Raw genomic sequence first — 57671 nt, 5'->3', positions numbered from 1 at the left:
TACATTAGTAGTTGCATTAAATACAGGTGTCATGCTAATTACATTCACACCCTCTATAGCTCGATTCTCTACTGAATTCAAAATAGTTACCACTTGTGCATTTATATCATAGAATACCAATACAGACAATAGGAATAAAAGGCTTTTCATTAAGTAATATTTAAGGAGACAAAAAAAGAGGATTATTATTGTTTGTCAAAATTGAACGTTTATTTTGTTCACACCGAACTATTAAACTCACACTAAAGACTACCACAACAGAAGTTTAGTTTGTAATTTTAGGCATTTAACTCTTCCAATATAAATCAAATACGTGCGAACAGAACTCCAATATCAACCAAGATCCGGCAACACAAGCCTGGTACTAATGGCAACCTAAGGTTGGGAATTCAATTATGACAAGGATTGAAAGATTAAAACAGGGCAAATGAATCCTCATTTGAACGATACCCCAATTCCTGCGCCCTCATACCAATGATTGATTGGCTCTTCTTTAAAAAACAGAAATCGTCTATTTGTCTCTTGAGAAAACAAAGCTAATTTATCCGAGCAATGAGAATTATCACCCAGAATAATTGATTGATCAGTCAAGAGATGGGCAATTGTTTTGTATTCATTATATTCATATTCCAATGAATGATCGCTATCATTGATAAATAGGTCAATAGGCTCATTAAAAGTCTTTAAACTTTCTATAGAATCATTGTAAAGCACTTCTCCAACCTCTGTGTATTTACCGCTGAGCAAGTAACCGGCTTCAGGATTGATATCAAGACCGTAATACTTTCCAATATACCCTTCTTCTTTGTTCTTTAATAGTGCGGCACAGAGCACTACAGATCCTAATCCCTTGTCTATACCTGTTTCTATTACAACCTTTGGTTTTACAATGCGTACAAAGGCATACCAGCCAATTCTTCTAGCCAATCTTACCTCCTTGTCTGCAAACCTTCCAAGTGGAGATTTCTTAATTTCATCAAGCACATGTGAACGCAATGAACTATCTTGTTGAATTTCATCAAATAAAGTGAGAACGTCTTTGTACTGCTTGCCGGTAACTACAGCAATAAAATGCGCCATAAACAACATGTTGTCATCTGATAGATCATACGTATAATTTGTATCCTCTCGTGAAGTAAAACCCCATTTGATTACCTTGCCTAATTGCTTCAATGGATACTGTGTTGCATAAAGAACTCTTCTTATTAAATTCAACATGGGTAACCTTTTCAAAAATCTTAGAATTCTTTTTTTCATTTCTTCTTATGGTTCAAGGGTGGGCAAAACTAAAAATAAATAAATAATAAATAATAGGTTTAAACCATACTCATTCTATTACATATAAATTGAATATCTCCTTTTGTTCTCATCAGCTGCATAAGCAATATATACTTCGATTTTCCTATGAACATCAATATAGTCCTGCACCAATTCGGGCCATTCTATAAAACAAGGAGCGTTACTTTCAAGCAATTCCACTCCCCCAATATCCCAAAACTCTTCAACTGAACGGATTCGATATAAATCTATATGATAAAGTTTATTGGCGCCACTGCCATACTCATTGACTAATCCGAAACTCGGGCTGCTTGCATTATCTTGAATACCCAAATATTTGCATATTACCTTAACCAGCGTTGTTTTTCCGACTCCTAAATCACCATACAGCAAAACAATATTGCGTGTTGGCAATGTCTTGCAAATTAATTCAACTACCTGCTGTATCTGATTATTTTGTAGTTCAAGTGTATGAACCATAGAATTTTAATTGCTCAACGTAACCAATGGCACCAACATCTCTTCTAGACTAATTCCCCCATGCTGGAAGGTGTCTCGATAATATTTCACATAATGGTTATAGTTGTTGGGATAAGCAAAGAAATCTGTTCCCTTGCAAAAAACAAAACTTGAACTTACATGAACCTTAGGCAGAAAAGCCAATTCGGGTTTCTTAATTTCAAAAACCTCTTTGACATTATAGCTCAAATTCTTACCCTGTTTATAGCGCAAATTGGTGGTTGTATTTTTATCTCCAATAATTTTCACCGGGTCTTTCACCTTCACAGAACCATGATCAGTAGCAATAATCAACTTTACTTTCTTTTCTGCCATCTTCTGCATAGCTTCCCAAAGAGGCGAGTGTTTAAACCAACTGTCAGTTAACGAACGATATGCCGCTTCATCTTCAGACAACTCTCTCATCACACTGACATCAGTTCTGGCGTGCGAAAGTGTGTCAATAAAATTATAAACAATCACATTGAGTTGATTATGAAACATATTTCCAATGTTATTGACCATTGCCTTTCCGTTATCAAGATTTGTAACTTTAGTATAACTATGCTTAATATCTAATCTTAACCGTTGTAATAAATCTTTCAAAAAATCAGCTTCATAGAGGTTTCTTCCGCCTTCATCCTCATCATTAAACCATTTATCAGGAAAACGCTTTTCTATTTCTGAGGGTAGCAATCCACTAAAAATACTATTCCTGCAATACTGTGTTGTGGTTGGCAAAATGCTCATGCTCAACCCTTCATTTTCAACCTTAAACAATGTTTTGATAGTTTCAGCAATCACCTTCCATTGATCATATCTCAAATTATCAATCAAGATAAAAAACACCGGCACTTTTTCATCGAGATGGGGTACCACTTTTCTTCTAATGAGATTGTGACACATTACAGGGCTGTCCTCCCCTGTTTGTTTCAAGAAATTGAAATAATTCTTCTCAATAAAATCAGAAAAATTCCTGTTTGCCTCATTCATTTGGGTTTCTAACACCTCACTCATACTTTGGTCTTGTGCCTTTTGAATTTCCAATTCCCAATAAACAAGTTTTTTATAAATATCCTTCCATTCCTTGAGAGAATTGGCATCCATCATTGCCATAGCAATATTTCTAAAGTCTTGTTGATAGCCAAGATTTGTCTTTTCAGAGATTATTCTTCCGCTGTCCAATAACTTTTTCAACGAAAGAACAATTTGATTGGGATTGACAGGTTTAATTAAGTAGTCTGCAATCTTAGACCCAATGGCATCTTCCATAATTTGTTCTTCCTCTGACTTGGTAATCATAACAACCGGAATCTCAGGTCTTGACTCTTTGATACGAGCAAGTGCTTCCAACCCAGACATCCCGGGCATATTTTCATCGAGAAACACAACTTTTGGCGATTGTGAAATCACTGCTTCAACAGCATCTGCACCATTATTGACCGTAATAACCCTGTACCCTTTTTTCTCTAGAAACAACACATGGGGTTTTAGCATGTCTATCTCGTCATCCGCCCAGAGAAGTGTAATTTGATTCATGCTACAATATTAAAGCTAATATCTGTTCCATCTATATAATGAAGTTATTTGTTGGCTATAACGTGCTAGGATAACAGGTTTATACTTTACCCTGTCTGGCTGAGACAATTATAGCATTCAAAGCACCTGACATAGTTGTTTTGAATATAGTTAAAGAGATTCAGCAGGCTTAGATAAGAATTTCATCTAATATTACACTGCAATTATCCGACAAATCTCGACTTTTATCAAACCATATTAAACGGACATATAAAGATTGCCTACCTTCACTATATAAGTAAGAAGGGGCGGTTGCTTTGTATATATTAGAACTGTCCAACTTTTATAGTTTTAAGACTTTTAGTCCTCATGTTGAGTCAAAATACACTATACTCAGTACAAACACTACTTAATACGTTATTGAGAAAACTTACAAGAGTGAAGTTAGAGCATCATTACATTTATATATTCTTATTTTTTTAACCCATAATTTGCCCAATATGAAAAATCGGTTTTGTGGAAAACTACTTACAAACATTGACTCCCCAGAGCAAGATCTAACATGAATAAGACCAATATAATGAAAAAGTTATTTTCAATCTTAGTAATGCTAATAGCATTTAATCAATTGAGTAATGCTCAAGGACAAACCTGTTTGCCCACAGACATTGATTATTGCACCTCAACATGCGGTATGGTTTGTGAAATAGATAACCAAACAGATTGTGATTTGCACTTTGCATGGGGGTATCAAGGGAGTGGCTACCCAAACCCAAATGAATATATTGGCTTTGTTTTAAAAAACTCCAATGTAGGGATTCCAAATCCATTACCATGGATTGGACCATGTATGAGATTTTGTGATGGGACATGTCAGTGTCCTACATTATTCAGACTCTTAGATCCATCAACGATGCAACCCATTGAACCATGGGTCGGCAATATTTTTAATTGGGCAAATCAAACAACAACCTTCACAACAGTATTACAGTGTTGTGGTTTATCCGGCTGTCAATATATTTAAGTTGATGTAACTATGGTTAATGGATTTATAAAATTTAGATTTTATGTATGATTAGCATCAAACAGTTTTAGACAGCGAAAGAGAGTAATAAATGAACGCGCTTTATTCTGACGAATGAGAAAAATATTCTTTTATATATTGTTGCTCCAATTGCATTTTTCTTCCACAGCTCAATCTGGTAGAGAGTTCAGCAATTGGATTTTTGCAGACAATAATACATTTTACTTCCCAGACACTGCATCCGATCCCGTGGTAAGCAACAATCCCACTCTCAATATAGTGAACTCAACTTATGGACTTAATGACTATCCAATTACAACTTGTGTATCCGACTCCAATGGTAATCTTCAATTTTACACGGCTAAAGGCACTATTTGGAACAAGAATTTTCGATTGATGCAAGGGAGTGAACTCATTGATAGTCTTTCTATGTTTCCTTTTGCAATAAAAAGACCCAACAGAAGTCATTATTGCATCAGTTCAAAATATGCCATAGATATGGACATAGATAGCGGAAGAGGTGGTGTTGTAGAGGACAATCGTTGCTTCACGGTTACCTTTAGCGATTACATAAACCACCCTAGCAAGAGATTCGTATGGCTTTTAGAAAGTAGGGTATCTCAATTTGATTCGACTCTTTACATTTATGCTTATAAGTTTACACAGAATGGTATAGATAGCAATGATGTTATCATTTCTAAAGCACTAAAGTTCCCTCACAAAATAACCATTAATAGTTCCATAGTAAATATTAGGCTCGCACGTGCTTGCAAAATATCTCCTGACGGCAAGTATTTGATTGTGCATGGCATTGATGTTTACAACTCATTGACTGATGACTTCGGTAATTTATGGAATGATAGGCGTATTTTGTTACTTGATTTTGATATTGAAACAGGAATTGCTCACAACCCAAGACAAATCAAAGTGCCATTTCACCAAGGATATTACAATCAGCCTCATGTTAGTGGAATTGAATTTTCAAGATCATACAATTATTTTTATTTATCTCTAAATTATTACGCACATCCCGACCTTGGTTTATACCAGTGTCCTGTAACTATAGTGAATGACACGCTACTTACCAATGCATGTCATAAAGTTATTGGCAATGGAATGCATAGTATTACAAACCTAAGACTTGCATATAACAAGAAAATTTACTTATCTAGAGATACATATATGCAGAGTGGTATTTTACAATGATTCCGCTATCTCAGTGATTAATGAGCCTGATTTACCTCGTGATTCTTGCAATTATTCATCTTTAGCAATTCTTCTTCCAGAAAAGAACTCTTGTTATTTGCCTGAAAAAGTCCTAGCATCCCTCTATTACCCCAAAATCGAAAGTAAAGCATCTTGTGTAAATGACACTGCTGTCTTCTTAATGACCTTTGCTGAATATGATTCAATACATTGGTCATTTGGAGATGGGGCAACTTTGACAAGCATGAGCGATTCAGTGTTCCACGTTTATATCAATGACGGGACATTTGAGGTAAAGGCAACCCTCTTTATGAACGGGAGCATTGACACGACAAGCTTCTGGAAAGAAATTTTTAATATTACTCCTTTGAACCTCGGAAATGACACCCTTATTTGTACTGGAAGCTCTTTAATGATAGATGCCTTTCACCCTGAATACACCAGCTACAGATGGAATGATAAAAGTACAAACACATGGTTAAAAGTGAACGAATCCGGAAAATATTCTCTTTCTGTTTCTTCTCTTCATTGTACAGCATCCGATTCAGTAAATGTTGATTTTCTGTCTTGTGGAATTATTGCAGACAATGTTTGCCAATCCGATTCACTGAAAGCAAGACTTTTTACAAATTCGGCAGATTCTATCCTTTGGGATTTTGGTGACGGGTATATTAAACTAGGCGATTCAACAGTATATCATCTCTACGAATTACCCGGTAAATATGCGCTTAAGACATTGTTATATTACAGAGGAATAAGTATTAAATTTGAAAAAGAAATTGAGGTGTATGAGAGTCCTAATCAAACAAAATTAGTAATAACACCTAATAGCGGGTGCAGCCCACTCAATGTGTTATTTAAACTCGATCATGATCTTATAGGGCAATTCCTATATAGAATTAACTTGAGTAACGGTGATTCTCTTGTAGGCAACGAATCAAAAACAATACAATCAAAATTGTTAGGACAGGTCGGAACATATACCTCAAACATAAAGATTGTTACTCAAAATGGATGTGTTGCAGAAATTGACGGAGATAGTATTTCGATTTATCCAAAACCCTTAGCTGCATTTTCATTTTCACCAGAAGAACCTAATTTGGATAATTTAAACATTCGTTTCAATAATCTCAGTACAGGCGCATTTAATTGGATTTGGTCAATAAATCCTTTTGGCAATTTCTTTGAGTTTGAGCCACAAATCAAATATGAAGACACAGGACATTTTTCAGTTAGACTTATCGCAATTTCAGAGGATAACTGCCAAGATACAGCTGATGGTTCTGTATTCATTAGACCACTCTACAGAGTTTTTTTCCCAGATGCCTTTTCCCCAAACGGAGACGGAATAAACGATTACTTTTTCCCAACTATGCATGGTGTATCATCCTTCCACTTAAAAATATTTAACAGATGGGGCGAACTGGTTTTTGAAACAAAAACTAATAACAGTTGGGATGGAAAATGCAAAAACCTGGAATCCGCAATAGGAATCTATACCTACATTGTTGAACTCATAACAATTTACGGAGAAAAACACTCGTTCTCTGGCACGTTCACACTTGTGAGATAAGAAATCAACTCTTCTGAAAATTAGCCTTTTTTCTTTAAAAATAGATTGTTTTCATAAATCCTCTCAATGATTTCTACCACCTTTAATCCTTCGAGTGCATTCGTTGTAACCACATTCCTTCCTTTCAAGGTATCAATCACATTTTCATAAAACAAATTATGATTATTCGCAGAGCCTTTATATCCTCCATAATCATTCGCAGGATTAGCCTCAGGCAATTCAGGCATCTGATAATCTTTGATATTACAAACTTCAACTTCGTTCATGTATTGTCCACCTATCTTCACAGTTCCATTCTCTGCCACAATGGTCAAAGATGATTCAAGATTTTTATCCCATACTGCGGTTGAGTAATTGAGACAACCCATACCTCCGTTAATAAAATCAAAATTGACAACCCCACTATCTTCAAAATCTGTATTTTGCTGGTGTTTAAAATCATTAAACTTGGCTTTAATGTTGGTAATATCGCCAAACAACCAATACATGATGTCAATGAAGTGAGAAAATTGAGTAAATAGTGTACCGCCATCAAGTTCTAAATCACCTTTCCAAGTATCAGGCTTATAGTATCGTTCGTCTCGATTCCAGTAACAATTTATTTGAACCATATAAATATCGCCTAACACCCTTCTTTCAAGCAAGTCTTTAATCCAAACTGAGGGAGGAGAATATCTGTTTTGCATCACACAAAAAACCTGTTTGGACATTTGCAGTGCTTTGAAAATCATCTTTTCGCAATCTGCTTTGCTTAATGCCATTGGTTTTTCGATTACAAGATTCTTCTTTGCAGCAAGAGCCTTCAATCCAAAAGTAGCGTGGAGTCCATTGGGAGTACATACAGACACTACATCAATATCAGGATGATTATGTAATAACTCATCAGCTGAAGAATAAAAAGGTACAGTATATTGCTCAATACCTAACAATGCCTTGTCTTTGATATCACAAAGAGCCACTAATTCAGCCTCAGGATGTCTATGCACCATCTCGGCATGTCTTTTTCCGATATGTCCACATCCAATAACTGCGAATCTAACTTTCTGATTTTGAATATTCATGTAGGTATATTTGTTTATCTTTAAAATTTATATTTAAGTCTGCAATAGTAAAAAAATCCGGGTTATGAGAAATGAGAATAATAGTACACCCTCTTTGACGCATTGCCCGCAATGTTCTCAAAATGTAATGTGTGTTCTCAGAGTCAAGATTAGCAGTGATTTCATCTAGCAATAAAATACGGGTGTTCCTGTATAAAGCACGCGCTAATAACAACCTTTGTTTTTGTCCCTCCGAAATCTTAAATCCCTCTTCTCCAATAGCACGTGTTTCCCATCCATCCACAAATTCATTGAGTCCGGACAAAACAAGCGCTTCTTCCGCACGTTTTTTATCTACCGCCTTGTCTGAGCCAAGAGTGAGGTTGTCCAAAATACTTCCTCTATGTACAAATGGCTTCTGACTAATATATGTCAACTGATTTTGCCAAGATTTGATATTGTTAGGAGTGATTTTAACTCCATCAACCCACAACTCACCTTTGGAAGGCGTAACTTGACCGGCAATAATTTTGAGCATTGTTGACTTTCCTGCACCTGAACGACCTGAGAAAACAGTGATAGTGCCGGCAGGGATAGTAAAATTAAGCGGATTAAAGATTGGTTCATTACTTTCTCTGTAAGTTTGACTTACAGCCTTAACTGATAAATTTTTACAAAATGGTGCTAACACTTCACTCTCAATTTCAACACTCGTATTGATATTCAACGTTTTAAGATGGTTTGAATACAGTCGCATTTGAACTAAATTTAACTGAATACGATTGATTGCAGGCACAGCTCTGAATAATGCCAGCGCAAAAACTGACCCAAACAAAATAAAATCTTCTTGAAAATCTATCATGTACGCATAGAGAATCATAGCTGCAAGCCCAACAACCGAAATCAGCTCATTGACTCTAAACGGAATCACTTTGAGGGTATTCGTCTCCAACTCGCCTTTGGCAAGTGTATAAACTTTATCTGTAATATCTTTAATATAGAATTCCTGTGCCTGATTCTGCTTTATATCAAGCATACCGCTATGGCTTAAAGTAATTTCATTAAAAAGATTCTTGCGTTTACTGATATTACTCTGCCCAAGTACTTTAGTTCGCGAACGAATCCATTTATACATAATAATACCGGAGAGAGCGAGTACAATCATTAGACCTAAGGAGATAAAGGGATAGAAGACCAACAGACCACATAAAATGCAGATAAGCACCACAGATTCTTGAAACAAAACAAACAATGGAACAAAAATCCCCTGACCTATTAACAGAGGTTGAAAATATACCTTTTCTGAAAATAAAGACGAGTTGGTTTCCAAGCGTTTTTCATAAGGTAAATCTAAAAATTGACGAGTATTTATTTCTGAAATATTCCGCACAATTCTACTCACTAAACTTGCCTGTTTTTTTAGAAGAAAGAATGAAACATAGGCTTTGACTATAAAAAAAAGCATTACTCCCGCTAAAAAAGCAAACAGATATGTTACAGGATAATGTCCAAAAATAGAATTATGCAAACCGGAATTCAATAATACAACCAACAAAGGTACAAGGACAGCCAAACCTACGAAATCCGCAATTGACAGCAAAGACAAGCCCAATGCATGTTTAACAACTGTAGGTTTGTATTTAGCCTGCAATATTCTCCATGCTTGTTTATATATATCAAATATTTCTTTAAAATACATTGAAATACCGGCTCCCCTTAATTTGATGCGAAAGTAATTATTGCAGGTTATTCTTCCTAATTAATTTGGCTACCTTTGAGCACTCAAAACCGATGGAAATAAACGGAAAAGTCATCATTTTTTCTGCCCCTTCAGGAACCGGAAAAAGCACGGTTGTCAACCATTTGCTTAACATATTCCCTGAATTAGAATTCTCTGTTTCGGCTACTACGAGAAAACCCAGAGGCAAAGAAATTCATGGTAAAGAATACTATTTCTTATCAGAAAGTGATTTTAAAGCAAAACTTGCTAACGATGAGTTTTTGGAACATGAGATGGTTTATGAAGGACTGTATTACGGCACACTTTGGTCTGAAGTAAAACGAATTTGGAGCCATGGAAAAACTGTGGTTTTTGATGTAGATGTCATGGGTGGATTAAACATAAAAAAACAATTCGGAGACAAAGCTCTTGCTGTTTTTCTAAGACCTCCAAGCATTGAAGTGTTGATGGAAAGGTTGAAGAAAAGAAGTACCGAAGTAGAACATGAACTTCAAGAAAGAATCAACAAAGCCAATCATGAACTTTCTTTTGAATCTAAATACGATGTGGTGGTTGTGAATGATGTTTTAGAACAAACATTTACACAATGTGAGAGTCTGGTTAGGAATTTTATTAGTTCTTAATCACTTATCCTGAAATAGAACTAAGAAAAGCCACATAATCTTTAATAATAACATCCCATTTGAAAGGTGTTGCTTTCTGAATTGAATGTTGCTTTTTCTTTAACAGCTGATCTGCATCCATCGAACAAAACGATAGAATACCTTCTTCCAACTCTTTGACATTTCCCGGTTGTATTAGCTGTCCATTATCAGCGCTAACTAATTTTGCAACCGCTCCTACATCCGTAGCCAATACCGCTAATCCACGTGTCATAGCCTCTAACACAACAGTGGGCATCCCTTCTGATAGAGATGTCAGCAGCAACACATCACATTGGTCAAGAATGTTTTGAATTTTATTCTCATCCATGATTTTGCCATGATAAGTGAACTCTTTGCCTGACAATTGCATTGCAGCAGGAATTTCGCCAATAAAATCTATTGCAAATTCTTGCTGTGCATTTGATAGTCTTTGAAGGACGGGATTCAACAAATGCAATCCCTTTCTCGCTTCATGTCTGCCTATAAAAACAAATTTTAACACCCCCTCATGCACTTGCAATTCATTTACATCTCTATACCATGAAGACTCAATACCGATACCACACTCCCACACTTTACTTTTATGAGATAACTGATTCAGACGAGCGGTTAACTTACCTCCTAAGGATTGGATAAAATCCGCATTTTTTATCAGAGATTTTGCAGGGATTCGCAATAGGGATTTTTCAAGTCTTTCCTTAAAAGAGAACGCAGGTTGATACATTTCAATTCCATGTAAATTGAGCACTACCGGGGTGCAAACATTTTGATTCCGTCTTTTAAGCATTGTCCAAGCAGTAAAGCCTTGTGCATAAATTACATCAAACGAAGCCATGTCGGTTTTAAAATGTTCATAAAGTAACTGACTGTATTTCCTTGAATTTAAAATATAATGTCCCGGCAAATGAATGGAATCAGGGAATTTAAATCCAACAACTGCTGTAACTTCTAATTCCTTGGCAACTGTGCGATTATCGGGAATAACATTCTCTCCATAAACACAGTGCGCAAGCGTAACCTCACAACCTTCTCTTGCAAGATACCTGGCTAAGTTATTGGAATGTTTTTGCATCCCTCCCAAAGCATAAGGATAAACCCCATCTGTAAGCAGAAGAACTTTCATTAAGGCTTAGAAATTACATACTTCTCCTATATTGCCCTCCCACATTGAACAAGGCATCGGTGATCTGACCTAATGAACAAATCTTAGCAACTTCCATTAATTCTGCAAACACATTCTTATTGTGAATTGCGGCTGATTGCAGCTTCTTGAGTGCTTCGTCAGTATTTTTTTCATTTCGCTTATGCAAATGAGCCAACATCTCAATTTGATAGTCCTTTTCCGTTTGTGTAGCCCGAATGACTTCTTTAGGAATAATAGTTGGAGATCCACTGCTACTCAAGAATGTATTAACCCCTATAATAGGGAACTCACCCGTTTGTTTTAATCTTTCATAATATAAACTCTCTTCTTGAATAGTACTGCGTTGGTACATTGTTTCCATTGCGCCCAACACACCACCTCTATCGGTAATTCTATCAAACTCAGCATACACAGCTTCTTCTACCAAATCTGTTAACTCTTCAATGATAAATGAACCTTGTAATGGATTTTCATTTTTTGCCAAGCCTAATTCTCTATTGATGATAAGTTGAATCGCCATAGCCCTGCGCACAGACTCCTCTGTCGGGGTTGTGATCGCTTCATCATAAGCATTAGTATGCAGAGAATTACAATTGTCATAAATTGCATACAAGGCTTGCAATGTTGTTCTAATATCATTAAAGTCAATTTCTTGGGCATGTAAAGAGCGACCACTGGTTTGAATATGGTATTTTAACATTTGTGAACGAGCATCCGCACCGTATTTGTGTTTCATCGCTTTCGCCCAAATTCTTCTCGCCACACGTCCTATTACTGCATACTCAGGGTCTATTCCGTTACTAAAAAAGAAAGACAAATTAGGTCCAAAATCATCAATACTCATGCCTCTGGAAAGGTAGTACTCAACATAAGTAAAACCATTTGACAGTGTAAAGGCTAATTGTGTAATTGGATTTGCTCCGGCTTCCGCAATATGATATCCTGAAATTGAAACTGAATAAAAATTCCTGATTTTTTGAGAAATAAAATATTCTTGTACATCACCCATCAATCTAAGTGCAAACTCAGTACTAAAGATACATGTATTTTGTGCCTGATCTTCTTTAAGTATATCAGCTTGTACAGTGCCACGAACCTGAGATAAAGTATGGGCTTTAATCTTTTCATATACATTTTGAGGCAGCACCAGATCTCCTGTAACACCGAGCAACATGAGCCCTAATCCATCATTTCCTTCAGGTAGCTCACCTTGATATTGAGGTATTGGTTGTCCATAAGACTTGTAAATCTTTGCAATCTTCTTTTTTACCTCATTCTCTAATCCGTTTTCTTTTATATAAACCTCACATTGCTGATCAATCGCAGCATTCATAAAGAAAGCCAACAACATAGGTGCAGGACCATTGATAGTCATAGAAACAGAAGTCTTAGGGTCTGCTAAATTAAACCCGCTGTATAGCTTTTTGGCATCATCCAAACAGCAAATACTCACACCGGCATTTCCAATTTTCCCATAAATATCAGGACGTAAATCCGGGTTTCTGCCATACAGGGTTACAGAATCAAACGCTGTTGAAAGACGTTTAGCCGGCATCCCTTTGCTGACATAATGAAACCTCTTATTAGTTCGTTCCGGACCACCTTCTCCGGCAAACATTCGTGTTGGATCTTCTCCTTCTCTCTTGAAGGGATAAATTCCGGCAGCATAAGGAAATTCACCCGGAAAATTTTCAGTTAATATCCAAAGTAAAATATCTCCCCAACCACTGTAACGCGGAACCGCAATCTTCGGCACCTGTGAATGAGACAAAGACTCTGTATGGGTTTGTATTTTTATTTGCTTATCGCGTACTTTAAATACAAAATATTCATCCTTAAAAGATTGAATCTTGTTAGCCCATTGTTGTATCAAATCCCAATGATGGGGGTTTAGATTCTTCTTTTCTTTGTGGAATTGAGCGACCAATTTTTTGAGTATATCATCAGAGCCTTTATAGTTAGGATTGAGCAATAAGTCATCTCCTCCAAAGCTAAGCACGGCTTGGTATAAACCATATAATTTTGAAGCAATTTCAGATTGTCTAACTGCAGTGGCGTTATAGTTTCTATTATTCTCTGTAATTTCACTTAGATAGCGAGTACGCTGCGGAGGGATGATATACACTTTCTCAGACGACTCTTGCTTGATTGCGACTCCTGTTCCAAATTTCACTTTTGTTTTTTTCTCAATCACCTCTATCAGTTTGTGATATAATTTATTCATACCTGAATCATTGAACTGAGAAGCAACTGTCCCGAAAACGGGCATATCTTCCGGCTTCATATCAAACAATTTGTGATTGCGTTGAAATTGTTTCTTTACATCTCTAAGTGCATCCAAAGCTCCTTTCTTGTCAAACTTATTCAGTGCAACAACATCAGCAAAGTCAAGCATATCAATCTTTTCAAGTTGAGAAGCAGCACCATACTCCGGTGTCATCACATAGAGTGCTACATCTGCATGTTCTGAAATTTCACTTCCTGACTGCCCTATTCCTGAGGTTTCCAGTATAATCAAATCAAAGCCGGCAGCTTGCATAATTGCAAGTGCATCATCAACATGTTGACTCAAAGAAAGATTGCTTTGACGGGTTGCCATTGAACGCATGAACACACGTTCATTGTTTATTGAATTCATTCTGATTCTATCACCCAACAATGCTCCACCTGTCTTGCGTTTACTTGGATCAACAGAAATAATGGCGACATTCTTCTTAGGAAAATCGTTGAGATATCTTCTCACAAACTCATCAACCAAACTTGATTTTCCTGCACCTCCTGTTCCTGTGATTCCCAACACCGGTGTCTTTGATTTAGCGGCAGCTGATTTAAAGGTTTGTTTAAATAACTTAGGATTATTTTCTGCAAGCGAGATGAGTCTTGAGATGGTGTTAACATCCCTTTTTTCAAGCAATTTTTTGAGTTTATCACCGGTTGGAACACTTGGTTTCTTGTCATAGATTTTATCAACCTTTTGCACAAGATCATTTATCATCCCTTGCAAACCCATACTTCTACCATCATCGGGAGAATAGATCCTCTCGATTCCATACTTCATCAAATCTTTGATTTCTTTGGGTAAAATTACACCACCACCACCGCCAAAAATCTTGATATGCCCTGCACCACGTTCTTTGAGCAGGTCATACATATATTTAAAGTATTCATTATGCCCACCTTGATAACTCGTCATAGAAATAGCATCAGCATCTTCTTGTATGGCAGTATTGACTACTTCAAGAGCACTCCTATCGTGTCCTAGGTGGATGACCTCCGCACCAGTGCCTTGAATAATTCTACGCATGATATTAATCGCTGCGTCATGTCCATCAAACAGTGAAGCTGCTGTAACTACACGAATCTTATGCTTGGGATGATATACTTCTTGTTCTTTCATAATATTTGAAACGTCAATAATTAAAGACGTGCAAAATTATGAAAATGAATGGGAATAATGTATTAAAAACCTAATTGCAGGGATTGATTCCCATCAGGCTTGTAAGGCGCACATTCCCACATTGGTGGAGTGCTTACCACTTCAGGTACATCAAGCGGGTCAAGTCTAAAATCAAGTTCTTGGTCGGCAAGTACTGACTTAATAAAATTGGCAAAAATGGGCAGTGCCGAATTGGCTCCTTGTCCTAAGTTTGTACTTCTAAACCTGACGGCTCGGCTATCACAACCAACCCAAGTAGCAGTAACCAAATCACGTGTTACACTCATAAACCAACCGTCTGAGTTACTTTGTGTAGTACCGGTTTTACCTCCTATGGTGCCGGCTATTTTATAACGTCCTCTCAATCGGGCACCTGTCCCATAATTTACTGCTCCTTCCAGAAATTTGAAGATAGTATATGCTTTTTCTTCAGTTAATACTTGATTGATTTTGGTGGGTCCAAATTCTGCCAAAATATTGCCATTCTTATCTTCGATTCGGGTTAGAAATGTAGGTTCAATCCAATTGCCTTTATTTGCAAACACACTAAAAGCACTCGCCATTTCCATAACAGAAATATCACAAACCCCGAGACAAATGGAATACACTGCTTGCAGCTTAGAGCTATCAATACCCATTTTACGCACAAAGTCCACAACATTTTGCGGACCTGATTCACCAAGGCTTTTCATCAATTGAGCCGTATAAAGGTTATCTGAATTAGCCAAACCTTGGGGCATATTCATAAAACCGCCTGAACTCCCATCAGAGTTCTTAGGAGACCATGATTGCGAACCATCTATAAAGAATGTAGTTTGTTCTCGCGGAAAATACTCGCATGGGTCTGCCCCAAGATACAAAGCAGAAGCATAGAAAAGCGGCTTAAACGTTGAACCTACTTGTCTTGTTGCAGACTTGTTCACATGATCATACTGAAAATATTTGTGGTTTATTCCACCTACCCAGGATTTGATTTGACCTGTATGCGGATCCATTGCAATAAAGCCTGTTTGCAGAAATTGCGCATAATATTTTACAGAATCCATCGGACTCATTGTAGTATCAACCTCTCCTTGCCAACTAAACAAAGTCATTTTGGCAGGAGTATTCATCACTTTCCAAATAGCGGCAGTATCATCCTTAAACTCTAATTTGAGCGTCCTATAACGTTCTGTCTTTTTTGCCTCCATTTCGGGGAAACTTTTCAGTTCAGCCCAATTCTCTGCTCGCCAAGGCACTTTATTTCCCCAACTTTTATAAAACTCTGCTTGCAAAGAGGTTAAATGAAAGTTCACGGCTTTTTCTGCATGTGCTTGCATTTTAGAATTGATGGTTGTATATATTTTCAATCCATCTTTATACAAATTAAGCCCTCGTTCATTACACCAAGGAATTAATATGCGCTTCATATATTCTCTAAAATATGGAGCTAATCCTTCATTATGCGAATCCGCCACATAATCCAATTCAATTGGCAAACTCTTTAAACTGTCAAATTCTTCCTTAGGGAAAAATTTATACTTAGCCATTTGAGACAACACAACATTTCTTCTTTTGATTGCATTGTCTGGATTCAATTTTGGACTATAATATGAAATCGCTTTCAGCAACCCCACCAGAACCGCGGCTTCTTCTCGTTTTAAATCTAAAGGTTCTTTATTAAAAAACTCTTTAGCAGCAGATTTAATCCCGTAAGAATGACCTGAGAACTGCACCGTGTTGAGATACATTGTAATAATTTCGTCTTTTGTGTATGCTCGCTCCAATTCAATCGCAATCACCCATTCTTTTAGTTTTTGAATAACCCTTTTAATAGTGCTGCTATAATCAGGGTCATGAAACAGATTTTTTGCAAGCTGCTGTGTGATTGTACTCCCTCCGCCAGAACCTCCTGCCCCTGCTATTGCGCGCGCAAGGCTTCTAAAATCAATGCCTGCATGTTTGTCAAAACGAATATCTTCTGTGGCAATGAGTGCTTGAAACATAAACGGACTGATCTGCGCATAGGAAACATTGGAGCGGTTTTTTATGTAATATTTCCCAAGCAACACCCCGTCCTCAGCATAAATTTCAGATGAAATTTCACTTTTGGGATTTTCTAATTCAACAATATCTGGCATCGCACCCAACAAACCTTTGCTTATACCAATCATAAAAAGGATTCCGAACAGAACGGATGTAACTAAACAAATCCAGATGATTAGAAGAATTTTTTTCAAAATAAAATATTAGTTTTCAGTCGGCTCAAAGATAAGTTTTAAGAAAGTATTCCTGATAATCAGTCCACTTTTTTTCTTTTAACAGCGTAGAGAAATTCTGTTTTGTAATGAACAAGAACTCTTTTCTGTCGGCATTGGCTTTAATTTTCTTTAACAATGCTTCATTAACAACCACATCGTCAATATAATTCCTTACATCTTTTATATGATAAAATCCGGTTACAATGAGCACACGTGTATTAGCCTCAATAAATGAAGTAGTAATTTGCAAACCCATATCAGGACGGAAATCTCTGTTAAAGTCTGAAAATGCAATTTTCACCATATTCATATCCATATTAGGTGCAAGTTTTATGATAAAATGGTATTCGTCATTCTCATTTCCTTTAGCATATTTTGAACTCTTTGGCACATACTGCTTTTTTGTTGAGACTCCTGCAGAATCAATACCTGATAATTTCTCGTATGCGGCAACCCTATCTGCGGCCAAATCTCCCAAAGGTGTACCTGAATAATTTGCTGCAATATTCCCCATGATTGAATAATACTCCTTCATACGATTTTGCTCCGAAAGGATTAAACCATATACATAATCAAATTGACCTTCATAGGCATTACCATTGAATTTCAACTTGGCGGTATCATAAAGCCTAAGTGCTCCCTCAAAGTCTTTTGATTTATATTTTTGATAGAACAACTCATACAAATCATTCACTAAATCTTCAGGTGAACTCCTTTCGTTCGATACCTGCTCAGGATTTTGCAAAATTTGAATAAACTTGCTGTTGGGGTACTCTTGATTTAGCATTGATTTTAAACGATTCACCTGAGGTTCATTTCCTTCAGATTCGTAAATTTTTATGAGCAGATATAAAATGTTCTCTCTATAAGAATTTTTGAGATTTTTGGATAGAAATTGTTCCAACAATGCTTTTGCTTTTTGGACTTCGTTCAATTTATCCCTATAAATTGCACCTGCTTTAAAATAGCTCTCACCCATGCTAAACTCTGCTGCTTCTTGTGCTTGTACATCAAAAGGGACTAACGCAAAATACTTTTCATCTTCTTTGCTAATATCCGATGGCATTTTCATCATCACAGGTTGCATAGAGCCCGAAGAATCTATACTACTACTGTCTTGGTTCTTATCTTTATTTGTAATCGCATCGTTATTATCAGTTTGTGCAATACTTTGAATACGCCAAAAATCGCCTAACTCTCTGTTTCCCCATAAACGTTCAAAGTCGCCCTGACCTTTTAGTTTTAATTGAGGATTATAAAAAGGAAATCGAGAATCAGTGCCTTGTGGCGCTTGGCTGATTTGACCGGGTGTTCCTGCAAAAGGATCTGTTTGATTGTTAAACGGGTTATTATTTCTGTACTCTTCTTCCTCTTTGCGCTTTTGCTCCTCATCCTTAATCTTTTTGAGAGTCTCCTTCCTGAAATTAGCATCACGAGCCAGCCTCAACATACTATCTTGATAAGATATATTGACAAGGTTAGTAATCAAATCAGTCAAGACAAGGTGTCTTGCACTAATGGATTCGAACTCAGTAGATTCAGGGCTTAACACCTGTACAGCACTGTCATAATACTTTTGAGCGAAAGGATAATTTGTGTTTTCAAAATACAATTCAGCAACAAGCAAGAAAACCTTGGATTGCAAGTCTTTATTCTTAGAGTGAGCGAGTGATTGTTTAAAGTTATTTAAAGCTGATTGGCTATTTCCTTGTTTTAAATCAATGACACCTAATTCATAATAAATCTGATCCATCAAATCCAAGTTTTTGTCATCCTTCAACATTCGCGACAATATATTTCGTGCCTTTTGGACATTATGAGTTGGAGCTTGGGAATAGAGCCGCACCATATTGATACGGGCATAAAAGTTAAATTCATAAGGAGAATTGGCTTTGACAACTTTATTAAAATACTTAATCGCCTCTTGGGGTTTATTATTCAGCATCGCAAGCTGTCCTGCAACAAAATTCTTTCTATATTTATAATCACTTCTTTTGAGATCAGGCATTGCTTTTTTGATTCTCTCATAAGCAAGCGGGTATTTGCCTTGCATCACCAGCCCTTCTGTACTCACTAAATACAAATCCTTCATAAATTTCTTTGGAAAAGATTTGTCAGCCATCATAATATCAGACACTGCTACTGCTTCATCATATTTCTCGAGCATGATTAACGTTTTCACTATCCAAATCTCGGATTCATAAGCAATCATGGTCTTTTTGTATGTAGAAGCAACATATTCAAAAGCTTCCAAAGCAGCAAAAAAATCTCCTTTAAAAAAGTCAGATTTACCAATCAACAACCAACTATCATCCACCCATTTACCGGTTTGTCTGCGTGTGATTATGTGGTTGCATTTCTTAATAGCTTCATCCATTTGTGGCGTATTGCCTTTCAAAATATCTTGTGTTGAAAAAGGAAACAGACTCACTACTCCGCCAAAATCATCTTGATGAGCAAGAGCAGCATTCATTTGCGCTTCCTTTACTCTTTCATTCGCATTAAAAAAATAATTATAGTGCGAAACGGTATTAATATATGCTCGTTTGATAAAACTCTGTTTGCGTTGTGCATTCGCGTTAGAAAACGAAAACACTGCTAAAGACAAGACGAAATAAAAAATGAATCTTTTATGAATGAATATTGTTTTCAACTTTTCCTTACATAACTTTGAAACCGCGAAAATATTTCACATCTTTCAACTTTTCATGAAAAACAAGAAAAAGCGTCTAAGTTGGGTTCGGAAGTTACGCAATCGCTATCGTTTGATGTTAATCAACGAGAGTAATTTTCAAGAAAAGGTTACTATCAAACTCACTCCATTAAGTGTATTACTCTTGTTTTTCGGAGGCTTCTTGCTTTTTTTCTTAATAAGTTGGCTGCTCATTTTTGCCATTCCTCCTTTGCGCATGTATATGCCGGGATACGAACACGACAAAGACAGGAAATTTAAAAATGAGATAATAGCAGATGTGAACAAAGTCGAAAAATCTATATCCGTACTTGAAGACAAGAAAGTATTGTTGGACATCTTATTAAGAGGCGACAAGTTAACAAAAACAGATATTGCATTTTTACAAGACCAAATTGACCCAACTAAAGAATTTGAAGAGAGGGAGCAAATAATACGTTCACAATCCGATAGTGGTTCAGCCATTCCATCTCCAACAACAATCTTTATGGAGCCGTCTGAGAACGTATTTACATTCACAAGTGAACAAAGCAACCTCAGCCGGATGTCCGGTCTGTTTTATCCTCCAATCAGCGGAAAAGTTACCTTCCTTTACGAGTCAAGCCAACACCCTGCAATAGACATTGTACCCAACAAGGATGAGACTATTAAAGCAGCATTGGATGGCACGGTTATTTTCTCAGGTTGGACTCCCGAAGACGGCAACGTGATTTGCATTCAACATCCGGACAATTGGATTACTGTTTATAAGCATTGCGCTCAGGTTTTTACAAAAAAAGGAATCAGGGTTAATGCAGGCGAAGTAATTGGTGTGGTTGGCAACACCGGAAGACTAAGCAGCGGACCACATCTTCACTTTGAACTTTGGCATAATGGGGTAACACTTAATCCACTAAATTTCATTCGATTTAACTAAACATGTATAATCTTAACCACACATTCTTCTTTGCACTTCTTGCCTTAGCTTTATATTCCTGTACTTCTGACTCAAGCACAATTCCGGCTTCTACTCCTATTGCTTCAAATAACCCGCTGATAGATGACTTACCTCTTGTTGAAGATACCACAACCCAAGCTAATTCTCCATTGACATACAATCAATTTCCGTTCGGCTGCCCTACATTAGTCAACTTTGTCTTTTCTGACGAATGGCGTATTATTGATCGTTCAGGCACACGCGACATGGGGTTCAGTATATATCACAAAGCATTATTGGACATCAATAAGTGCTTACAACAAATTAACACTCAAGCCCCTATTCAGCATCCTAAAATCAAGAAAGCCGGCTATACCAAATATTTCAACGATGATAATTTAATCTGCAATAACGTAGCCAGCACCGATAGTATCATTGTTACACTTCCCAACATAGGAAAATTCAAGAGTTATTATGCTTTTGGCAGTGTACATAATGAAATGGATTCCACAGCTGCGGTTGAACATTGCACCGAATACGGCAATCTGGTACTCATAGACTCTGTTACTAATAATGCAAAGGTTTATAATCTTTACTTAATGAAACAGCATGAAGACAATATTTCATTGAGACTATTTTATATAGACGCAAACGCAGTAATCAATATAATGGAAGTTACTTGTGACACCAGAACATGCCATGTTACCAAACGATTCAAAGCAACCATTGATAACCAAGGCAATATTTCAACAGAGTAAAAATAGCACCATGAATTTCCCGCAAATTCTCCTTGCCTCAGGTTCACCACGCAGACGTTTTTTGCTCCAAGATGCAGGTTTTGATGTCAGTTTCGCCAATCCGGACGTCAACGAAGATTTCCCGGAATCAACACCGGCTCCTCAAATCCCATTATTATTGGCTCAAAGAAAAAATTTAGCAATTGAATCAGACAAACTGATTGTTGCTGCCGACACTATTGTATGTTTAGAAAACGAAATTTTAAATAAACCATCAAATGCTGATGAAGCATTTCAGATGTTAAGTAAATTATCAGGAAAAGTACATTCAGTGTTCACGGGTGTTTATATTAGACTTGGAACAAAACAACATGGCTTTGTGGAAGAATCAAGAGTATTTTTCAAAGAGCTAAAACCTGATTTCATCAAAAGCTATATCAAAGAATATCACCCGTTTGACAAGGCAGGCTCTTATGGAATTCAAGACATGATGGGATACTTTGGCATTTATAGAATAGAAGGGTGTTATTATAATGTGATGGGATTTCCTTTAGCAAGATTTCATGAAGAATTGAGCAATTTTTTGGTAAAGTAATTACTTTACTTTTGCTCTCTATGAAATTCGTAAAATCAATCCTAGTAATTGCGTCATTGAGCATTATGTTCAGTGCTTCTGCGCAGCAACAATTTGCCCAGTTCAAGCAAGTTAATGATGGTAAATTTTCGTACACCTATATTGAAAATGATCCTGCTAACGCAAGATTCTACACCTTACCCAATGGACTCACAGTAATTCTGGCACAAAACACAGAAAAACCGGTCATCCAAACATTAATAGCAACAAAAGCCGGCAGCAAAAATGACCCTGCGACAAACACGGGTCTCGCGCACTACTTAGAACACCTTCTCTTTAAAGGTACAGACAAGTATGGCACTATAGATTATGCTACAGAAATTATCTATTTAAACAAAATAGATTCATTATACAGTGTTTATAATAAAACTACCAACGACACAGAACGCAAAGCAATTTACCGTGCAATTGACTCAATCTCACAGATTGCAGCAGGTTATGCCATTCCAAATGAATATGATAAATTAATGCAAGTCATAGGCGCGTCCGGCACAAACGCTTTTACAAGTTTTGAACAAACAGTTTATGTAAATCAAATTCCTGCAAATGAAATTGACAGATGGTTAGAGATAGAATCAGAGCGATTCAGAAATCCTGTATTCAGAATATTTCATACAGAACTTGAAGCAGTTTATGAAGAGAAAAACATTTCGCTTGACAATGACCAAAACAAAGTATTTGAAACATTATTTGCCAAACTATTCCAAAATCATACTTATGGAACCCAAACCACTATCGGCACTGTAGAACATCTGAAGAATCCTTCTCTTCAAGCCATTAGAGACTACTATCACACATACTATGTTCCAAATAACATGGCAATTATCATGGTTGGTGATTTAGATTTTGACAAGACCATTCAAGCAATTTCAGACCGTTTTTCTTACATGCAAGCAAAACCCATCCCTGTATTTACATTTAATCCTGAACCTATACACAACTCACCTACTGTTGCTGAAATCACAGGTCCGACAGCAGAAATGGTAGTGTTAGGATATAGATTCCCCGGAGATGGCACCAAAGAAGCTGACTTACTCCGTATGATGGACTTGGTTTTATCTAACTCCGCAGCGGGATTGATTGACTTGAATCTGAACAAAAGTCAAAAAGTATTAGGAGCAGGCAGTTCTCCTGAAATATTGAAAGACTATTCTGTTCACTATTTCTACGCAATGCCTAAAGAAGGACAATCATTAGAAGAAGTAAAAAACTTAATCCTATCTCAAATCCAAGCAGTACAAGACGGAAATTTTGATGAAAACTTGATGAAAGGAATTATTTTTAATCAAGAGGTAGATGACATTAAAAACTTTGAAGACAACCAAGGAACTGCTTATACCCTGCTTGATGCGTTTATAAAAAATCTTCAATGGAATGAAGTATTAAACATCAATTACAGAATGAGCAAAATCACCAAACAAGAATTGATGGACTTTGCTAAGAAATACTACACAAACGATTATGTGATAATATATAAAAGACAAGGCACTGCTGAAAATGTTACCAAAATTGAGAAACCTCAAATTACAAAAATCCCTGTTAATAGAGACAAAACTTCCAATTTTGTTCAACAAATTGCAAGCAAATCAACCAGTCCAATTGAGCCTAAATTTCCTGATTTCAACAAAGATATGCAGCAAGGAAATCTTGGCATTGCTTCATATTTCTATATTCCAAACAAGCGTAACGAACTCTTCACGTTGTATTACGTTATTGATGCAGGAACATACAGCAACAAAGAGCTCTCATTGGCTTTGGACTACTTAGAATACATGGGTACAGACAAATATACTCCTGAAGAAATTAGCGAAAAATTTTATTCATTAGGTTGTTCTTATGGAGTGAGTGCAAGCAATAGACAATCCTATGTTTACTTATCAGGATTACAGCAAAATTTTGAACAAGCGTTGGCACTGTTTGAACATCTCTTAACCAATATGAAAGCTGATGAAATTGCATTGGCAGATTTGAAAGGACGACTTTTAAAATCAAGAGAGAATAGTAAATCAAACAAAAATGCGATTAGAACAGCATTGAACTACTACGCCCTTTATGGCGCAGACAATCCACAGCGTTTTGTACTCAAAAATAAAGAAATCAATAAAATAAAATCAAAAACACTGATTAAATCTATCAAGGGATTATTGCAAACCAAACATGACATAGTTTATTACGGACCCGGTGCATCTGTTGATGTGCTAAACATTATCAGCAAGTATCATCATTTACCGAAGAAGTTTGCCAAGTCTCCTAAAATGAAGGAGTTTACTCCACTGCAACAAGTTGAACCAACAGTATATTTTTCCCATTACAACATGGTTCAAGCTGAAATCACTTGGCAAAAGCCCACACATCCATTCAATCAAGCATTATTACCTCAAATCGCAATGTTTAACGAATACTTTGGTGGCGGTATGAGTTCTATTGTTTTTCAAGAAATTAGAGAATCTCAGGCATTGGCATATTCAACTTATGCATATTATGCACAACCAATGTTACCTAAAGAAATCGGGAGGATGTTTGCCTATGTCGGCACGCAAAGCGACAAAATGCCCGCTGCCATTCACAGCATGAACGAATTGATACACAACATGCCTCAAAATCAGAGTTCATTTGATCAAGCAAAAAACTCTTTAGACAATAATATCAGAACTTCTCGCACCACCAAAACAGGAATTTACTTTGCTTGGCGAACCGTTCAACTATTAAATCTGCCTAAGACAACCAACGAACTGCTGTTTGATAAAATCAATACAGTTACAATGGCTGATGTCGTGAATTTTCAAGAATCCTATGTAAAACAAGGAAATTACACTCTGTCTATCTTGGCAGATGAGAGCAAGGTTACACAAGAAGAACTAAAGAAATACGGCAAAGTTATCACACTGAGTCTTGATGAATTGTTTGGTTATTAATCAACACATTCATAATGAAAGTCAGGAAATACTCCGGTGAGCTAACCGAATTCGATATAGAAAGGCTTCGAAATTCGCTGACAAAGTCCGGTGCTGCAGATGAAGATGTAGATATTGTGTTGCAACGCATCAAACCTAAAATTTATGATGGTATGCACAGTAAAGAAATCTACAAACTCAGTTTCAAGGAATTAAAGAAACTGGCTCATTCCTTTGCTGCACGTTATAGTTTAAAAAGAGCATTGAGAGACTTAGGTCCTACAGGATTCTATTTTGAAAAATGGGTTGCAAAGTTTTTAATTGATTATGGCTATCAAACAGCTCATAATCTAACTCTACAAGGACATGCAGTTTCGCATGAAGCAGACGTAATCGCCTTCCGAGACAACATCTTATATTGGATTGAATGTAAGTTTAGAAATACTATGGAAACAAAAATTCCTGTTACTATTCCCATGTATTTCCTTTCTCGTATCAAAGATATTTCTAACAAGGAGTTTGATTTGTTTGGGCATAAGCAACAGTTCACTAACGGGTGGCTTATTACAAACTCCTATTTCACCTCTGACTCAATTGCGTTTGGCGAGTATTACCATATCAAACTCTTATCATGGGAATATCCAAACGGCAATAGCATCAAGAATATGGTTGACAAAAGAGCGCTTTACCCTATTACTTGTCTAACTTCAATTAACATGAAAGAGAAAAGATTTTTATTGGAAAATGAAATTATCTTGGTAAAAGACTTAATAGACAACAAGAATATATTTGAGCAAATCGGGTTGGACAATCGCAAAATGAATACAGTTATCAAGGAAATTGAAGGCTTGCTTAGCCGCCAATAAGCATTTTGTGCACTTTATCTTAACAAAGTAAATGTACCTTTGGTATTGAAATACTTGTCTGCATAGTTTGTGTATTCTATAAACACCACATAGACATCTTGCTTGCATGGCACACCATTAAAAGTACCATCCCAAGTCTGTTTTGCATCATCTGTAATGAATAACTTTTCGCCCCAGCGATTGAACACTGTCATCTTAAATGTCTTAGTACCGGAAGCAATCACTCCAAACCCTTCATTCAAACCATTTCCATCGGGAGAAAAAGCATTTGGAATGTACATAATGGGCGGATAGTCAAAACAAATTTCATTAGACCATGATACTTCGCCTCTGCCTCCAAATTCATTGGCTTTAATGCGATAACATTGTGTATAATGGTCGGTACCATTATCATAGTGAACTCTCACAGGAGAAGACTTCCAATCATACTCTTCAAAAGGAGTCTTATTCAGTAACTTTCTATTGACTACATAATCCAACACGCCTTGATGCCAACCCATATATTCAGTAAAATCAAGGTCAACTGTGTACTCCATGATTTTGTCTCCGGTTAATAAAATAGTCCTATGAACGGGTGAATTTATCTGTTCATTACAAAGATTTGAGCCTCTAATTTGAAAATCAAAGGGTGTAATATCTGTATTTACTTTTTTCTCTGTAAATGTGAAGACATTACCTGCTACCTCTCCTATTTTATTAAATGATTGTTCCGGATTCACTCTTCGTTTATAAATCCCAAAAGTTGTGTCATAACGAGGAGCATTGATCAATTCCCAATTTATAATTATTTGATTATCTCCTGCCGGAGGTGGGCTTACAGTAACAACCTTAATATCAATACCAATGCTATCAATAAACACAGGCAGGGTCAATGTATCTCCTAAACATCCAAAATCAGAGCGTTCAAAAACACTGATACGATTAGATTGCAGTCCATTCCAATCCACCACAGTTTTAGGAGTAAGAGCAGTGTCTTTTCTGACACCACCTTCTACGTTCCAATAAAAAGTCGAATTAGGGAAGCCGGTTACACTATATTGTCTGTTAAGAAAATTTGGGAAACACAAAATACTATCTCCAATGATTGGTGTAGTAACAGGTTTAGGATGAATGGTCAAAACACTGTCAATCAAAGGTCCTGCGCATCCAAATTCACTAATTTCTTTTACTCGAATAACAAAACTTCCATACACATTAGTTGGAAGAATAATGGTCTTGCTGCCTTGCCCTTCTAATACAGTATCACCATTTACTTCCCAATGATAGGTGGAATTCTTATATCCATTCAATGTAAAACTAAGCGGTACTTCATATTGGCAAACCGCAAACTTGCCCTCAATAAAATCCACACTAGGTATTGGATTAATTTGCACATCTATATCTACCTTATTGCTGATACATTGTTTGCTGTTCAAGGTGTCATAAGCGGTTTGGTAATATTTAATTTTTCCCATACCGGCTGTTCCCCAAATAACATCGAGTGAATAGTCCTGTGGATTGATATTGTCAATCGTTCCACCGGTTACATCCCAGTAATAAACAGTATGATGCACCAATGGATTGGGGATATACCTTTCTTTGGTAAATTCACACACAGAAAAATCACCCAAAGGTTCATGAATCTCTAAATCATAGGTAACTTTTATATTGTGGTAGATTGTGTCTCCGACACATCCAAATGCCATGGTCTCCACCACTTTTAACACTACCACTGCCGGTTCTCCAAAAGCTAAAGTAACAGTATCTGTACCTTGTCCTTTTTGAATGGTTGCACCATCAATAAACCATTGATAGGTAGAACCGGGATACCCTTTTACATAAAACTGAATATTGCCATTATTAGGACATACGGTAGGAGGTCCAATAATACTATCCACCAAAGGTTTCAATGCATAAACAGTTTTAACAACGGTATCGCTCGGACAACCAAACATACTTGTATAAAACAATTTTACATCATAAGCACCTGCATCAGTGGGAATAAACTCAAAAGGGTCTGAAGAAACCTGATTATTACCTTGCGGGTCAATCCACGTCCAATTAAAGGCATTGAGGAGTGTAGCAGGAGAAGGTTTAAAATATAGGCTATGTCCTACACATACTGAATCTGCCGGCACTAGCGGGGAAATAGAAATATAAGTTAAAATACCGGGCAAAGGCGGTTTTGGAGCATACTTAACCGTATAGGACTTTGTTTTATCTACACAACCATTTTTTGAAATTTCTTTCGCATATACCGTTCCCGAAGGTTTATCAAAATCCCAGTCAACAGTAATCTGCTTTGTACCTTGACCGGAAGTAATAGTACCATTTTCAACCGTCCATTCCACCGTACTTCCCGCACCAATATTCAGTGCCTGATACTTACTGCCTTTGACACCCGGACACACGGGATTATCGCCTCCAATTAACAATTTACTTGTAAAAGGCTTGACATAGATATAATACGTTTCGTTGATAAACTTTGGAGGACATCCATCATCTAAAGCCTCTATTACGAATGAATAAGGAGCCGCTCTTCCTTGCTCACAGGTGGTTTGCCAACAAAATGTAGAGGTTACTGATTTGTATCCTATTTTGGTTGGGAAGGTCGCTGTGGTGCCAACCCATGCCCCCTCTCCTGTAAACATTTCTCCATACGCACTTAACCTCACATTCTGAGCATCTTGATCTACAGCATTAATATCAAAACAAAGTTTTTCGCCTGCTTCCACTTCTCGAGTAAAAATTCTTGACGATGCTGAAAGACTGGGTTTAATATTAGGAGGACAATTGATGACAAGTAATTGTATATCTAAACGTGTCTTTCCTATTAAAATACCATTTCTGTATTCCTCTACATCAACTGCTAGTGCAAATCGACCTAAGTCTTTAGCCATTACAGTCATGGTGCCGGTAGAGGCATTAATTTCGGAATATCCATTTGCGCCAAATGGTTTACTCTCATCAAATCCTGCATTATACACGATGTATTTTGGACCACTATAATTAGATTCGCAACCCGGAATAGCATCATCTGGACCTCCGCCACTCCAAGGTCTCACAAAACGAAATACCAACGAATCACCATCCGGATCAATTGCATAGTTTCTTATTTGGGTAGTGTCATTGATACAGATATAGGGAACCGGTACTTCAGTGTAGTAGGGCGAACTGTTAACAATAGAAGTGGCAGGAATCTTTGTAAGATAAGTTTGTCCTTGTGTAGGCTGATACACTCCTTGAACATATCCATTTGGCAAATTATTCTGAGTATTGCGGCAACAGCGCTCCCATTTGAGTGAATAACCAAAATTCGTCTGTGGCAAGCTGATAACTTTTTCATACACACATACTTCTATACAAGCTTGTGCAGACTGGGCACACTTGGTCATACCCACAGGATCTACTTTTCTTGGCTTGCCTCTAACAATGGTAAGACGTGAATAAAAGCTACCGTTCCCGTTATAAATACAAACATCCATTGTTTCATCAAAGTCAACACTACTGTTACAATCTCTGTAAACAACAAAATAAACTCTGTAATTATACATGGAGCTATTGCCCACTCTGCCTATATATTCATACCCTGCATACCCGCCCACCAAATGGGTAGAGAATGCGCTGTTAGAAAAACAGAATACAAAAAGCAGTAATACCAATAAATGCTTAACCTTCATAATTTCACAGAGGTTATGCAAATTACGTTCATTTTTTACTTTTATAATCTATTTTTTCTGACTATTTGACAAACGTTATATTTGCAACCTCAATAAAAATCACATTTCATTGCTTGTTATACATTCAGATTGTCTGCATTTTAGAGGTGACATTCCATGCAAACCCCACAAAGAACATGAGGTACATTGCGATGGATGCCCTTACTACGCTCCAATCAGTAAACGAATTCTAATCATCAAATTAGGTGCGATTGGTGATGTCATTAGAACCACTCCATTAGTAAGCCGATATAAGTCCATTTACCCAAATTGTAAAATTACTTGGCTAACCCTTACACCTGCCATTTTACCAAAGAGCGAAATTCACGAAATACTTACTTTAAGCACAGACTCTATTGTTTACCTACAAAATGCAAGTTTTGATATTGCCATCAATCTTGATAAGGAAAAAGAAGCTTGTGCTCTTTTGAAGCAAGTTGAAGCAAAAGAAAAATATGGATTCACGCTGATTGACAACAATCCTGCACCTATTAACAAACTTGCACAACATAAGTTTGAAACAGGAGTTTTTGATGATATCAGCAAGAAAAACGCCTTATCCTACTGCGAAGAAATATTCAACATCTGCGGGCTTGAATATCAAAGAGAAGAATATCTATTGGATACACATGATGATAAAGGTTATGACTGGTCTGCGATTGATAAAAGCAAAAAAGTTGTTGGTTTAAATACCGGCTGTGGCGGAAGATGGACTACAAGACTGTGGACTATAGATAACTTTACAACCTTAGCTACACAATTGCTCAAGCAAGGATACGAAGTCATTTTATTAGGCGGAGAGCAGGAGCATCAACGCAATCTCGAAATCAGTTTGTGTTCCGGAGCAAAATACTTAGGATACTTTGAACTCAACCAATTTATCAATTTGATAGCTCAATGCGACTTAGTGGTTACTCAAGTTACCATGGGAATGCACCTTACATTAGGGTTAAAAAAGAAAATTGTTTTGATGAATAACATTTTTAATCCGCACGAATTTGACCTCTTTGATAGAGGAATCATTGTAGAGCCTGACAAAGAATGTGTGTGCTTTTATCTAGGCACGTGTAAACTTGGGCAGAGTTGTATGCACGATTTGCCGGCAGAGAAAATACAAGCAGCAGTAAATAAATTATTGCCTTTTGCCAAATAAAAAATAATGCTATTTTTGCGCCTCGTTTGAACCAAGGCGTGGTAGCTCAGCTGGCTAGAGCGCAGCACTCATAATGCTGAGGTCGGGAGTTCGAGTCTCCCCCACGCTACTGAACAGGACAGGTCGTCAAAATTGACGACCTGTTTTGTTTTATCGGATTGTAAATCATTGGTAATCAACAATAAATCGGCAATAGCAGAACTGCCGTCCGTAGTTCGACATTGATTTTTCTCAAATATCAGTTTTTTCGGGAAAATCGAACTAAGGAACATTCTTTTTCCCTCCAAATCCAAGTCCTGCCACAGTTTGCAGAGGTTTGACATGACTCCGAAAGCAAGCTCCATTTGCGAAAGCGTATCGGTGTTTGTTATCTCAAAATCCGACTTCTGAACTTCCAGTAATGCCAGTTCTTCTTTGTAAGTGTCTTTTAGTCGCTGATAGGAGTCCATTTCTATTTTTCCCTCTACCAACAACATATCTGTCTTTAAAAGGGAGGCTTTTACCTGCTCTATACGGCTGTTGATTTTGCTTATACCACTCCTGCGGGAAGTCTTGTCTATACCGATGATACGCTCTACGGATTTAAGATAGGTTTCTATGTATTCGGGTTTAATCGAAATCTCTTCAAGCCATTCCTCAAAACGCTTATTGACAAGCGGTGCTGAAACCCTGTGCTTGCAACCCTGTCTGCAATGGTAGTAAAAAAAATCGGTTGCCTATGCCGCTTCTTGATGCGCTTCCTGTAAGGTTGCCCCCGCAATCAGGACACACAAGAGAACCCCGTAGCAGCAGTTCTTCTCTTTCCGTCTTCGGCTTGGACTGAATGGCTTTAACCTTACTCGAAAGAACCTGCGCTTTCTGAAATAAAGCCTCGCTTACAATCGCCTGATGTACTCCCTCTACTATCTGTTCAGGTTCTTCCTTATGGGCGGGAACTACAATCTTACCTGTATAAAGAAGGTTGTCAAACACCGTGGCAAACCCGCTCCTTGAAAGGGTCATGCCTTTGTGAGCAAGTTTCTTACGGATTTGCTCTTTTGCATATAAGCCTGTGCAGAACAGTTCAAAGGCTTCTTTGACTAATTCGGCTTTATGTCCGTTAGGCACTAACAGGGGCTTGTTTGTTTCATCACGGGAATATTTATATCCGAAAGGTGCGGTATTGCAATACCTGCCTTCTTTTAACGCCCTCCTTATTCCGTTGGCGGTATTAATGCATCTGCGGTCATTTTCTATTTCGGGAGTAGCAAGATAAATCATTTGCAACAGCTTGTTTTCGGGTATGTTCATATCCAAAGGCTGCTCTACGGCTTCGCATACAACACCTAAATTCCCCAACTTCTGTATGGTCATCAGGGCTTCTATGGAATTGCGGCTGAACCTGTCCCATTTCAGAAAAACAAGTTTGTTTATTTTGCCTTTGTTCTGTTTCAGGAAGGAAAGCAGGTTGTTAAATGTGGGTCTGTTGAAGGTTTTGGCGGAATAGTCCTCTGAAAACCTGTGCATGATTTTGTAGCCTTTCAGATTACAATAAGTGTCGAGCTTGTCTTGTTGGTCGCGTAAGCTGTATCCCTGTTGCGCCTGCTCATCGGTGGATACTCTTACATAAGTGATTACGTTTGTCTTTCGTCTTTCTTTTTATTTGCTGTTGTTCTTTTCTTGTTTTCCCAAGCCCTGCAAGTGAGTATAGCAAGTTGGTAAAAGAACTCGTCAGGGTTTATACTTTCCTGTTTACTTTCCGGTTTTTCGCTTTTGTTGCTGTCGGGCTTGTGCGTTTTCTGCTGTTTCAAAGATAAGAAAAATTAGTTTACAGACAAATAAAAATGCCGCTTTTCTGCAAAGCGTCCGCACAAAGGTTATGGGAAGAGGCTTGTACCCTGAAAGGTTTTGAAAGAATCTGAAAGGTTTTGAAAGAACGTGAAAGGAGATGAAAGAAAATGAAAGGAATTATATAAAATGTAGTGTAATGAAAGATTTTGAAAGGAAATGAAAGGTTTTGAAACCCCAAATAAATTATCAAGCTGCTATTTTATGCTCGGTGATTCTATTTGGTAACGATGCAAAAGAAAAAATAATTCCATTGATTCAAGACTTATTTAAAAATCAAGGAAAATAAAATATCTTTTCAAGGGCATTAGTTTTAAGTTGTTTGCGACAAGAGAATTAGTTGTTTCGCATTCTTCATCACCAAAACACATTAATTCTCACTCTTCCGCTAACCACATTTTTCTTTTCAAAGCCCCACAGTTTATCAATGTAATCGTAGCCACCCACGAGAGAAAAAGACAGTTTTTTTGAAGGTTTATACATCAGCATGATTTTTCCGCCATTTTTCTCTGCTTCGTTTTTAAACCAGGTTAAATGCGACTCAACGCCTGCGGTAAACCTTGGATTTATGTTTTGAGACACGGTAAGCGAAACTAAATTAGCGTTTAGCGTATCAATGCCGGGATTGGTTGTATTTGATTGCCATACGAACATTGTTTGAAGTCCTTTTGCAAATGTTGCACTTGAGTTTAATATCACTGAACGCATACCCGTTTTTCCTAAATTATCAAGAGACATAACAGATTGAGAAAAAGAAGTTGATGTTACCAAAAATACTTTCTTGATTTTTTTTGAATAGGTAAGAGTAAGGTTGGTAATTGAAAATTGATTAAATGACCTCAACAAAGAATCAGGATGATTGTTGCCGTGCTGATAAGGAGAGTGATAAACCGAAATATTAGGATATTTTTTATTCAAATTAGTCTGTAACATGATTCCATATCCACTCATCTTGTTTGTAGAGCTGTTCTCGTTAGCCAGGTTGTCACTGTTCATTTTATAGAAAATTTGGGAGGTAATCTTGTTTTTCAGAAAATTCCCTTTCAAAGAAAAATCCCTTTCAAAAAAGCCCACCCTCATAAAAGGATTTCCCACTGATTTAAACCCGGGGTTTACTCTTTGAACTTTTCCTTGAATCTCCAGGTTTTCCAGCAGTTTGTATTTACCCTCCACCCAAAATGCCGTATTGAGATTACTTAGCTTATATGCAGGTTCAATCCTGTTAAATGTGTCCGTGGAATTACCGCTAAAGGTTTCCTCAATTGCTGAATTTTGTGCGCTGAAATTACTTTGAGCTATTTCTCCACTAAGTGTAATTTTATATTTGTAAAAAATACCTTTCGCACCTGCGGAATTAACCGAATTATTTATTCTCTGCCTGTCATTAATGCCCAAGGGGCCATCAAAATAAGAACGTGAATAATAGAAATGACTTTTATCTTTATTGCCTATTCCTGCTGTAACAGCATAAAAATTCCTGTCAAAATCGGGTCTTTCGGTAGAGAAAAACCTGAAATCATTTGCAGCAGCTTTTCCGGCAGACACATTAATGAAAAACCTGTCTGAACTCCATGCAATATCAGCTCCCCTGACAGGTGTTCCGACTACCGTAAAATCCGAATGTGCAGGATAAACAACACCGACATTAAACTTGTCAAAACCACTCGCAAACCCTAAAATCTTCCTGAATTTTGAATCATAAGCACCCGAAATTGATTTGAGATTACTTTTTTTGCTTAACTCATCTTGGTTCAGATTGACAAAGCTAGAGTCTGCCCGCCTCAAAGCATCAATTTCCTCTTTCTTTTTTTTAATTGCCTGTATTTTTTCTTCTATCTTATCTCTGTCACTTTCCAATTTAGCTTTTTGCGCCTTCAGCTTCTCATATCTTTGCCTGATTGAATCCGAATGGTTTTTTGTATTTAAACTGTCTTTTCTGTTTGCCAATTCAGCGTTCAGGGAATCTGTCGGTAAATTAATATTGGGGTCAAAGCCTCTATTTTGCTGTGCTTCAAGGTCTTCCAATTCTTTTTCTAATTTAGCAAGCTGGTCGGTAATTTTATCTAGCTTTTCCTTTATTTCCGCCTCTTGTTTCTCTTTCAGGTTAAAGTCACGCTCTCTCATCCTGTCAATTTTTTTTCGCTCATTTATTTCTTTCATCAAACCGTCCAGCAATTGTCTTCTGAAAGTTGCCGCATCAAAATTCAAGCTGAAAGAGTTTGAATTGTAAAGGGAGTTGCTTTCAGTTGTGAAGTAAATATCTGTAGTAAATGGCAACCCCAATATGGTAAGCCTCGGACTCATCCAGACACGGGTGTACAGCAACTCATTCATAGCCAGCGGGTTTTGGGCATTCGCTCCAAAAGTTTCAATTGTGAGGTTTCCGCTGAGTAAAAATGATTTATTAAAGTTGTTTGAATACTTGGTTTTTGGATTTTTAAAATCGAAATTCAAATTTCTTTTATCGGCTTTACCGATACTTTTGTCCATTTTTTCTATTGTGTCAATTTTTAAATTTGACGAGTCTGAATTTAATTTCAAAATGCTGTCATTTGAAGTATAGCGCATCGTATCGACTTGTGCATTTGCACAAAATGTGCATAAAACAAGAGAGCAGAGTAAAATTATTTTATATTGAATTAACATTATTTTCTCATTACGAATAACCGGGGGCAATTAGGCACTTGCAAATATGAAATAAATATTTGTGATTTGTAGACGAAAAGCGAAATTACATCGAAATACAACAAAGGGACTCAAATTTTCAAACGCAAAAAACATAAAACACAATAAATAATTGCATTATGATGTCAATAAAATCAATATACAGACGACATTATTGTCTATTTTTAGCAACACTGCTTTTTGCCCTGTTTTTTTCCATGAACTCAACGGCACAAATCCAGGTAAATTTACGTCCAATCAATCCTTTTCACTTTACTCCTGAACATAGCTGGGAGATGGATGTGATAAGCATGAAAGAAAAAAGTTTCAGAGTTAAAGTATTTGCCCAAATTTCAACCAAAAACCATCAACTGATTGCAGATTTAGAGAGTGATGCCTTGTTGATAAACAAGGGGATGAATAGTTTTAACTCACTGACTACCCAAACTCAAAGGATAAACTATAGTTTGGCGGATTATGGAAATCTGGTCAGTGCCATAGGTAAATTCCCTGCGGGCGAATACATTGTCTGCTTAAAGTTTCAATGTTTAACACCCGATTGTGACGGAGCAGGGTCGGATGCAATATTTTTAGAACCCAACCTGTGCAGGGATGTTAAAGTTGAACTGCCCACCCCTTTGCTGTTGGCATCACCCTTTGATAAGTCTGAAATTGAAGAAAAAAGACCCATGTTTACATGGATTCCTCCAATGCCCATAGGAGGCATGTTGGAACTTAGATACGTATATACTCTAACCGAAAAGAGAGAAGGGCAAAGTAATATAGACGCAATCAGGAGAAACAGACCCATTGTTCAAGACCGCTATGTTGAAAGACCAACCCTGTTCTATCCTCTCGATATTGAAGAACTGGAATACGAAAAAGACTACGTCTGGCAAGTGGAGGCGTGGTACGGAAACATATACATTGCAACTTCTGAAGTATGGGAACTTAAACTTAAAGAGGAAAAAGAAGTGCCAAAATCCTTTAAATATATTGCTTTTCAAGACAAACCGACAGGAGGAGCATTAAAAACGAACTTTGAGGACACATTGTTTTTCATATATATGGAGACGGGAAAAGACATAAACGAAGTATTATTTGTTTACGATAAAAACAGGAATATTATTCCTGTGATTGCTTACAACATTAATCCGGATTCTACTTTGAATAGTGATAGCGAAAGTTCAGACAACACAATTAATTCAGACTCAAGCAAAAAAAACAAATATTACATACTTTTATCAAAAGCGTACTTTTCAGTACCCGGAGTCTATACAATTGAAATTCAGTTAAATAAAAACAGAAAAAAGTATTTCGTATTTGAAATAAACTAATCGGGATTAAATGAATAATAGAACAATCATATTAACCGCTGTTTTAATTAATTTGATAGCAGTATCTATATTAGCATGGTACGTGATTAAAAATCAAGAAAAAACCGGATTCATAAATCCTCAAAAGGTTTTCGAACAATTTGAATATCGTTCCGAATTAGAGTCTGCTCTAAAAGAAACTTTAATGGTACATTCCAGAAATTTAGATAGTTTGAAAAATCAAATCCAGTATATACTTTCAAAAAATGAAGAGTCTTATTTTGGTCTCAATAACGAAGAAGTAATGCTCAAAAAACAATACTATGCAGAGCAAATCCTTAAATTCGATAACTTAAAAAAAGAACTGCAAGAAGATTTTTCCAATAAAATCAGAATTCAGTCAAATCAATATTTACAAGAGTTTGCAAGAGAAAATGGTTATACATATGTATATTCACTTAATGATGGCTTGCTATTGTATGGAGACGAAATCAAAGATTTAACCGAAAGTGTAATCACCTTTATAAATAAAAAATACAATGGCAGATAAAATCAAAGTCGTAAACATAATTATGTTTTTTACAATCTTTTGCTTGGTTATTTCATGTAATGCTAAGTTAGAAATTAATTCCCAAAAGGATTTAAGAAAAGCAAAAGAAAGGCTGAGAAATGTGATAGCAAATGACATGAACCAAAATAAATCTAATTTTAAATTTGATTTGTATGGAGATAAAGTATTCAAAGAGAAGGTTATTGGTAATATTAGGGTAACGGCAAAGCACCTTACTGCAGAAGAAATGGCAATAAGGTCAGGAATATTAGAATTACCAATTGCGGAAAGAGCCCTTGTTTTATCAGAATATGAAGAGTTGAAATATTTCGAATTAAAGTTTGAGACGGTAGAAGGTAAAAACCCGTGGAATTCTATAGGCAGTAATGAAACAATGATTTCAAATACTGAAAAGATGCGTTATTTTAACTTCAAGTTCAATAACAATATTTTCTTAAAGTCAAAGAAAAGCAAAGTTAATTGTGAGTTATTTCATTTTGAAGGGTACTTTCCACAAATGCCATATTTGAAATTTCTTGTTGGATTTCCTGTGTCAGAAATCAATAACCAATCAAATATTTCCGAAGAGTGTATCATAGAGATTAATGATGAGCTTTTTGGAATAGGAAGAATAAACATGAGTTTTCACATATAATTAAACTAAAAATGAAATGTAATATGGCAGTAAAATATTCAAAAAGTGAAAGTAAAAAAAGAATTGCAAGTTTATTACTCATAGTAATCTTGTTTGATATTCTTATACCACTTCAGGCACTGGCATTAACTGATGGACCATCACAGCCGGAAGTACAAGGATTTCAACCTATTGGAATCACAGATATGGTAGATCCCTTTTCAGGAGATTTTTCGTACAGTTTACCTTTACTTGAGGTTGATGGCTATCCTTTAAATTTAGTATATAACTCAGGGACAACAATGGATCAAGAAGCAAGCTGGGTTGGATTAGGGTGGAATTTAAACCCAGGAGTTATAAATCGCAACATGAGAGGTCTTCCTGATGAATTTGATGGGGATAAAGGAGATATAATAACAAAAGAATTTAATATGAAACCTAATACTACTGTAGGAATTCAGCTGGGAGTCGGAGGGGAATTATTTGGGTCATTAAAAGTACCTGGAGGATCTATCGAAGCAAGTGCAGGAATTGGTTTTGTATATAATAATTACAAAGGGTTTTCTTTAGAAACCACGATTACTCCATCGTTATCATTAAGCGATAAAAACAAGCCATATTTAACGGCAGGGCTTGGGATAAAGTCAGGTCAAGATGGACTAACCTTATCTCCTTCATTAGGGTTAAGTAGTGAAATTTTTGGCGAAAAATCTTCCAATATCCCAATTAAAGGGGGCTTGAAATTTAATACTTCATTTAACTCAAGAGAGGGGCTTAGGCAGTCTAGCCTAAGCGCATCTTCGTCTAGCAGTATTCTAAATAAGCCGGTATCCGGAAAAACAGGAAGAAGAATATATGCAGGTTTAAATTCTTATACACCAAGTTTTGACATGCCTATGAAGAATGTATCATTAACATACTCAATCAAGACTGCTGCCGAATTGTTTGGATTAGAACCTAGTTTTGATGCAACAGGCTATATAACTACTCATTCATTGTTTGGCGAAAATAAATTGAGTCAGAAAGCCTATGGATATTTTAATTTAGATAAAGGAATTAAAGAAAATAATTATGAAACAGAAGGGGTATTAGATTTTAATAGGGAAAAAGAAGTTGCTTTTAATTTGAATACTTCTGCTTTACCGCAAACTTCATTAACATATGATTTGTTTAGTGTTAGCGCGCATGGTATAGGAGGTACTTTCAGAGCGTTTCGTTCCGACATAGGATATGTATCTGACCCGACTGTTGTTATGTATGGCGGCTCTTTTAGTGGAGGTTTTGAAGTTGGAAGCACATCACTATTAAAAGCAGGTATTGATATAGACTTAGGGTATTCTACTTCAAATTCAGGCAGCTGGCTTGAACATAATCTCCTTAGACAACCTTTGCATTTTAATAATGCTAATGGGCTGAATAATCCTAAATATGAGTCCTATTATTTTAAGCAAGTAGGGGAATTGTCAGTTGATACAGATTTAAATCATATTGCAAATTTACAAACGAATAAAGCAGTATCTTTTAACATTAATGCAGTAGATAAATTTAACTACCTGATAGTACCAGGACTATCTGATAAATCTGGCAGCATTTACAATATTGATAAAAATTATTTAAGCCGGGAAAAACGAACCAGCAGGTCTCAAAACATGATTGTGTTGAATAGAGATGAAGCAAAGTATTATGGTGTTAAGGACTATTCAAATATTTCCTACCCGGCACCGGGACATCATCCAGGCGAAATTTCAATTTTAAAAAATGATGGTTCAAGATATGTTTTTGGTCTTCCTGCTTATAATATAATGCAGGAAGAAGCAAGTTTCGCTGTCGGTATTGATAAGACTGATGTAATGGCAACCAAAGTTGATAGAAGAAATGGGTATGTAAGATATGAAAACGTAGATAATTCTGTTAATAACAGAAAAGGGGTTAATAATAGCTATAATTCCCAAGTTACAGGTGCTTATGCTCATTCTTTTTTATTAACTGCTATCTTGTCTTCGGATTATGTTGACATTGATGGAGAAAGAGGACCAAGTGAGGGAGATCTTGGCAATTACACTTTATTTGAATATAAAAAACTACCTTTTGCGTTTAAATGGAGAACTCCATTTGAATCATATCAGGCAAACTATAATCCTGGTTTAAAATATACATCATTAGATGATCAAGCGAACTATGTCTATGGTCAAAAAGAAATATGGTATGTTGAGAAAATAGTAAGCAAAAACACAATTGCAATATTTCATACAGAAGAAAGAAAGGATGGGCATGGAGTAAAAGGCAAAAATGGTCATTTGATGAAAGGAGAATCGATGCATTTATTGAGAAAAATAAGTCTTTATTCTAAGCCGGAATATGAAGCAGATCCAATAAATGCTATTCCTATTAAAGAAGTTCATTTCGAATATGATTACTCATTATGTCCAAATGTACCTAACAATTCAGGCGAAAGTGAAGTTATTGATGCTATAAATATCAATGAAAATAAAGGCAAGCTGACTCTAAAAAAAGTGTATTTTACATATGGCAAATCGAAAAGAGCAAAGTTTAGTGCATACAAATTTGATTATGGGCAAAATATTGCTAACAACAACCCGTCTTATTGCGCAAAATGTACCGATAGGTGGGGAACTTACAAACCAAATAAAATAGCAGACGGAGAACTTAATAACACAGATTTTCCTTTTGTAACCCAAGATAAAGAAAGTACAGATGAATATGCATCAGTATGGAATTTAAAAAAGATATTTTTACCTTCAGGGGGAATAATAGAAGTTGAGTACGAATCAGATGATTATTCACACGTTCAGAATAAAAGAGCTTCAATGATGTATTCAATAGAAGCTGTAATGGATGATGAAATAATAGACATTTTAAATGATGAAGAAGAGCCGGAAAAAGTAAATAAAATACTAGGAGACAATCATAGAGCAAGATTAATCAGTCCCTTTCCACTCAATAAACAGAGAGAATATTTAGTCATTAAATTGGCTAAAGACATTTCCGGAGCAACTACTGAAGAAGAGGCAAATAAAGTATTTAAACATCAGTATTTGAGCGAGATGGAGTACATTCATTTTAGATTTAAAGTTGCTATTACAAATGGAAGTAATTATGAATTTGTATCCGGTTATGCAGAGTACGAAAGTTTTAGCGTATTCAAAGATGATAATGCCACAGACTATAGCTATGCTTGGATTAAACTTAAGAGGACTCCCATTGGGGATATTAATCAAATACTTACAGTAAACCCCATTTCAAAAACTGCCTGGAGTTTTGGCAGGTTACGTATGCCAAGCGAGGTATATAATGTTCCCGCCCTAGACGACCCGGGATATATGCAAGTATATAAGGCTGTGGCTAACACATCTTTCTTACTCAGCATAATAGAATTTATTCAAGGTCCAAATATCTCATGCATGAATAAAGGTTATGGAAAACATATTAGTTTAAAAGAGTCAAAAATAAGGCTGACAAACCCATTAAGAAAACAACTTGGAGGGGGAAGTAGAGTAAAAAAAATAGTTATAAGTGACGAATGGCAAAATATGGTCTCCGGAGATGCCCAAACTAAAAACTATGGTCAGACATTCGATTACACAACTACTGATGAGAAAACAGGCGAAGTTATTTCGTCAGGAGTTGCATCATATGAACCCATGATTGGAAGTGAAGAAAACACTTGGCATCAACCATTATTTATGGGGGATAAAAAAGAAAAGCTCTTGGTTCCGGATGATAAAGAATATATGGAATATCCGCTCTGTGAAAGTTTTTTTCCAACTCCATCAATTGGGTATAGAAAAGTTACAGTTAAAAATATTGGACACGAAAATGTAAAAAGACACGCAACCGGATTTACAGTTCATGAATTTTATACTGCAAAAGATTATCCCACGATTGTTGAACACACAACTATAAATGCAAAAGAGGGAAGAACTAAGTTTGATTTAAGTTTAACAGCATTGTTCAATAACAAGCAAAGAAGTCAAGTAACGGCAGTACAAGGTTTTTCAATTGAATTAAATGATATGCACGGAAAACCAAAATCACAATGGGTATATGCCGAAGATGCTTCAAAACCAATTTCCGGAGTGGAATATAAATACCAGTCACTTCCATACGACAAACAGTCGTTTCGTTTAAATAATATCGCAACGGTAATATACCCTAATGGAGAAATAAATGAAAGCGCAGAAATTGGGGTAGAGTATGATATTGCTGTTGATTTTAGAGAATCTAACAGCGAATCGTTAAATGGAGGAATTCAACTTAATGTAGCAGCAGTACCACTTGGACCAATACCGATACCAATACCATCTGGTTTTCCAAGTATAACAAGAGATGAAACTAAATTCAGATCAGCTACAATTACAAAAGTAATTTCACGGTATGGAATTTTAGAAGAAACTGTTGCTTATGATTTGGGGTCATCTCTAGCAACATCCAATTTAGCCTATGACTCTGAAACAGGTTTAGTAATGCTTACTAAAACCTTGAATGAATTTAATGACTACATATATTCATTAAATCTTCCTGCTCATTGGTATTATGAGGGCATGGGAGGGGCATATAAAAATATAGGTCTTGAGGTTAGTGGTGTTTCTTTTGATAACAATGGTAAAGCAAGTATTAATAATGCTCAAAGCTTATACTTTCCGGGCGATGAAATAGTATCTGATAATATCAGGGGATGGGTTAAAGATGTTTCCGGAAATGAAATTACGGTTATTAATCTATTGGGAGAAAAATACAGACCAAATACATCTGGTCTTACAATTAAGGTAATTAGGTCCGGATATAGAAATTTACTCTCAAATGGAATAGGGCATATAGTTTCCTACGAGAATCCTCTGCACAATATCAAAGCAAATAAGTATGCAAAAGTTGTAGATGCAAGTGTTCAAGTATATAAAGAGGGTTGGAAAACCTATTGTGGATGCTTTGAGAATAGCACTCAGTTTATAAAACAATCATCAAATGATTATGCAATTGGTTTAAAAGGAATATGGCGTCCATTCAAGTCTTTTGTGTTCTTGTCTGATAGAGACCATACTTTTGAGAACAATAACACAAATATAAGAAAAGATGGCTTGTATTCATCTTTCACACCTTATTGGAATATTCTGGAAAACAAATGGGAAGAAGTGCAAACTAATTGGACATGGGTTTCTGAGGTAACAGAAACGAGCCCTTACGGAGAGCAACTGGAAAGTCGTGATGCGTTGTATAGATATTCTTCTGCATTATATGGTTTTAATCATAGCCTTACAAAGGCGGTAGCCGGCAATGCAATGTTCAGGGAAATTGGATTCGATGATTTTGAAGATTATAACTTTTTTAATTGTGAAAAAGACCATTTTTCATTTAAATCAACAGGAGCCGAAAAACTCGAAAACGAAGGACATACCGGTAAAAAAAGCATCAAAGTTGAAATCTCGGAATCGCAAATATTTCTTGAGAAAAACTTAGAAGAATGTGAATAATTATTACAACTATAATATTTTTAAAGAAATGAATAATTACATTAAAATCAAAACGGGACTGTTCTTGTTTGTATTGATTGGTTTAATATCTATAGGGTATGCACATGATGAAAAGCCGGAAATAAAGTGTTTTGAATATGAAAAATTGTGGATGGAAAAAGGACCGAAAAACAAGTTGAAAGAAATTGTAAACAAAAACCAATTTGGAGAAAAGCAGATTAAAGCCTTTTTATTTTTCCATTCCAAAGACTTTAGTTCAGACAAACAGTATTTTTTCAACTGGATTCATAGTCCAACAAAACCAAGCATAAATGCGGCTGAAACCTGGTTGAAAGAGAGGGCAGATTTATATGAAAAAAGAACCGAAGTTTTTATTCTGAATATTGAAGAAGAAGTGGAAAGATTCAGCTCATTATCCTCGTTATATTCACCACCACCTCCCCTTGTTGTTACCGGGACAAATGATTGCATTAATTTTGATTTTTCAAACTCATCACCCGATGAATTTGAGGAATGGGTAGCTTATGAAGGAGTAGCATCTGATTTAGGTGAAATAGGGCATGGATTTATCACCCCTGTCACTCCCAGCACAAGTCACATTGAATTAATTACTTCACAGGGAAATGACCCTATAATAGGAGAAAAACTCCAACAACTTTGTGAAGGCTGCGACCAAGTTGTAAGGCTGGAAAATACAACGTGGGGAGGAGATGCAGCCAGGCTTCAGCGCACATTTATTGTGGACGAAGAAATGCCTTATTTTAAATTTTGGTTTGCTGTGGTATTACAAGATCCCGGCAATGAACATCCGGATGAATCAAAACCTTATTTTGATTATGGATTATATGATTCAAATGGCGATACTATTCAATGCACATACTATAAAGTTATTGCAAATGCCGAAAACCCCACATTTCAAGGAAGCTTTATTCAAAAACAAGTAGGCAGTAGTATTTATTATAAAAAGTGGGAACAAGTAATAATTCCTCTTAGTCGATATATTGGGGAGGAAGTAACAGTTAAATTTACTGCCAGTGATTGTTCTTGGGGTGGGCATTATGGCTACGCTTATGTTTATTGTGGATGCGAAGGTCCTTCTATTTCAATGTCAGAATGTAATTCAGGTTCACAAACAATTACTATAAGCAGTGGGTTTGATAACTATTGGTGGAAGGGACCCGGCATAGTTGACAAAAATTTTGGGAGGAGTATTGAAGTAGATGAAGAGGGAGAATACACCGTTATCATGACAACTGTTTCCGGCTGCATGGATACATTAAGTCAATTATCGGATAATTGCACTTCTGCCCCTACCCTGTGCGCTATTACAGACATATCAATTACACCCGGTTCGTGTAACTCAAATAATAACTTTCACAGTATAAGCGGAACGGTTACGTTGTCAAATGCATATTCAAAAGGGATGCTTGTTGTACAAGCAGGCGGATATACTTTTATAAAATATGCTCCTTTCTCTACAGTAGAGAACTTTGAAATAGATAATATCTGGTCTATGGGAGGTAATATAGAAGTAAAAGCATCCCTATACGAATCCATATTTTCAATGTTATCCTCCAAAACCTGCACTTATTCAAACACATACGAAGCTCCTTCATTTTGTGGCTCTGTCAGCATACCCTGTGAAAGCTGCATAGAGTCGTTTAGACCAACTCCCGATAAAACATATATAGTGAGTGGTTGGGTTAAGGAAATAGGAGCCGGTCCAACAGTTAAAACATATGAAGACGGATATATAAAAATAAACTTTGATGGCACCGGTACATATACTGCAATAAAATGCTACCCTACCGGAAAAATCATAGAGGGTTGGCAAAGAATATACTTTGAATTTACTATACCTTCTGATGCAGATAAAATAATTATCAGCTTAGAAACCGATGGAGCAGATATGTTGTTTGATGATATTAGAGTACATCCGACTGATGGCAGTATGGTGGCATATGTTTATGACCCTTTAACATTGAGACTGGTGGCAGTACTTGACGAAAACAACTATGCAACCTTATATGAATATGACCAAGAAGGCAGGTTGATAAGAGTTAAGAAGGAAACCGAAAGAGGAATTATGACAATAAAGGAAAGTAGAAACAGCACCATTAAAGCAGATTAAATACAACATGAGATTATATTGGACAGTCATATTATCTTTCGTGTTTTTTTCCTCTACAACTTATAAAGGGAATAAACAAAATGAGGAGTTATCAACTTTTGAATGTGATAATGTCTTGAACAGGATTAAAAACGCCTATTCGAAAATTAAGTGTTACGAACTTAAATATGTGTCAAATTATTATAATCATGAGAATGATTCTCTTGTTCGTTACTGTGATTCCGGGTTTCAAAAGAAATTCAAAAACGAAGAATTTATTTCTTATAATGGACAAGTTGTTTTTAGAGATAGCGAAAGATTCATAGTGATAGATACTGTTCATAAAACACTTATAGTCAGCCCTTCCGGAAATAAAGAAGAAATTACGTTCTTAAACCTTAAATATCCGGTAAGTTCTTCAACAATTCAAAATAAAAACAGGAACAGCAACTTGATTTTGAATTTTAATAATGGTGACTTAAAGCAAATAGAAATTGAATTTAATAACAAGAATTATCTACTTTCAAAGATTACTTTATTTTACAAGAAGCCATCTGACTTTATTGACACAAAATTTAAAGGGGTTAGACCTAAAATAGAAATTAAATATACACTACCCGAAAAAAGAAAAGAAGTTAAGCAAATTGTTACGGATATGAAAGTTTTCAGAAAAGATAAACAAGGAAACTTAATTAAAACGAATCGCTACAATGAGTATAAAGTAATTAATAATTATTAAGAACAAAGACTATGAAAAATAATATTTACAGAAGTAACTTGCTAACCCCCTTTTTACTATTAGGTTTAATAATTCTAATGAATGGCAATTTGTTTGCCCATAACATAAATATTGTAAATTCACTGGGAGGGGCTGCGATAGTTCCCAGTGCAAGTGGCCCTGCATTTGTTGTAGATGATAAATATGGTTTAAACCCTGCAACAAATGGATTTGCCAATAAAAAGGTGACAGGATTTGTAAGACTGGATATAAATCATAAATCCGGCATTTTCATTCAGAATTCGTATCATTATAAAATAGAGCTGACTGTCAATTACAACGATATAAACCAAAGTGCATCAAGTAAAAATATTGAACTGGAAATCAAATATGACCCAAGCAGCGGAGTTATTCCCTACATTGATAAATCGACATTTCTTCTCCCTGATATTCATAGAATAAATATAACAGTTGTGTCTATAACAGATATGGTTACTTTATCCAGCGTATCTGACCCTGAAGACAATATGACAATTCATTATGGTTTGCAGATTGAAAGATATTTTGACTTTAACCACGCAACTCAAATTTGTCCTTCACACTCCTATATAAATACAGATGACGAAGCAGAACTTGAAATAACCTGGGATATGCTTAATGGAGCGGAGGATTACGAGTTGGAGTGGACTTACGTAGATGATTATGGCGAAAACCTATCTACTCCAATTCCTGCAAATCTTATTGAGTGGAATTTCAAAAACAACAGTACCAGAATCACAACAAAGGAATTATATTATAAGGTTCAATTGGTCTTTGACAGAGGTTATTTTATATATAGAGTCAGAGGGGTGGGGAGACATAAAGACGATTCTGAATATTATATTTTTGGAGCTTGGAACGTTGATGAAGAAGGTGTTGACCCTTCAGAAATAAGCACTTCTTGCAGTACTTATTATTATATTAATGGTCATGAAGAAAATTTGAACTGGCAGTATAATGCAAGCTTTGCAGAAGAAGGTAAAAAGAAAGAATTAATTACATATTATGACGGGACTTTTAGGAGCAGGCAATTAGTAACTGTCATAAGTTCAGACGAGCAAGCAGTTGTTCAAGAGACAATTTATGACTTTTATGGAAGAGAGGCTGTGCAAACTCTCCCTGCCCCAACAGGAAAGAAATCTTTTTCTTATTTCCCTAATTTCAGCAGGAATTTATCTGATGAAAAATATACATGGTTAGACTTCGATACTGACGCATCTGCATGTACACCGGAAATTGAAGGGATGAAAAATACCGGTGGCTCATCAAGGTATTATTCTTCAAATAATCCTGTCAAAAATGAGTACCATGCATTTTTGCCAGATGCCTTTAATTATCCATTTACACAAATTGAATATACCCCTGACGAAACAGGCAGGATTAGAAGGTCTTCCGGGGTTGGATTAAATCATAAACTTGAAAGTGGTCATGAAACTTTTTATTTTTATGGCAAGCCGATGCAAGAGGAATTAGATAGATTATTTGGGTCAGAGGTAGGATACGCCCATCATTACAAAAAAAATGTAATAAAAGACCCCAATGGTCAAATCAGCATCTCATACCTTGATTTAAGCGGCAGGGTCATTGCGACAGCATTAAGTAGTACAAACCCCGAAAATGTGTCTGCTCTTCCTTCCATGCCCGGAGTTGCAGAAGAACTCGAAGTTGACCTGTTTGCCAGAGATATAAATGGAATCAGCTTAGTGAATGTTCCAAATATTGAAGGAGACAGAATTGATTTCAATACTCATTTTTTAGTTTCTACAGAGGGAGACTATGAATTTGACTACTCAATTAATGCGGGACCTTTTCTTGACGAATGTTTGCCTTTAATATGCTTTAAATGTATTTATGACATAGAAATAGTACTCAGAGATGAGTGCGGTGAGGAGATATTCAGCGAAATTGCCACAATTGGGACAATTGATGAAGAATTTGGCTGTAGCGGTGTAATCTATTCATTTTGGGAGCCTGTTGTAAGGCTGTTGCCAATTGGAAATTATCAACTCTCAAAAAGCCTTGTAATTAATAGAGAAGCATTCGATTTTTATCTCGAGGCTTATCTCGACACAGTGAATGAATGGGGCTGTGTTACACCCCTGTCTGTGTATTTAGAGGAAGAATATACTGTTTTATCGGGGGAGGATTGCGAGTTTACTTGTGATGACTGTACAGAAGAATTAGGAACATTAGACCAGTTTATAAACAACCTGAAAGGTACTGAGGAGGATTGGTACTACCTTTATGAAAAATGTATAGAACCTTGTCAAGAAATTAGTTTGTGTGAACAGTTTCGTCATTTAATGTTAATGGATATGAGCCCGGGAGGTCAATATGCGGAATGGCAGGACACTATAAATGGAAATACTGATGTATTTCATTATCCCCTGTCTATCTTTAATCCATTAAACAAATTGTCGGATGGAGGTTTGGCTTATACAAATGAAGATGCAGCTTTTTGGAGAAGACCTAAACTAGAAAACAATATTGGTTTTTACAACAAAGATTTAAAAACACGATCTAAAATTAAATTAACCCAAACTGAAGGAGTTTACTACCCTTTATCTCATTCAACTTTTGAAGAGAATGGCGTTGTTTACAGTTATCCGGAAAACTTGCGGAGCATCAAGGATTTTGTGCAGTTCTGGCAGCCTTCCTGGGCATATTCACTTGTGCGGCATCATCCGGAATATTGCTATTATGAATGGTGCTTAAGCAATGTAAAAGAGAAGGTTGGGGAACAAATAATAAGTAGTGAAGAGTTTGACAGAGCCTTTATGAATGTCGAGACATATAGTGAAGCAGTCATAAATGGATATATTTCTGATACAGATGAAGATGCACTGGTTGATAAAGACCCTTTTTTTACACACTACAATACCGATTTAAAGGATATGATGAAGCAACTGCTTGCTTCTTATGATGAGACAGGATTTAGCGTTAAAGAAGTTGCATCAATCGGCATAAATTGCCCCGGATACCATGGTGTAATTTTCCCCGGCAGCTGTATAGGGTTTGGCGAAGGGACTACTGAAGAAAATAATTTGATGTGGAACAAGTATAAAAGTTTATACAACTCCATAAAACAAGTATTAATTAAACGTCAGGCAGACAAAGCAATCCTTGAAGGGGAATGTAATACCGGTGTTAACCTTTGCATTGGTGTAGATCATTACAACCCTCCTGCTTACAAACTTTTCAGACTGGATTCATATGCTTATAGTCTTTTCGAATCTGATGGTAAGGTATGCTCTCATGACAGATGGAAATATTATATTACAAAAGAAAGAAGATTTAACCTGGGAGAGACCTCTCCAATAGATATTGATGAAGAATTGGCTGCATACAGCATGATTGAAATGACCGGAAAATGCCAGTTTGATGTCCAGCTTTCCGAATTAATAATTAATACGGTCAGTGATGAAAATCACCTGACAGACCATAGCCTGATTAATAGCCAATACTTTTCTAAGCAATTGTATTCTGAAATAATAAAGGGCATTAGTGGAATAGGTGACGGGGATTTTGAACATGAAATGGAATGGATAGTTGAACATAGTGTTGACAGCCTGCATGTGCTTCGAATCTTTTTCAGGGATATTAATAACACTTCCGATATAACTACTTGTCCAATAACACTTTATTTACCTGTTGGATATGATTGGGCAGACGTGACAAAGCTGTTTGACTTTGAATATATGGCAGATATGGCAATGACACCTGCAAATGGTTTTGCTCAGTTTAAAGCCGAATTGAGTACAACAACGAATATTTTAAATGTGGTGCTGAGAAGTTGTTTTAAATTCGATGATTGCGTATTTGCGAGCAGATGTATAATGACCGATTATTCAAAGAGTTTAATTTCTCTATTGAGTGCATTGACTTATAATGATGAACTTCAAAGTGCCTCAATTGTTGTTTTAGAAAGCAACTATGAGTTACTTTTAACCCCCAATTTATTCCCTGACAATTATGGCGATGCCGGTTGGAGGTATAATGGAAGTGGCGAATTTGAATTAATTCTTTCAAATGCTCCAAATGAGTTTATTTATTTTGATTCGTATGATGATAAATACATAGATAATCAGCCTTTTACACATGCCGACTTAAATAAGATTGTTTATTTTGAAGTCATCACTATTGAGCCGGAGCCAACCCATAGTAACTCTTTTAGAATTTTGGCATGGATTGATGATGGTGCAGATGTTTTAAAACCATTATGGATACATGCTCATAAAACATACGGAAGACTTGATTTTCTTAATTGCGTTTCCCCTTCGTTGAGCCTGTGTGACAGACCGGAATATACAGTTAAAGATGACATCAGGAATGTATTAAATTTAGTTATACAAAATAAAAATGAGAGTGATTATGATATTACACATGGCTTTAGCGATGTTTTACATTCTTACTTTGGTTCATTCAGTGACAAGGTGATTGTAAAAAACCTGCTTATCTCTTCAGACCGGTTAAGCCTTGATTTAGAGATTCAGGATATATCAACAAGCGATGTGCTTAATATTTGCAAAATTGAACTTTACAGGTCAGACCCTTATTACGATGGGGTTAATGATTTAGAAAATGATTTGATTTCACTTTCAGAGCTTATACCCGACTTATCTGAAGGAGAAGGCGGAGCTACATCTTACTTTAAGATTACTGCAAACTTTAACGATGATTATAGTGAACAATTAGGTGGGTTTATTAGCTGTATAAAAATGAAGAGTTGCGGTAATTGTGATGGTGGTGGCGGTGACGGAACCGGTATTCCTCCGGCAATAGATTACCTTCTTTGTGAAGACGGAGATGCGTATGAAAGAAAGTTAACAGAAACCATAAGAAGGTTTAACTCAAACTACTTCGGAAATAATCCGTTCGGGCTTAAGCTTGTTTTATCATACATACCTCAAGAATGTGAATGTATGTTGGAATATTCTTACTATCTGGAGACATATAATGACACATTAGAGCCTATGAGCCTGTACGAGTTCCTTGCATTATCCTGCAAATATTCTGATGCGTGTGATGAGTATTTGGAGTACGCATTGCTTGTAAACAGCTACAATAGCTTAAATCCAAATGCCCCCTTAGAAATAGAAGATATTTCAGGTATAGATTGCGAGTGTTTGGCAATGTATATTAAATATTTAAGGTTGGTAATTAGTTCTATAACAAATCCACACCCCACCGGATATAATTTTTACAATCTAAGCAATCCTATGACACTTAGCGAGTATGTCAATTTACCTACTACAGGAGGCTGTAAATTACCTGAATTCAGAACAGCCCAGGAGGGAGGACCTCCATTTAATAAAGAATTGATTGAAGATCCTGAAGGTTGCAATGATTGCTGCGATACAACCTATCGTAATGGATTAAGGGACAAATTGGTTAAGTCTCTCTTGTTAGAGTATTATGATGTAGGAAGTTACACTTTTACCCACACAGAAATGCAAGCAAATTGCGAATGCCTGTTAAATTATTATACCTATATAAAATCTCGCTATCTAAGGGAACAACCTGTTTTCAACCCTTTAACGAATGAAGTAGAAGTTGGTTATGGGGACGCGCCTCCAAATCCTCCAATGTCTTTAGAGGAATTCATGAATGCCGGATGCCCTCAAAAGCCTGACTGTTGGTTGGAATACTTGCATTTTAAAAATAAATTTAAAACTGACCCGGGAATGAATTCGGAAATTGAATGCAGCTGTTATCTTAGTTATGTGAATAAATACGGCAGTAACCCTAACTTACCTAATATTCCGAGTGTGGAAGATTTTTGCGAAGAAGAGGAAGAGGTGTCAATGTTGGGTGGTTTTGGCAGTTTCGGGCTTATGTCTGAGTTGGAAGAAGGGGAATTGTACTACCCTTTTCACAGAGAAATTAAGATGACCAGAAATAACCATCAAACTTACGGAACTAAATTTAAATACAGACCTTGCAGCCCTCCTGTAAATGTAATCCAAGTCCCTGCATTTGAGTTTACAGACCCGTGTGAATCAAACAAAATACAATTGGCTTATACCCGTGCATACATAAAGTATATGGCAAGTGTACAAGAAGCTACACTAAGGTTCAGAACTACTTATTACGGGCATTGTTTCACTTTTTCCACACCGGAAACTTTTACTGTGAAAATGCCATTAATGGATTATCATTATACTTTGTATTATTATGACCAAGCAGGCAATTTGGTCAGAACTGTTCCACCGGAAGGTGTCAGACCAATAACGTCTCCAACTCAACTTGAAAAGGTAAATGAAGACAGAACCAATAATACAAGAACTGTATTTACAACGCACAATCTGCAAACCGTGTATGAGTATAACAGTTTGAATCAGCTGACCAGACAAAGCGTACCGGATCATGACAAAATGGATATTTGGTATCTGGAAGATGCTGCAGGTATCCCTTCGGGGATGAATGTTGCAGATGTTTATTATTCTGATGCAAACAATGGTTTTCTCGTAGGCAATATTGGAAGCGATGCCTATATATACAAGACAAGTGACGGTGGTTATAACTGGAACAGAGTGACCGATATCAGATTGCACGACATGCTTAAAGTGCAAATGATTGATACCGATAAAGGTTTTGCGGTGGGAAATCACGGGCTTTTCTTAAAAACAATTGATGGAGGGCAAAACTGGAAAATCATGCCTGTTTGGACTGAAGGGGTTACGGCTAACCTGACTTCTCTCTATTTTAAAGATGAAGATAACGGAATTGTGATTGGGGAAAGTGGTTTTTGCAGAAAAACAGACGATGGCGGAGAAACCTGGTCAACTGTAACAGGATTAGGGAGCGAAAATTTACTGTCAATCAGCTTTAAAGATGCAAGTGCCGGATATATAAGTGCGGATTCTTCGGGCTATGCAAAGGTTTATAGTACCGGTAACTGGGGAAGCAATTGGACAACAACAAATATTCACAAGAAAACCCGCGCAGGGGAAGTGCGAAGGGTTTATATGATTAACTCTAATGATGGTTTTGCGGCAGGAACAGAAGGAACATTGATGCGTACTTCCGATGGGGGTGAAAATTGGTGGCAAATTGCCTGTGGAATGACGTTGAATATTAACAACTTATATTTTAAAGATACAGATAAAGGTATTGTTTTGGATGCAAACGGCAAGTTTTGGCAAACAACAAACGGAGGGCTTGATTGGATTGCTCTTTCTGCTGCAGGGGTGTATAATTCTTTTCATATTTATAACAAGACTGACGGGCTTGGTGTGGCTGTCGGAAATGCGGGTATTGTTGCGAAGATTGATTTTACTGAAAGCTATTGGTTTGAAAGAATGTCCTTTTTCCAAGTGCCCGATATAAATCTTAGCTCTGTGTGGGTTATCAGCAGTTCAGAAGTATTTTTGGCAGGAGAAGCTGAAGGAGACGGAAAGGTTTATAAAACAGATTTAACCGCAACCCTTCCTCAAACAGAACTTGTTGCAAGTTTGACCGATGACCCTGTTGTTGACATCTATTTTAACAGTACGGCCCTGGGGGCGGCAATAACCGCAGGAGGCAAACTAATCAGAATGTCTCATAGTGGCAGTTGGGGTACTTCTGACGAAACAGGAAGCGGGCATGAGTATGTTGATTTAAAAACAGACGGAACAACTTTGTATGTCCTGGAAAACTCAAGCCAACCTGCTACTCTTTTCAGTACTCCTGCAAATTCTATCGGTACTCCCGGCAGTGGAAGCACTCCTGCCTCTGTTGCAGGGGATGGAGATGTGAACTACCTTTCTGTTTTTGCCTCTGATAAGATATTTGTCAGCGGAGAAAACGGAACTTTGTATAAGTGGGTTTCTTCCTGGTCTAATGTTTCTACCCACACTCATCCTTTGAGGCTGAATGAGGTAAAAGCCCTTGCAGGAACAGACGTTTTATATGCTGTGGGGGAAAACGGAACTTTGATTAAGAGTGAAAACAACGCTGCCGAATGGATTACTGTTCCTGCTCAAACCTCATTGAGTTTGAGGGCTGTTGACATGTTTGAGGAGGGGGAAGGAATTGTGGCAGGAGTAAATGGGACATTGATTGTGCTGACGGGCGATGAAGCCGTTATTTCTAACCATGGGCTGAGTGTTGAGCAACTGAATGGTGTTTATGCTGCTTCTTCTGCTGTTTACTATGTGGCAGGAAATAATGGGGTTATTTTAAAAACCTCTGATGCAGGGAATGCCTGGCAAAAAGAACAAGCAGGTGGTTTTTCAGGAAACCTGTATGCAGTACACGGCATTGGTACAGGCAAGGTGCTTATTGGAGGTCATGCGGGGGAAATACGCATGAAACAGTCCGGGAGCTGGAACAAGACGGTCGGCTTACCCCAGGGATTGCGAAATGTGCATTTGAACGGAGCAGCAGGACTGACAGCAGGAGATGTGGGGGTGAATTTGCACACAAGTAATGGCGGAAATACCTGGGTGCTAAACCTGCCTTTGACAACAGGAAGTGTTTATCCGAATATACACTCCGTGTGGGCGAATAAAGCGGATGAGGTGTATGCTGTCGGGACTGACAGCTATGCGCGAAAAGGAGTGTTGAATATGGTTGGGGCAAGCCAGATGAGTTTTAACACTACGGCAAGTTCCGAATGGAGAGATATATCTGTGAGCAGGGATGGAATGGCTGTGATGGCGGGAGATGACAAAGTGTGGCGCAGAAAACCGGGCGAAACTATCTGGTACAGTGTTTACACGGCTTCCGAACAACTGAACGGGGTTGAGATTAAGAATGAATATGTGTTTGCATGTGGCGATAACAAAGCTTTGTTTAAAACAGAGGATATTTATCAAACTTCTCCGAGCTTTGGAGGAATGACTGCTCCCGGAACTTTGGGAGCCGTTGATTTTAAGCGAATTGTGTTTTATGATATGGCAAGGGGCTATGTTGTGGGAACAAATGGAGTGTTGATTAAAACCGTAAACTTTGGTTCAGGTTGGATGGAGAAAGACATGGATGCAGCAACGGAAGATTTGAACAGTATGTTTGTGATTGGCAGAAACCATTTGGCAGTAGTTGGCGAAGACGGGTATGTTAAGCTGATTGAGGACGAGGCAGATTTTGTTACCTCTCGTTTTTGGTATGATAAGCTTGGCAGGCTTTCTGTTTCTCAAAACACCAAACAGTTTAATTGCACCACTCCTGCCTACAGCTACACACTGTTTGACGAACTTGGAAGAATAAGCGAGGTGGGAGAAATTACAAATAACACGTTGCCGGAGGAACTGATTATTAACAGAAAACTAGATGATGCTTTGTTCAGTTCCTGGATTGTTGCGGGAGGAAGAATACAGGTTTCTCAAACATACTATGATGCACAGTTTGCGGAAAGCGGTGTGCTGATTCAGCAAAACCTGCGCAAAAGGGTGGCAAGTGTTACTTATGAAGAGGTGTATGACGGAAACAGCGGTACTTTTAACCACGCTACGCATTACAGCTACGATATTCATGGGAATGTTGACCATTTGGTGCATGAGATACCGGAACTGGCAGGGATAAATCAGAATATAAAACATATAACGTATGATTATGATTTGGTGAGCGGAAATGTGAACAGGTTTCACTACAACAGCGGAGCGGCAGACCAATACCATCATTGGTACAGGTATGACAGCGACAACAGGATTATTGAAGTTTATACAAGCAGGGACAGTGTGCACTGGGACAATGATGCAAGTTATTTTTACTATGACCACGGACCTCTGGCACGAATGGAGCTTGGGGAAGAGAGGGTGCAGGGCCTGGACTATGTATATACGCTTCATGGCTGGCTGAAAGGGGTTAACGGCAATACGCTGGAGCCTGACAGAGATGTGGGGCATGACGGTACTTCGACAAGCTCTGTAGCACGGGATGTGTTTGGGTTTAGCCTGGGGTATTATGTGGGAGATTACGAGCATATTGGAGGAGTGGCATCCGGAGATTACTTTCTGGCAGATGTGACAGGCAGCAAGCTGCTCGATGCGCGCAAAGATTTGTGGAACGGAAATATTGGCTGGATGGTTACAACCATTCCCGATGTTGCAAGCTATAGCACGGGCAGAACCATTGCCCCGTCTGTGCGCGGAGGAGCATATAAGTATGACCAGTTGAACCGCCTGGCAGAGGCTAGGAGTTTCTTTAATATAGACCTGGGCGATAACGAGTGGGAAAGCAGCGGAAGTGCTGCGCCTGCTCCTTTTGCAGAGAGTTTTACTTATGACGGAATGGGCAACATACTGACCCTGAAACGCAACGGCAGCGCAACGGAGGCGGACATGGACGATATGACCTACAGGTATGATTGGATTGACAAGAGCGACCCGGGCAAGGGGCTGCACAGCAACAGGCTGTATCATGTGAACGATGCTGTGAGCAGTGGTAACTATGCAGATGACATTGACGATATGGGCGCTTTTGATACGGCTCATGCGACAATTAATGTAAACAATAACTACGGGTATGACGAGTTGGGCAACCTGGTGAGGGACGATGCGGAGGAGATTGCAAAGATTGTGTGGAATGCCTACGGCAAAATAAGGAAAGTGATAAGGACAGAGGAGAGCGAGAAGCCCGACCTGGAGTTTTTGTATGATGCGGGGGGACACAGGCTGGCAAAAATCGTGAAGCCCAAGCCAGTGGAAGACGAGGAGCAGCCTCATTTGGTGACGTGGTATGTGCGCGATGCGCAGGGCAACGTGGTGGCTGTGTATGGCAACAAGCATGTGGAGAAACTGATTGAGCAGAATGTTCCCTGCGAGGATGTGGTGAACTTTTTGGTGTCGCAACACAGTGCAGAGACCTTTGCAGACTTTGCGGTGGATGAGTTGGAGGCGCATACATGGGCAGGTAGTGAGATGGAGTTGATTACCGGTCTGGAACTTGCAAACCAGTCAATGAATGTGTTGTATGAGCTTGACCCCCGGATTATATTGGGGTTAACTTCTAATGTGTTGAATGCTGTGATAAGCGACATGAGCGATGCTGACTTTGTGTCTATGATAGTTTCAGACAAAGGCTTGGTGGGTTTTGGAAATGATTTGTGCAGTAATGGGATTTCGACATTTTTGGAGCATCTCTATGCTTCTGACAGAAACCTGTTTTTACAGTTTTTAAACAATGCAAACCCCATGTATATTATTAATTTGTGGAATTACTTTAACTCCCCTTCGCCCTACCCCGGGTACTTTATGGCAGCAGCAGATTTGCTGGGCAGGGCGGACGGGGATGTAGTAAATGCAATGATGACTTCAGACCCTCCGGGTGGTTGCACTTATGCCAATGTGGTGGTGGTTGGCTATGTCGGTTTCTCTCCCTGGATGCTGGAGAATATTTATGCTGCTTACAGCGGATTAAAATCTCAGGCAACAGCCATGTACCTGTTGCCTTATTTTTCAACACTTAC

The 57671-nt window shown here is 37.2% G+C and carries 31 protein-coding genes and 1 tRNA gene (1 of these 32 running past the window's edge); 18 read left to right on the top strand and 14 right to left on the bottom strand.

Annotated elements, in window-relative coordinates; translation table 11 throughout:
* The 4 genes from M0R38_09860 to M0R38_09845 all read right to left on the bottom strand — a co-directional run.
* Positions 1-150, bottom strand: the 5' portion of a protein-coding gene (locus M0R38_09860; protein ID MCK9482048.1) for a TonB-dependent receptor. 2265 nt of this gene lie to the left of the window's left edge; 150 of the gene's 2415 nt are visible here — the first part of the coding sequence; the start codon lies at positions 148-150; its stop codon lies beyond the left edge, outside the window.
* 285 nt (positions 151-435) lie between these two features.
* Positions 436-1257, bottom strand: a complete 822-nt coding sequence (locus M0R38_09855) for a class I SAM-dependent methyltransferase (protein MCK9482047.1) — start codon at positions 1255-1257, stop codon at positions 436-438.
* A 78-nt stretch (positions 1258-1335) separates the two neighbouring features.
* Positions 1336-1758 (bottom strand): tRNA (adenosine(37)-N6)-threonylcarbamoyltransferase complex ATPase subunit type 1 TsaE, encoded by a 423-nt coding sequence (gene tsaE / locus M0R38_09850; GenBank protein MCK9482046.1) that lies wholly within the window; start codon positions 1756-1758, stop codon positions 1336-1338.
* 6 nt (positions 1759-1764) lie between these two features.
* Complete coding sequence (locus M0R38_09845; protein ID MCK9482045.1) at positions 1765-3315, bottom strand: PglZ domain-containing protein; 1551 nt, start codon at positions 3313-3315, stop codon at positions 1765-1767.
* Positions 3316-3874: 559 nt separating this feature from the next.
* Between M0R38_09845 and M0R38_09840 the strand changes: the two genes are divergently transcribed.
* The 3 genes from M0R38_09840 to M0R38_09830 all read left to right on the top strand — a co-directional run bounded on the left by M0R38_09840 (position 3875) and on the right by M0R38_09830 (position 7097).
* Complete coding sequence (locus tag M0R38_09840) at positions 3875-4318, top strand: hypothetical protein (protein MCK9482044.1); 444 nt, start codon at positions 3875-3877, stop codon at positions 4316-4318.
* Between the two features lie 114 nt (positions 4319-4432).
* Positions 4433-5524, top strand: a complete 1092-nt coding sequence (locus tag M0R38_09835) for a hypothetical protein (GenBank protein ID MCK9482043.1) — start codon at positions 4433-4435, stop codon at positions 5522-5524.
* The gene (locus tag M0R38_09830; GenBank protein MCK9482042.1) at positions 5508-7097 is read left to right on the top strand and encodes a gliding motility-associated C-terminal domain-containing protein; all 1590 of its coding nucleotides are present in this window, start codon (positions 5508-5510) and stop codon (positions 7095-7097) included. The genes M0R38_09835 and M0R38_09830 overlap by 17 nt, the downstream gene beginning before the upstream one ends.
* A 20-nt stretch (positions 7098-7117) precedes the next feature.
* On the opposite strand, the gene M0R38_09825 is transcribed toward M0R38_09830, so the two are convergent.
* Entirely contained in the window at positions 7118-8158 is a 1041-nt protein-coding gene (locus tag M0R38_09825; GenBank protein ID MCK9482041.1) for a Gfo/Idh/MocA family oxidoreductase, read from the bottom strand.
* A complete protein-coding gene (locus M0R38_09820) occupies positions 8133-9836 on the bottom strand; it encodes an ABC transporter ATP-binding protein/permease (protein MCK9482040.1) in 1704 nt (567 codons plus the stop codon). Before M0R38_09820 ends, M0R38_09825 begins: the two co-directional genes overlap by 26 nt.
* Before the next feature lie 92 nt (positions 9837-9928).
* Between M0R38_09820 and gmk the strand changes: the two genes are divergently transcribed.
* A complete protein-coding gene (gmk, locus tag M0R38_09815; GenBank protein ID MCK9482039.1) occupies positions 9929-10501 on the top strand; it encodes a guanylate kinase in 573 nt (190 codons plus the stop codon).
* Between the two features lie 4 nt (positions 10502-10505).
* On the opposite strand, the gene M0R38_09810 is transcribed toward gmk, so the two are convergent.
* The 4 genes from M0R38_09810 to M0R38_09795 all read right to left on the bottom strand — a co-directional run bounded on the left by M0R38_09810 (position 10506) and on the right by M0R38_09795 (position 19815).
* Positions 10506-11645 (bottom strand): glycosyltransferase family 4 protein, encoded by a 1140-nt coding sequence (locus M0R38_09810; protein MCK9482038.1) that lies wholly within the window; start codon positions 11643-11645, stop codon positions 10506-10508.
* Positions 11646-11658: 13 nt separating this feature from the next.
* Complete coding sequence (locus M0R38_09805) at positions 11659-15063, bottom strand: methylmalonyl-CoA mutase family protein (GenBank protein MCK9482037.1); 3405 nt, start codon at positions 15061-15063, stop codon at positions 11659-11661.
* Positions 15064-15125: 62 nt separating this feature from the next.
* A complete protein-coding gene (locus M0R38_09800) occupies positions 15126-17321 on the bottom strand; it encodes a transglycosylase domain-containing protein (protein MCK9482036.1) in 2196 nt (731 codons plus the stop codon).
* 25 nt (positions 17322-17346) lie between these two features.
* Positions 17347-19815, bottom strand: a complete 2469-nt coding sequence (locus tag M0R38_09795) for a hypothetical protein (GenBank protein MCK9482035.1) — start codon at positions 19813-19815, stop codon at positions 17347-17349.
* Between the two features lie 235 nt (positions 19816-20050).
* On the opposite strand from M0R38_09795, the gene M0R38_09790 reads away from it, so the two are divergent.
* Genes M0R38_09790 through M0R38_09770 form a run of 5 tightly spaced genes read left to right on the top strand, consistent with a single transcriptional unit; the run spans position 20051 to position 26081 of the window.
* Positions 20051-20950 carry a M23 family metallopeptidase gene (locus M0R38_09790; GenBank protein ID MCK9482034.1) on the top strand — a complete coding sequence of 300 codons (900 nt, stop codon included), beginning with the start codon at positions 20051-20053 and terminating at the stop codon, positions 20948-20950.
* A gap of 2 nt (positions 20951-20952) precedes the next feature.
* The gene (locus M0R38_09785; protein MCK9482033.1) at positions 20953-21708 is read left to right on the top strand and encodes a hypothetical protein; all 756 of its coding nucleotides are present in this window, start codon (positions 20953-20955) and stop codon (positions 21706-21708) included.
* Positions 21709-21718: 10 nt separating this feature from the next.
* Positions 21719-22282 carry a Maf family protein gene (locus tag M0R38_09780; GenBank protein MCK9482032.1) on the top strand — a complete coding sequence of 188 codons (564 nt, stop codon included), beginning with the start codon at positions 21719-21721 and terminating at the stop codon, positions 22280-22282.
* A gap of 20 nt (positions 22283-22302) precedes the next feature.
* Positions 22303-25236, top strand: coding sequence for an insulinase family protein (locus M0R38_09775; GenBank protein MCK9482031.1), 2934 nt, complete (start codon positions 22303-22305; stop codon positions 25234-25236).
* A gap of 14 nt (positions 25237-25250) precedes the next feature.
* The gene (locus M0R38_09770) at positions 25251-26081 is read left to right on the top strand and encodes an ATP cone domain-containing protein (protein ID MCK9482030.1); all 831 of its coding nucleotides are present in this window, start codon (positions 25251-25253) and stop codon (positions 26079-26081) included.
* A 14-nt stretch (positions 26082-26095) separates the two neighbouring features.
* On the opposite strand, the gene M0R38_09765 is transcribed toward M0R38_09770, so the two are convergent.
* Positions 26096-29740, bottom strand: coding sequence for a gliding motility-associated C-terminal domain-containing protein (locus M0R38_09765; protein MCK9482029.1), 3645 nt, complete (start codon positions 29738-29740; stop codon positions 26096-26098).
* A 109-nt stretch (positions 29741-29849) separates the two neighbouring features.
* Here M0R38_09765 and M0R38_09760 point away from each other — a divergent pair, with 109 nt between their 5' ends.
* Together M0R38_09760 and M0R38_09755 are read left to right on the top strand one after the other, a co-directional pair.
* Positions 29850-30932 carry a hypothetical protein gene (locus M0R38_09760; GenBank protein MCK9482028.1) on the top strand — a complete coding sequence of 361 codons (1083 nt, stop codon included), beginning with the start codon at positions 29850-29852 and terminating at the stop codon, positions 30930-30932.
* Between the two features lie 35 nt (positions 30933-30967).
* Positions 30968-31041, top strand: a tRNA-Met gene (locus M0R38_09755).
* A 536-nt stretch (positions 31042-31577) separates the two neighbouring features.
* Here M0R38_09755 and M0R38_09750 read toward each other — a convergent pair.
* From M0R38_09750 to M0R38_09740, 3 genes are all read right to left on the bottom strand, one after another.
* A complete protein-coding gene (locus M0R38_09750) occupies positions 31578-32546 on the bottom strand; it encodes a recombinase family protein (GenBank protein MCK9482027.1) in 969 nt (322 codons plus the stop codon).
* Entirely contained in the window at positions 32546-32722 is a 177-nt protein-coding gene (locus M0R38_09745; GenBank protein MCK9482026.1) for a hypothetical protein, read from the bottom strand. Before M0R38_09745 ends, M0R38_09750 begins: the two co-directional genes overlap by 1 nt.
* Before the next feature lie 394 nt (positions 32723-33116).
* On the bottom strand, positions 33117-35249 hold the full coding sequence (locus M0R38_09740; protein ID MCK9482025.1) for a hypothetical protein: 2133 nt from the start codon (positions 35247-35249) through the stop codon (positions 33117-33119).
* Positions 35250-35563: 314 nt separating this feature from the next.
* Here M0R38_09740 and M0R38_09735 point away from each other — a divergent pair, with 314 nt between their 5' ends.
* The 7 genes from M0R38_09735 to M0R38_09705 all read left to right on the top strand — a co-directional run.
* The gene (locus M0R38_09735) at positions 35564-36760 is read left to right on the top strand and encodes a hypothetical protein (GenBank protein ID MCK9482024.1); all 1197 of its coding nucleotides are present in this window, start codon (positions 35564-35566) and stop codon (positions 36758-36760) included.
* A 10-nt stretch (positions 36761-36770) separates the two neighbouring features.
* Positions 36771-37289, top strand: coding sequence for an OmpH family outer membrane protein (locus tag M0R38_09730; GenBank protein MCK9482023.1), 519 nt, complete (start codon positions 36771-36773; stop codon positions 37287-37289).
* On the top strand, positions 37279-37944 hold the full coding sequence (locus M0R38_09725) for a hypothetical protein (protein ID MCK9482022.1): 666 nt from the start codon (positions 37279-37281) through the stop codon (positions 37942-37944). Before M0R38_09730 ends, M0R38_09725 begins: the two co-directional genes overlap by 11 nt.
* Positions 37945-37967: 23 nt before the next feature.
* Positions 37968-43412 (top strand): hypothetical protein, encoded by a 5445-nt coding sequence (locus tag M0R38_09720; protein MCK9482021.1) that lies wholly within the window; start codon positions 37968-37970, stop codon positions 43410-43412.
* A 28-nt stretch (positions 43413-43440) separates the two neighbouring features.
* A complete protein-coding gene (locus tag M0R38_09715; protein ID MCK9482020.1) occupies positions 43441-45543 on the top strand; it encodes a hypothetical protein in 2103 nt (700 codons plus the stop codon).
* 7 nt (positions 45544-45550) lie between these two features.
* Entirely contained in the window at positions 45551-46261 is a 711-nt protein-coding gene (locus M0R38_09710) for a hypothetical protein (protein ID MCK9482019.1), read from the top strand.
* Between the two features lie 11 nt (positions 46262-46272).
* Positions 46273-57671, top strand: an 11399-nt coding sequence (locus M0R38_09705) for a YCF48-related protein (GenBank protein MCK9482018.1), incomplete at its 3' end; no start/stop codon positions are given.

This window comes from Bacteroidia bacterium (assembly GCA_023228875.1).
GTDB lineage: Bacteria > Bacteroidota > Bacteroidia > NS11-12g > UBA955 > JALOAG01.
Note: the sequence above shows the minus strand (reverse complement) of the source record. Positions and strands in the feature narration are given on the sequence as shown.

Bases quoted from the DNA above. Each gene is read 5' to 3' on its own strand.
- M0R38_09855 (MCK9482047.1), bottom strand. From the start codon at position 1,257: ATGAAAAAAAGAATTCTAAGATTTTTGAAAAGGTTACCCATGTTGAAT.
- tsaE (MCK9482046.1), bottom strand. From the start codon at position 1,758: ATGGTTCATACACTTGAACTACAAAATAATCAGATACAGCAGGTAGTT.
- M0R38_09845 (MCK9482045.1), bottom strand. From the start codon at position 3,315: ATGAATCAAATTACACTTCTCTGGGCGGATGACGAGATAGACATGCTA.
- M0R38_09840 (MCK9482044.1), top strand. From the start codon at position 3,875: ATGAAAAAGTTATTTTCAATCTTAGTAATGCTAATAGCATTTAATCAA.
- M0R38_09835 (MCK9482043.1), top strand. From the start codon at position 4,433: ATGAGAAAAATATTCTTTTATATATTGTTGCTCCAATTGCATTTTTCT.
- M0R38_09825 (MCK9482041.1), bottom strand. From the start codon at position 8,158: ATGAATATTCAAAATCAGAAAGTTAGATTCGCAGTTATTGGATGTGGA.
- M0R38_09820 (MCK9482040.1), bottom strand. From the start codon at position 9,836: ATGTATTTTAAAGAAATATTTGATATATATAAACAAGCATGGAGAATA.
- gmk (MCK9482039.1), top strand. From the start codon at position 9,929: ATGGAAATAAACGGAAAAGTCATCATTTTTTCTGCCCCTTCAGGAACC.
- M0R38_09810 (MCK9482038.1), bottom strand. From the start codon at position 11,645: ATGAAAGTTCTTCTGCTTACAGATGGGGTTTATCCTTATGCTTTGGGA.
- M0R38_09805 (MCK9482037.1), bottom strand. From the start codon at position 15,063: ATGAAAGAACAAGAAGTATATCATCCCAAGCATAAGATTCGTGTAGTT.
- M0R38_09795 (MCK9482035.1), bottom strand. From the start codon at position 19,815: ATGAATGCTGCTCTTGCTCATCAAGATGATTTTGGCGGAGTAGTGAGT.
- M0R38_09790 (MCK9482034.1), top strand. From the start codon at position 20,051: ATGAAAAACAAGAAAAAGCGTCTAAGTTGGGTTCGGAAGTTACGCAAT.
- M0R38_09785 (MCK9482033.1), top strand. From the start codon at position 20,953: ATGTATAATCTTAACCACACATTCTTCTTTGCACTTCTTGCCTTAGCT.
- M0R38_09780 (MCK9482032.1), top strand. From the start codon at position 21,719: ATGAATTTCCCGCAAATTCTCCTTGCCTCAGGTTCACCACGCAGACGT.
- M0R38_09775 (MCK9482031.1), top strand. From the start codon at position 22,303: ATGAAATTCGTAAAATCAATCCTAGTAATTGCGTCATTGAGCATTATG.
- M0R38_09770 (MCK9482030.1), top strand. From the start codon at position 25,251: ATGAAAGTCAGGAAATACTCCGGTGAGCTAACCGAATTCGATATAGAA.
- M0R38_09765 (MCK9482029.1), bottom strand. From the start codon at position 29,740: ATGAAGGTTAAGCATTTATTGGTATTACTGCTTTTTGTATTCTGTTTT.
- M0R38_09740 (MCK9482025.1), bottom strand. From the start codon at position 35,249: ATGGACAAAAGTATCGGTAAAGCCGATAAAAGAAATTTGAATTTCGAT.
- M0R38_09735 (MCK9482024.1), top strand. From the start codon at position 35,564: ATGATGTCAATAAAATCAATATACAGACGACATTATTGTCTATTTTTA.
- M0R38_09730 (MCK9482023.1), top strand. From the start codon at position 36,771: ATGAATAATAGAACAATCATATTAACCGCTGTTTTAATTAATTTGATA.
- M0R38_09725 (MCK9482022.1), top strand. From the start codon at position 37,279: ATGGCAGATAAAATCAAAGTCGTAAACATAATTATGTTTTTTACAATC.
- M0R38_09720 (MCK9482021.1), top strand. From the start codon at position 37,968: ATGGCAGTAAAATATTCAAAAAGTGAAAGTAAAAAAAGAATTGCAAGT.
- M0R38_09715 (MCK9482020.1), top strand. From the start codon at position 43,441: ATGAATAATTACATTAAAATCAAAACGGGACTGTTCTTGTTTGTATTG.
- M0R38_09710 (MCK9482019.1), top strand. From the start codon at position 45,551: ATGAGATTATATTGGACAGTCATATTATCTTTCGTGTTTTTTTCCTCT.